The sequence below is a fragment of the Streptomyces sp. NPDC052687 genome (genome assembly GCF_040678395.1).
Lineage (GTDB): Bacteria > Actinomycetota > Actinomycetes > Streptomycetales > Streptomycetaceae > Streptomyces.
Window position 1 is genome coordinate 1 of record NZ_JBFATR010000032.1, and the last position, 56316, is coordinate 56316.

Genomic DNA, 56316 nt, shown 5'->3' on the forward strand with positions numbered 1-56316 from the left:
GGCCGCGGGCGCCATCGCCTACCTGGCGAGCCCGCTGTCCGGCGCCACCACCGGCACCGCGCTCGCCGTCGACGGCGGCATGCACGGTCTGCGCCCGCGCCCGGCGGCCCGATGAGCGCCGCCCTCGCCTTCGGCGCCGCCGCGCTCGGCAACCTGTACACGGAGGTCACCGACGAGGAGGCGTACGCCGCCGTGGCCGCCGCCTGGCGGCAGGGCATCCGTGCCTTCGACACCGCCCCGCACTACGGCCTCGGCCTGTCCGAACGCCGCCTCGGCGCCGCCCTGCGCGCACACCCCCGCGACGCCTACACCCTGTCCACGAAGGTCGGCCGCCGCCTGGAGCCCTGCGACGGCACCGGCGACGACCTCGCGAACGGCTTCGCGGTCCCCGCCACCCACCGCCGCGTCTGGGACTTCACCGCCGACGGCATCCGCCGCACCCTCGACGCCAGCCTGGAACGGCTCGGCGTGGACCGCGTCGACACGGTCTACCTCCACGACCCCGACGACCACGCCGAACAGGCCTTCCGCGAGGGCTACCCGGCGCTGGAGCGGCTGCGTGCCGAAGGCGTCGTCGGCGCCATCGGCGCGGGCATGAACCAGACCGCGATGCTCACCCGCTTCGTCCGCGACACCGACGTCGACGTGGTGCTGTGCGCCGGCCGCTACACCCTCCTCGACCAGAGCGCCCTCACCGACCTGCTGCCCGCGGCCGCCGACCGCGGCACGGCCGTCGTCCTCGGCGGCCCCTTCAACTCCGGGCTGCTGGCCGACCCGAAGCCCACCGCCACCTACGACTACGCCCAGGCGCCCCCTCGGCTGCTGGAGCGCGCCCTGCGGCTGAAGGCGCTCGCCGAGGAGCACGGCACGACCCTGCGCGCCGCTGCCCTGGCCTTCTGCGCCGCGCACCCGGCCGTCACCGCCGTCCTCGTCGGCGCCCGCTCCGCCGCCGAGGTCGACGACTGCGCCGCACAGTTCCGCGGCCCCGTCCCGGCGGCCTTCTGGCAGGAAGCGCGCACCACCGGCCTGCTGCCCGCCGACGCCCCCCTGCCCGGTGACGCACCCCTGCCGCCCGGTGACGCCCCCCTGCCCGGTGACGCACCCCTGCCGCCCGCCGACGCCCCCCTGCCCGGTGACGCACCCCTGCCGCCCGGTGACGCCCTCTGACCGGTGACGCCCCCTGCCCGCCGACGCCCCCGAGCCCGGCCGGCACCCGAGGTGATCCGGCGCGGTACGGCGAGCGCGGCCCCGCCCCACCACGTCCTCGCGGGGACCGCCACCCGCCCCTACGGCCGCCGGGCGGCTTCGGCCAGCCGCGTCGGCGGCAGGAACTCCCGGACATAGGTGCGGTGCCAGCAGGCGCCGGTCTCCCGCAGCTCCCGCCAGGTGGTGTACCGGTAGCGGAACAGCCGGGCGCGGATGTGGCGGGGCGGCTCGTCGGGCGGGAACGGGGAGCGGCGCAGCAGCTTCAGGGTGTCGCGGTCGTTCTCCAGCAGCCGCTCCACCAGCGCGCCGAACCAGGTCCCCGCGTAGGCGGGCGACAGCGCGGCGAACCACATCATCCAGTCCAGCCGCAGGTGGTACGGCGCGAACTGGCGCGGCCAGCGCCGGGGATCGCCGGGCTTGCCCTTGAACTCGTACTCCCGCCAGTCGGAGTCCTCGCGCGGCACGGCGTCCGCGGTGCCCTCGACCACCACCTCGTACCGCACCCGGCTGACGCTGCCGAACGCGCCGTAGGTGTTGACCAGGTGGAGCGGGTCGAAGGACCGGTTCATCACCTGGCGGCGGGAGACCATGTTCGCGACGGGCCGGTAGCTCAGGAACAGCAGCAGCGCGGCCACCGCGAGCACCACCACCACGTACCACAGCGGGGCGTCCGGCACGGGCGGCGGGTCGGCGGGGAACCGCACCGCGGACAGGGCCAGCACGATGGTGATCCAGTTCAGCCAGGAGAAGTTGCCGGACAGCACCAGCCACAGCTGAGTGACGATCATCAGCGCGGCGGCGGCCGAGGCGACCGGCTGCGGGGCGAAAAGGAGGAAGGGCACGGCGAGCTGGGTGACGTGGTTGGCGGCCACCTCCACCCTGTGCAGGGGCTTGGGCAGATGGTGGAAGAACCAGCTCAGCGGGCCCGGCATCGGCTGGGTCTCGTGATGGTGGTCCAGGCAGGTCAGCTTCCGCCAGCAGGCGTCACCGCGCAGCTTGATCAGGCCCGCGCCGAACTCCACCCGGAACAGGATCCAGCGCAGCAGGAACAGCACCACGACCGGCGGGGCCACCTCGTCGTTGCCGAGGAACACCGCGAGGAACCCGGTCTCCAGCAGCAGCGACTCCCAGCCGAAGCCGTACCACGTCTGGCCGACGTTGACGATCGACAGGTACAGCACCCACGGCACCAGCCACAGCAGCATCGCCGCCCACAGCGGCAGCAACCCGTCGACGCCCGTGAGGAGGGCCGCCGAGACCGCGACGCCCGTCCAGGCGCAGGCCGCGAAGAAGCGGTCCGAGTAGTGCAGCTGGAACAGGCTGGGCGCCTGCCGGAACGGCACCCGCGCGACATAGCGGGGGATCGGCAGCATCCCGCGCGAGCCGAGCAGCGCCCGGAACTGCAGGGCGGCGGTCAGGAACGCGACCAGGTAGACGGCGGCCAGCGCCCGCTGGAAGACCAGCCGGCTCAGCCAGTAGTCGGATGCGGTGAACCAGTCCACGGCCGTTGCACTCCTCTCCCTCCATTCTGGTGCCGCACCGCGAAAGGTGACCGTCCGTGATCGTGCCCTCCGCCTGTGTGGCCCAAGCGAGTGAAGCAGACTAGGGGGACGGGTTGCCCCAGTTGAGCGGCAAAGTGGTCACAGAAGTCGAAGAATCGGTCGAATGCTGGCAAGGTGGGCGCATGGTTGATCGGGGAGCGAGCGCGCTGTCACTCCCGGACGACTGGCCCGCCCACCCGGACCCGATCCTGGCGCTCAACCGCATGGGCAGCTTCGACTGGGACCTGGACACCGGTCTGTTCCACATGGACGCCCAGGCCCACGAGGTCTTCGACCTGCGCCCGGACGAGTACGACGGCCACCCGGAGTCACTGTCCGCCCGGGTCCCGACGGACGAGGCGCTCCGCCTGGACGCCCTCGTCGCCCAGGCCATCAAGGACGGCAGCGAGAACTACGGGGCGTACTTCCGGATGCGCTGCCGCGACGGCAGCCTGCGCTGGACCCACACCCAGGGCTACATCCGGCGCGACGCGACCGGCCGCCCGCGCCGGATCATCGGCATCGTCCGCGACGCCACCCGGGAGCTGCGCGAGATCGAGGCGCGCGGCGCCCGGCGCGGCTCCGAGGACCCCCGGCAGGACCAGGGCAGCGTCGTCCAGGCCACCGCCGCCGCCCTCGCCCACGCCCGCACCGTCCAGGACGTCATCGACGTGCTCAAGGACTCCGACGGCGTCACCCACCTGGGCGCGGCCAGCCTGGTGATGGGCCTGATCGAGGCCGGCCGCATCCGGCTGATCGCCGAGGGCCCCAAGGGCAGCCGGGTACCCGGCACCGAGGTCACCCGGATCGACGAGCCGTACCCGATGAGCGAGGTCGTCCGCACCCTCAGCCCCCGCTTCATCGAGTCACCCGAGGAGTTCGCGGCCGGCTACCCCCTCCTGTGGCCGCACATCACCGACCTCGCCATCACCTCGGCCGCCTATCTGCCGCTCATCGTCCAGGCCCGCCCCATCGGCGCCATGGGCCTGCTCTACGACGACCGGCACGGCTTCACCCCCGAGGAACGCGACATCCTCGTCGCGCTCGGCAGCAGCATCGCGCAGAGCCTGCAGCGGGCCATGTTCTACGAGCAGGAGAAGGACCTCGCCACCGGCCTCCAGCAGGCCATGCTGCCGCGCACCATCCCCAGCGTGCCCGGCGCCGACGTCGCCGTGCGCTACCGCTCCGGCAGCGCCACCGGCACCCTCGGCCGGGACATCGGCGGCGACTGGTACGACCTGATCCCGCTGCCCGGCGGCCGGGTCGGCGCCGTCATCGGCGACGTCCAGGGCCACGACACCCACGCCGCCGCCGTCATGGGCCAGCTGCGGATCGTGCTGCGCGCCTACGCCGCCGAGGGCCACACCCCCGCCACCGTCATGGCCCGCGCCTCCGTCTTCCTGCACGAACTGGACACCGACCGCTTCGCCACCTGCCTGTACGCGGAGGCCGACCTCGCCACCGGCGTGGTCCAGGTGGTGCGCGCCGGACACATCGATCCGCTGCTGCGGTCCGCCGACGGCAGCTGCCGCCGGGTCACCGTGGAGGGCGGCCTGCCGCTCGGCCTGTCCGCCGAGTTCGGCAGCCTCGACTATCCCGTCGGCACCCTCGAACTCGACCCCGGCCACACCCTGCTGCTGCTCACCGACGGCCTCGTCGAGACGCCCGGCGCCGACCTCGACGACGGTATGCGGGCCCTCACCGAAGTGATCACCTCCGGACCCCCGGACGTCTGGAAACTCGCCGACCGGCTGATCGAGGCGGCCGAGGAACGCGGCGGCGACGACGACGTGGCCCTGCTCCTGCTGCGCCGCCGCGGCCTGGACACCCCGCAGGCCGGCGGCCGCCTCCAGCAGCACGTCGCCCCCGGCGACCCCGAGGCCCTCACCGGCGCCCGGCACATGATCCGCTCCGCCGCCCGCGCCTGGGGCGCCGGGGACCGCGCCGACGAGATCGAACTCGTCGCCGACGAGCTGATCACCAACGCCCTGATGCACACCGAGGGCGCCGCGATCGTCACCCTCAGGGCCCTCGCCGGCCCCGAACGCCGGCTGCGCGTCGAGGTCGAGGACTCCTCCAGCGCCCTGCCGCGCCGCCGCGAGGCCGGCGACTCCGGGGTCTCGGGGCGCGGCCTGCTCCTGGTCGACCTGCTCAGCGAGGTGTGGGGCGTGGAGGCGCGGGGCGGCGGCAAGTGCGTGTGGTGCGAGTTCACCGTGCCGGACCACACCGGGGGCGGCTGAGCGGGAGGGGGAGGGGCCGGTCCGGGTGAGGCCGTCGGTGCCGGGTGGCAGTCTGGACGTATGCCGGAACTCCCCGAGGTCGAAGCGCTGAAGGACTTCCTGACCGAGCACCTGGTGGGACACGAGATCGTCCGGGTGCTGCCGGTCGCGATCAGCGTCCTCAAGACGTACGACCCTCCGCTCACCGCCGTCGAGGGCCACGAGGTCACCGCCGTGCTTCGGTACGGCAAGTTCCTCGCCCTGGCCACGGACGGCGGCCCGTACCTGGTCACCCACCTGGCCCGCGCGGGCTGGCTCCAGTGGAAGGACAGCCTGCCCGGCGCCCCGCCCCGCCCCGGCAAGGGCCCCCTCGCCCTGCGGGTCGCCCTGGAGAACGGCGCCGGCTTCGACCTGACCGAGGCCGGCACCCAGAAGCGGCTCGCGGTGTACGTCGTCCACGACCCCCGCGAGGTCCCCGGCGTGGCCCGGCTCGGCCCCGACCCGCTCGCCGACGACTTCGACGAGGCCCGCCTCGCCGCCCTGCTGTCCGGCGAGCGGCGGCAGCTGAAGGGCGCCCTGCGCGACCAGAGCCTGATCGCCGGCGTGGGCAACGCCTACAGCGACGAGATCCTGCACGCCGCGAAGATGTCCCCGTTCAAGCTGGCCGCGTCGCTCGGCCCGGAGGAGACCACCCGGCTCTACGAGGCGCTGCGCACCACCCTCACCGAGGCCGTCGAGCGCTCCCGGGGCCTGGCCGCCGGACGGCTGAAGGCCGAGAAGAAGAGCGGCCTGCGGGTCCACGGCCGCACCGGCGAGCCCTGCCCCGTGTGCGGGGACACCATCCGCGAGGTCTCCTTCAGCGACTCCTCGCTCCAGTACTGCCCGACCTGCCAGACGGGCGGCAAGCCGCTCGCGGACCGAAGGCTGTCCCGGCTGCTGAAGTAGGCGCCGCGCGTGCGCACGCAACGCCGGCACGGCAGGCGGCGGGCGGGTGGGCACGGTCCGGCTCAGAGGGTCGGCGGCCACCACTCGATCAGCACGATCGTCGCGTCGTCCCGCAGCCGTCCGGGCTGGGCGTCGAGGATCGAGTGGATCAGCCGGCGCAGCGTCTCCGGCGCCAGTTCACCGGCGGCGGTGGCGCGGATGACCTCGTCGGCGAACCGTTCCAGCCCGAACTCCTCACCGTCGCGGGTGCGCGCCTCGGTGACGCCGTCCGTGTAGAGCAGCACCCGGTCGCCGGGGTGCAGATCGATCTCGTGGCTCAGCCGCGCCCGCCCGGCGAGCAGCGCGGGCAGGCCCATCGGCGGATCCGCCTCCCGCTCCATCGCGTCCGCGACCAGCTTGTGGTCCCGGATGAGCAGCGGCGTCGGATGCCCGCAGTTGCTCCAGCGCAGCACGCCGCTCGCCAGGTCCAGCTGGGTGAGCACACCCGTGCAGAACTGGTCCGGGAGCCACTGCGTCAGCGCGTCGTCGACGCACTTCACCAGGTCCGGCAGGTCCGCGCCGGTGCGCCGGGCGTTGCGGCAGGCCGCCAGCGACACCGCGGTGGTCAGCCCGGAGGCGAGGTTGTGGCCCATGGCGTCGAGGACGGAGGCGTGCAGTGTGGTCTCGGTGAGGGAGTGGTCGAAGGCGTCCCCGCCGAGTTCGTACGCGGGTTCCAGCACGGCGGTGGACACCACGTGCGTGGTGCCGATGGTGCGGGGCGGCAGGAAGGCGCGCAGCATCTCCGCGGGCAGCCGCATCGGCTCGGTCCTGGTCCGCCGTACGAAGGAGTCCTTGTAGGCCCGCTTGGAGGTGACCATCATCGCCAGCAGGGTGGCGAGGCTGCGGCTGCGGCGCAGGGTGGCCGGGGTGAGGGCGGGCTGGTGCACGGCGAGCACGCCCAGCCGTTCCGCGCCGTCCACCAGCGGCAGCCACGCCGTCATCCCGCCGATCTCGGACTCCTCCACGCGCAGCGACTGGGTGCGGTACGTCCAGCCGGCCAGCGACTCGTCGATGGGCAGCGCGGAGGCGACGTCGGTCAGCGGGACGAGCCGGCGCTGCTGGAGGTCGGCGAGGTAGACCACGGAGTGCTGGAGGCCGAGCGCGGCGGAGCAGCGGGCCACCGCGGTGGACAGGTCGAGCGCGGGGGTCTCCGGGTCGGCGAGGAACTCCTCCAGCAGACCGCCGGCGTTCTCTGCCGTCGCCACCGTCTCTCCCCTCGTCCGGGACCGCGGGCGCGGTCGGGTCGCGTCCCCCAGCAGTCTCACACCGTGTCCCGCGGCCCGCCCGGCGGCCGGGGTGACGGGGCGACCGGCACGGCCGTACGGGTGAAAGTCCCGTGACGACAGGACGGGCCGCGGCGCGAGCGGGTGCGGGAGGAGGTGCTGCGGGCGCGGCCGCCCATGGCGTCACCGGACCGCCGGCAGCTTCCGGGACCCGATGGGGGACGGGTCAGGGCCGTGGGTCGAGTACCACCAGCCGTTCGCCCGTCGCCGCGCGTACCTCGTAGTGGTCGATCTGGTCGGGGTGGAGGGCCGCCGAGCCCTCCACGGTGGTCTCGCCGGTGTCGTGCCGCCGCACGGCCCAGGTGGCCAGCGTCTGCTCCGAGCCGTCGTGGCCGACGGCGACGAGCCGGCAGATGCGGGGCCCCGCCCCGTCCCTGACCTTCAGCTCCACCCGGCTGCCGGACGCGGCGTCCTCCGCGGTCACCTGGGCCCAGACCCCGGAGCGGTCGTCGGTCGCCGCGATCCGGGCCGGCCGCTCGGGGCTCCCGCCGACGGCGGTGAGCGTGAGCCAGGGTCCGGCCAGGGCCGCCACGACGGCCGCGGCGACCGCGGCGAGCGTGCGCCGGCGCCGGGCGCGGCGGCGGGAACGCACCTCCCCGAGCAGCGCGTCCAGCAGCCGCGGGCCGGGCCGGGCCGCCGGGTGCACCAGCCGCGGGGTGGCCCGCCGGTAGAGCATCAACTGCCGTGTCACCGCCCCGAATTCGGCGACATGTGACGTACAGCGGGGGCAATCCATGAGGTGGTCCTCGAAGTGGAAGGCCTCCGCCTCGTCCAGCACGCCGAGCGCGTACGCGCCGACGTCGCGATGCCTTTCCAGGGACATGCCGCATCCTCGTGCCGTGGGTGGGGGTGGGGTGGGTCCGTGCACCCACCGGTACGCACGGCACGGGCGAATCACTCAAGCCGCGGACGCAATCGCGGCCGAGTGATTCGGAGCCACCGGGCCCGAGGATTGGTCGGGCCGGAAAAAATTCTCCGGAAGACACCGGAGGACGAGAAGACGAGAGGACGAGAGGACGAGAGGACGAGCCGGGCCGGGCGGCCGGGGCGGGGCGGCCGGCGCGGCCGGCCGGAACTAGAAGAGGTGGATGGCGAGATGCCCCAGCGGCAGCCCCAGCTGCCACGCCGGCGTCCACACCTTGGGCCCGTCCTCCTCGCCGATCACCCCGGTCACACCCAGCTCGCCGATGTCACCGATCTCCTCGTCTCCACCGATCCCCCCGGACTCACCGGTCTCGCCGCCCACCGGCCCGCCGCCCGGCACCGCGTTCAGATCGGGCGCGAGCAGCTCCGTCTCCTCCAGCCAGCGCCAGGCCGCCGCCGCCAGCTCCAGATCGGGCGCGGGCCCGCCCCGCCGGGCGGCCTGCGCGGTGAGCTGCGCCATGCGCTCGCGCACCCAGTCCTGCCACGGCTGGTCGTACGCCGTCAGGGACAGCCAGGTGTCCAGCTGGGTGACGACCCGGATGCCGGACAGCTCGCCGTCGGTGTCCGCCAGGAAGACGGTCAGCGCCAGCGCGTCCCGGCCCGCCCGGAACTCGAACGACGTCGGCGGCATCAGATCGCCGTGGCGCAGCAGTTCGTCGGCGATGTACTCGGCGTACAACCACGCCATGGGGACGGTGAGTTCTCCGCCGTCGGCACCGTCCGTGCTCTGGTGACCTCTGTGCTGCATCCCTTCCTGCCTTCCTCCGGTGCGTGCGCGTCGCCCGACCCCGGGCCCGGGGGAGCTGTCCCCGTCCGGAAGCACGGATGAGGACAGCCGATTACTCAACGGGGGGTGTCGGCAAGGCGCTTTACGGAGGTTTGACTCGACCGCCGGTTTCACCGCAGGTCGGGTGCGTATCCCGGAAGCACCCGACGCAGGGCGCGCAGCGCGTAGTACGCGCGGGACTTCACGGTACCGGGCGGGATCCCGAGGGTCTGCGCGGCCTCCGCCACACTGGCCCCCTGGAAGTACACGAGCACCAGGACTTCACGGTGTTCCGGAGTGAGTGTCTTCACAGCCTCGCGGACGTCCAGCATCGCGGCGGCCCGCTCGGCGTGGTCGGACATCACCCGGGCGTTCTCCAGGACCGCGTCCCCGACCTCGGCCGGCCGCGCCTGCCTGGCCCGCCGGGCGTCGATCGCGAGCCGCCGGGCCACGGTCAGCAGCCAGGGCCGTACGGAGTCGAAGTCCGTGGCGCGCAGTGCCTCGGGGTGCTGCCAGGCGCGCACCAGCGTCTCCTGGACCAGGTCCTCGGCGCGCTGCCGGTCGCCGTCGCAGAGCCGGAGCAGCAGCGCGAAGAGGGGCCGGCCGTGCTCCCGCTGCAGTGCGGCGAGCTCGTGCTCGGCGGTCGTCGTCCCGTGGGTGAGAGTGGTTCCGGCCGTCATGGCCGTATGGCATCGCAGGGCGCCGTCGCGGCACAGGGCACGCACACGGATCTGCGACGGACGGTCGAACGCGTCGGCGAACGGTACGACGAACGGTTCCCGGCGCCGCCGGGAGCGGCCGACCGCGCACACCGGACGGGTTAAGGGGCCCCTGGGACTGTTTGCCGTCTCGCGCAGCTTCGTACCTATTCGTGGGTAAATACGACCGCACTGGGGAAGCTGATGATCGTTCGCATCGCACGCAGACGGCAGGTGGCCCTCGCCCTGACGGCGCTCCTCGCCGCGGCCGCCGCCTGCCAGGCCCAGCACCAGGAACAGCACACGAAGTCCGGCCGTGCCGCGCCCGCCGCCTCCGGCCCGCGCGGCTTCACCCTGGTCGCCTCCGGCGACATCCTGCCGAACAGCTCGATCATCGACCGCGCGCGGTTCGACGCGGGCGGCCGGGGCCACGACTTCCGCCCGATGCTCTCCGGCATCCGCCCGGTCGTCGCCCGCGCCGATCTCGCGCTGTGCCACATGGAGACCGTCTACGGCGCGAACGGCGACTACACCGGCTACCCCGTCTTCAAGTCCCCGCCCGAGATCGCCCAGGGCCTCGCCGCCACCGGCTACGACGGCTGCTCCACCGCCTCCAACCACAGCCTCGACGACGGCGCCGAGGGCATCCGCCGCACCCTGGACGCCCTCGACCGGGCGGGCGTACGGCACGCCGGGACGGCGCGCGCCGAGGCGGAGGCGCGGGCCGTCACGATCCTGCCCGCCGGCGCGGCACGGGTCGCCCACCTCGCCTACACCTACGGCACCAACGGCCGGTCGCTGCCCGCCGGACAGCCCTGGGCGGTCAACCTGATCGACGAGTCCCGCATCCTCGCCGACGCGCGGGCCGCCCGCCAGGCGGGTGCCGACGTGGTCGTCGTCTCCCTGCACTGGGGCACCGAGTGGCAGGACGAGCCCGACCGCGGGCAGCTCGCCCTCGCCGACTCGCTCACCGCCTCCACCACCCGGGGCCGCCCCGACATCGACCTGATCCTCGGCACCCACGCCCATGTCCCGCAGGCCTACGAGAAGGTCAACGGCACCTGGGTGGTGTACGGCATGGGCGACCAGGTCGCCGGCCAGATGTACAACCACTCGGGCGCCCCCGACCCGCGCGGCAACCAGTCCACCGTGGGCCGCTTCACCTTCGCCCCGCCCGCCCGGCCCGGCGGACGCTGGGAGGTGACCCGCGCCGAGTTCGTCCCGCAGCTCTTCGACATCGACGCCGGCCGGGTCGTCAACCTCAACCAGGCGCTCGCACAGGGCGCCGACGTCCGCTGGGTGCGCGACCGCATCCGCGACGTGGTGCTCAGCCGGGGCGCGGCGCAGGACGGGCTGGTGATGGGGGAGTAGGCCCCCGCGCGATCAGTTCACGTCCACGCCGTCGAAGACCTTCAGCATCTCGCCGAGTACCCGCAGGCACGCCGCCACCTCGGCCCCGGTCAGATCGCCGCCGACCTCCCGCAGCACCGTGTGCTCGCGGGCGAGGACGGCGGTGATCGCCGCCCGGCCCTCGTCGGTCAGCCGGATCAGCGAGGACCGCCGGTGCGCGGGGTTGGGGATGCTCTCCACCAGACCGCGGGCCGCCGCGTCGTTGACCATGCGCTGGACGAACTGGCGGCTGATCGCCTGCGCGCGGCCCATCTGGGGGACGGTCATCGGCCCGTGCTTGTGGAGCAGGTCCAGCACGGCCCGCACCCCGACGGACAGGCCCTCGATGGCCTCACCCTCCTCGACCTTGCGCTGCACGCGCCGGTAGAGCGGGCCGACCAGATCGAACACCTCGGTGAGGCGACGGCCGAGTTCGTCGGGCGGAAGGGGGGACGCGGGTTCGTTCACCCGCCCATCATGACATCCCGGTTGTCAAAATCCCGCACAGATGACACCTTGGTTGTCATGACTGCTCCCGCGGACCTCCGCCGCCTCCCCTCCGCCGACGGCGACCTCACCTACCTCGACACCGGCTCCGGAGACCCCGTCGTCCTGCTGCACTGCGGATTCACCGACCACCGCTACTGGGCCGACCAGATCCCCGCCCTCGCCGCCGAGCACCGGGTGATCGTCCCCGACGTACGCGGCCACGGCTGGTCCGCCAACGCCACCCGGCCCTTCCGCTGGGCCGACGACCTCGCCGGCCTGCTGCGCCGGCTCGGCACCGGCCCCGCGGTCCTGGTCGGTGTCTCGATGGGCGGGGTCATCGCCACCGACACCCTGCTGGACCACCCGGACCTGGTGCGCGCCGCGGTCGTCAGCGGCTCCGCGACCGGCGACTGGCAGTACACCGACGACTGGCACCGCGGCATCCAGGCCGAGTACGCCCGCACACTCGCCGCCGGCGACATCGAGGGCTGGCTGAACGCCTTCCTGCGCGTCCTGCCCGGCGAACACCGCACCGCCGACGCCGTCGACCCGGACATCGCGCGCCGGCTGCGCGAGATGGCCCTGCACACCCTCTCCAAGCACGCACCCGGCGAGAAGGACTGGCTCGTCCACTCCACCGGCAGCTGGTCCCGCGTGTCCAACGTCCGCGTCCCGGTGCTCACCGTCAACGGCACCCTCGAACCCGCCGACCTGCTCGCCGCGGCCGAGCGGCTCGCCGCCGCCACCCCCGGCGGCCGCTCGGTGACGATCGACGGTGTAGGCCACTACCCGAACCTGGAGAAGCCGCAGGAGTACAACCGGATCCTCCTGGACTTCCTGAAGTCCCTCTAGGGGGTGTCTCGTCGAGCAGGCCGGATCAGCGAGACGCCTCCTGGCGGCGCGCCAGCTTGGAGTGGCGGTACGAGTAGGCGAAATAGATCACGAGGCCGAGCGCGAACCACACCGCGAACCGCGCCCACGTCTGCCACTGCAGGAACGTGATCAGCCAGATGGAGAAGACGACGCCCACGGCCGGCACGAACGGCATCCACGGCGTGCGGAAGGTGCGCGGCAGTTCGGGCTGCCGGTAGCGCAGCACGATCACCGCGACGCACACCACCACGAAGGCCAGCAGAATGCCGATGTTGGTCAGCTCGGCCGCCTCGCCGATCGGCAGGAACCCGGCGATGGCGGCCGAGGCCACCCCGACGATCCAGGTCACCCGGGTCGGCACGTGCCGGGTCGGGTGGGTCTTGGCGAACCACGGCGGCAGCAGCCCGTCGCGGGACATGGCGAACCAGACACGGGTGACGCCGAGCATGAAGGTGAACATCACCGTGAGGATGCCGATGATCGCGCCGACCGCGATCACATCCGCCAGCCCGGTCAGCCCCACCGACTTGAACGCCGTGGAGAAGCCGCTCTCCTTGTCGATCTCCGAGTAGTGCTGCATCCCGGTCAGCACCAGGCAGGCCGCCACGTACAGCACCATCGAGATCGCCAGCGAGTAGATGATCGCCTTCGGCATGTGCCGCTGCGCGTCCTTCGACTCCTCGGCCGCGGTCGACATCGCGTCGTAGCCGAACACCGCGAAGAACACGGTCGCCGCACCGGTGAACGCGCCGCCCACCCCGTACGGGAAGAACGGGTCGTAGTTCGCGGTCTTGATGTGGAACACGCCGACGCCGATGACCAGCAGCACCACCAGCACCTTCAGCACCACGACGACCGTCTCGAACCGGGCCGCGTTCTTGATGCCGAGATTCAGCAGATACGCGATCAGCAGGCACAGCAGCGCCGCGAACAGATCGATCCGGTGGCCCTCACCGGTGCCGGGCGCCCCCAGCATCCAGTTCGGCAGATCGGCGCCCATCTCCCCGACCAGGAAGCTGAAGTAGCCGGAGATGCCGATCGCGACCACCGCCACGATCGCCGTGTATTCCAGCAGCAGGTCCCAGCCGATGAACCAGCCCGCCAGCTCGCCCAGCACCGCGTAACCGTAGGTGTAGGCGGACCCCGCCTTCGGGATCAGACCCGCGAACTCCGCGTACGACAGCGCCGCCGCGGCACTGGCCACACCGGCGATCAGGAAGGAGACGAGGACCGCCGGGCCCGCCGTCCCGTTGGCCACCGTGCCGGCGAGGGTGAAGATCCCCGCGCCGATGATGCCGCCGACCCCGATCGCGGTCAGCTGGCCCAGGCCGAGAGAGCGGTCGAGGCGGGTGCCCTCACCGACCTCCGTCTCCTCGATGTGCTCGATGGGTTTGCGGCGGAGAATTCCCTCGCCCGCGCGGAGCCCGGCCACACGCCTCACCTCTTCACGATCGGCAATCGGCTGACGGCGGATCATCATGGCTCAGCGGCAGGGGCGAGGGAAGACGCCACGCACGCGGCGCGCCCGTTACGGCACCACCGTCACCGGCCAGCGCCCCGCCTTCACGAGCCGGATCGCGACGGAGCCCACGATCCGGTGGCCCGCCTGCTCCGAGGCGCCCACCACGACGGCGTCGGCCTTCAGCTCGTCCGCGGCCCTCACCAGACCGCTGTACGGATCGCCGCGGAACGTGTGGAACTCCCAGCGGACGTCGAATATCCCCTTGACCCGCTCGGCGGCATCCCGGATCTGCGCCACCAGATCCTCGGCGATCTCCTCGGTCGTGCCGGCCACCGGCACCCCGAGCGCGCCCGCCGCGAGCACCGGCTGCACGTACACCACGGCCAGCAGCGCGTGCTGCCGCCGGGCCAGGCCGCCCGCGTAGGCCGCGGCCCGCAGGGAGGAGTCCGAGCCGTCGACCCCGACCAGGATCACCTTCGGCCCGTCCGTGCCGCGTTCGAACCGGTGCGAGTGCTGTTCCGTCACGGCCCGAGGCTACCGGAACCACCCCCTCCCACCGCCGGGGCGGGCCAGCGCCCGCACGGGACCGGCACCCGTCCGCACGGGACCGGCGCCCGTCGGCACGGGACCGGCGCCCGTCCGCGCGGGACCGGCATCCGTCCGCGCGGGACCGGCGCCCGTCCGCGCGGGACCGGCACCCGTCCGCACGGGACCGGCATCCGCCCGCACGGGACCGGCACCCGTCCGCACGGGACCCGCGGCGGTACCGCCCCGCATCGGCCGCTCGGGTGGATCGGTGCCGCCGCACCGGTGTCACCGTGGTGCGTCGGGGGCGGGGCGGGCGAGTGATGAGTCATGAAGAAGGATCAGTTGCTCACCCGGCTGACAAAGGATCAGTTGATCACCCGGCGCCGGGCGTTGCTCGCCGGTGCCGCCGCCGTGGGCGCGGCCGGCACCGCCGGGGTGTTCGCCCTCGGACCGGGCGAGAAGGCCCCCCGCTCCGCCGCCCCCGCCGCCGGCCCCGCGGTCCGCCGCCCGCTGAAGCCCTCCGTCTACCGCCTCCAGCCCCTGACCGGCTACGGCCCGCCCCGCGCCGCGCCGGGCCGCACCCCGGTCCGCAGCCGCCCGCTGCTCAGCGTGTCCGGCCTCGGCCGCACCATGGTGCTCACCTTCGACGACGGGCCCGACCCCCGCTACACCCCGGACATCCTGGACACCCTGCGCGCCTACGACGTCCCCGCGATGTTCTTCGTCTGCGGCGAGATGGCCGCCGCCCACCCCGGTCTGCTCCGGCGGATGGCCGACGAGGGCCACGTCGTCGGCAACCACACCTGGTCGCACCCGCTGCTCACCCGGCTCGGCCGCGCCCGGATCCGCAGCGAGATGGAGAGCACCTGCGAGATCGTCGACCAGACCTACGGCGAGTGGCCCCGCTGGTTCCGCGCCCCGTACGGCGCCTGGAACCGGGCCGCCTTCCAGATCGGCGCCGATCTCGGCATGGAACCCCTCGCCTGGACCGTCGACACCCTCGACTGGACCGAGCCCGGCACCCGCACCATCGTCGACCGGGTCGAGGACGGCGCCGCCCCCGGCGTCGTGGTGCTCTCCCACGACGCCGGGGGCGACCGGTCGCAGAGTGTGCGGGCGCTGCGGCGGTATCTGCCGGCATTGCTGGACGCCGGCTACCACATCACGGTGCCGCGCAGACACCAGGTCTGACGGTCACCGCCCGCCGGCGGGCCACCGCCCGTCGGGCGGCCGCCCGCCGGGCCGGGGCCCGCTCAGCGGACCTCGACCAGGCGGGCGAAGGCGACCACGTTCCCGTCGTAGCCGTTCTGCTGCGAGAAACCCCCTCCGCAGGTGATGACCCGCAGTTCCGGGGCGCCCTTGGAGGCGTAGACCCGGTCGCCGGGGAAGTTGTTCTTCTCGAACACCTCGATGCCGTAGATCTCGAATACGGCCGTCTTTCCGTCTCCCCGGGCGATCTCGACGCGATTTCCCTTCTTCAGCGCGCCGAGCCCGTAGAACACGGCCGGGCCCTGCTGGTTGTCGACATGGCCGACGACGACGGCGGTGCCCTTCTCGCCGGGCGACACCGCGCCGGTGAACCAGCCCGCGAGATTCGGGTCCTCCGCGGGCGGTGCGTCCACCCAGCCCTCGGTGTCCAGACCGACCGGGATCATCGGCGCGTCCACCTGGATCGCGGGAATCCGTACCCGGTTCGGCACGGCGTACGGCAGCGGCTGCGCGGCCTGCCCGAAGGTGCCGGCCTGGACGGCGCTGTCCGCGGCCGCCGCCGACGCGGGCTGCGGCGGGCCCACGTCGAACTCCCCCGAACCGTTGCGGATGAGCGCGAGACCGGTCAGCAGAACCAGCGCTATCACGCCCCACGGGGCGCGTTTCCTCCGCCGCGCCTCCGCTTCGGCCAGCTCGGCGGACAGCTCGGATGCAGACATTCGCCATCCCCTCTCGACGCGGCCGTCGCCGCGTCAATTCGCGCATACGAGAACGCTAAATGCCGTCCGGGAAACCGGCGACGGGGCAGAGGCGAACGGGTGGCCCGCGAGAAAGCCCGGTGCGCCATCCGAGTTGCCGTGATCAGGATTTTTCTGACGGTCCGTGACCTGCGGCAATATCCGATTGTGCGGTTTTCGTCCGGCGTGTTGCCTCACCAGGACGGACCATCGCCGAAATGCGCGCCCCGGGCGAGCGGCTGAGGGTCTTTTCCGGGAGACGTTCTCTCGCCGATCCACCGGGGACGGGCCCCGGGGCGTCTTCCGCGGAGGATCACATGCGTAACTCTCGTGCCCTGGCGGTCTCCGCCGCCGCGGTCGCCGCCTTCGGCCTCGCCGCCCCCGCGGCCGTCGCGTGGGACGGCCCGGGCGGAAGCGTGGGCGGCAACGGTGACCAGAGCTTCAACCAAGGTGGCAACGGTCAGGGCTTCGGCCAAGGCGGCGACGGCAACCAGGGGATCGACCACAACCAGGACGGGAACGGGGGCCAGGGCGGGAACGGAGGACAGGGCGGCAACGGCGGCCAGGGCGGCCAGGGCGGCCAGGGCGGGCACGGGAACGCGGGCGGGAACGGCGGCGGTAACGGGGGCCAGGGCGGGAACGGGGGACAGGGAGGCCAGGGCGGCAACGGTGGCCAGGGCGGGCACGGGAACGGCGGCGGCAACGGGGGCCAGGGCGGGAACGGGGGCCAGGGTGGCAACGGCAACCAGGGTGGCAACGGGGGCCAGGGTGGCAATGGCAACCAGGGCGGCAACGGGGGACAGGGCGGTAACGGGGGACACGGCGGGCACGGCAACCAGGGTGGCAACGGCAGCCAGGGTGGCAACGGCAACCAGGGTGGCAACCAGGGCGGCAATGGCAACCAGGGCGGCAACGGTCACTTCGGCAGCCCGAGCAACATCGTCGCGATGCCCAGCGTCATCGCCCCCGGCGGACAGATGACGATCACCGTCGACGGCTGCCCGCACGGCGGCACCGCCTCGTCCGAGGCGTTCCCCACGACCAAGCTCACCCCGGTCAGCGGGGCCAACCGCACGGCCCGCGGCACCGCCACGATCCACGCCAACGCCCGCCCCGGCCAGTACGACATCACGGTCAACTGCTCCGGCCGCACCCTGACCCGTCCCGCCGCCTTCACCGTCCTCGGCGGTGTGCGCGGCGGCATCGGCGGCAGCAGCTCCACCGGCGCCACCCCGACCGACATCGCCATCGGCGGCGGGCTGGTCGCGGCGGCCGTCATCGGCGGCGGGGTGTTCTGGATGCGGCGCCGCTCCGAGAAGCGGATCTGATCCGGCAGCGGACGGACCCGGCCGCCCTCCCTTCCCCGCGGCGGCCGGGCGGCTCCGTCGGGACATCGCGCACGTGCACAGGCCTTCGCCCCGGATCCCTCCCATGGACACCGGGGCGAAGGCCTGTGATCGGTCGGCGGCGCGGCCGGCGCGGTCCGCGTACGCCAGCCGTCGTGTCGCCGGCGCGGCGGCGCTCCACGCGGTACGCCGCGCCGAGCGACCCCGCGATGAGCGCGGCGCCCGGGCCGACCTGGTGGAGGTCGAACCCGCCGGCGACGATGAGCTTGCGGTGTCACGCGAACGGGGCAAACCGTGTGGGCCGCCCAGACGACGGCGGCCCGGCCGCCCGGGGGACGGCGGCGGCGTGGTGGCCCGCCGTCCCCCTGGGATCCGGTGCGTGGGAGCGCGTCAGCGGGTGGCGTCGGGGAAGAGGTCGAGGAACGGATCCGCCGTCGCCGAGATGCCCCGGCTGTACGGCGCGTCGAAGTCCCAGATGAGGAACAGCAGGAAGGCGATCAGGGCGGAGAACAGCACGGCGAGGATCAGCTCGCGAGGGGTGCGCCGGATCTGCAGGGCGAGGATCATCCCGATGGTGATCACGGCCCCGATGATCAGGCCGAACCACACCACGCCCGGCATGGTCGGCGCGGCCGAGTCCGCGCGGGCGTTGCGCGCCTGGTCGGCGGCGGTGACCTGGTCCATGAGCGGCTGGTAGGCCTGGGCCTCGAAGTCGGTCCGCGGCTCGTAGTCGGTGACGTCCGTGCGGACGCGCCGCAGCAGTTCGTCGCCGCGCTCGGTGACCTTGTTGTGGTCGGTCATCGACTTCCACTCGGTGGTGACGACGTGTCCGACGTACGTGTTGACATCCTCCCGGATGCGGTCGCGGACCTCGGGCGGATAGACCCGCACCCGCTCCGAGATCTCGTGCAGGGCCTGGGCCTCGGCGCGGACGTGGTCCTGTGCGGCGCCGCGCGCCTCCCAGACGCCCGCGATGGCCAGGCCGAGGACGATGGCGTACACCACACCGATCCACATCGTCATGTACTCGATGACGTCCGGAGTCTCGGTGGGGTCCTCGTCGTCGCCCGCGGTGCGGTCGCGCAGCACGGTGATGAGGACCACCACCACACAGGCGGCCACCATCGCGAGGGTGAGAACAAGCCATTCCGGCAACGGATTCCTCCAGGGATCAGCGCGGACGCAGCGCGGCGACGGCGACCACCGCGGGGACGGTGATGAGCAGGACGTGGGTGAGCGGGGAGGTGGTGTTGCGGACCGGCCGCGGGCGCGGTGGCGTGCGGTACTCCGGGTAGCTCACCGGGGTCGCGGAGGGGCGCGGGGTCGATGCGGGCTTCCGGCTGGGGGCGGGCGGGGGTGGGGGCGGGGGAGCCGGGGCCGGCGTGGGGCCTACGGGCGCGGGCCGGGGAGCCGGCGGGGGCGGTGGCGGCGGAGCGGGTGGCGGGGGCTCGGGCGGCCTCGGGACCGGAGCCGGCTCCGGCGGCGGCTTCGGGGTGGGCTTCGGCGGCGGAGTGGGCGTCGGCGTCGGTGTGGGCGTCGGCGTCGGTGTGGGCGTGGGCGTGGGGGTCGGCTGCGGCGGAGGTGGCTTCGGGGTGGGGATCGGGGGAGGGGTGGGGGTGGGTGTCGGGGTCGGGCACGTGAGACTTCCCGCGACCGACACCGCCTGTGTGCCTCCCGGCCCGGTCGAGGTCCAGGCACAGGCATCGGCGACCACCACGCCGGCCGGCGCGCCGACGAGGGCCCACGTCAGCGCCGTCAGGGTCAACACCCTTGCCGCTCTGGGGAAATGGGTCGGTTCGGATCCATGCACGCCGAAGATCATGAGCCCTCCGCGACCACCGACATGCCCGGCCGCCGGGGGAATGCCCCGAAGGAGGGAAACACCGGCCCACCGGTTTGGACGGCGCCTCCCTCATACGTTCGACCCCCCGAACGCCGGGGCGGGGTCCGCGTGAGACCCGATCCGCGGGCGCGCGCAAGAAAACCGCCCGCACGTTGAACACACCCCGGTGCCCGCCCGTACCCCCTGTCGAGCGGCGGCGCAGCAGGGCGCTGCGACTGCAACAGCCTTGTAATCATGGGGAGTTGACGATGAAGACCTCCTGGCGGAGCGCCTCACTCGCGGCGGGTGCCGTGGTCGTGCTGGCGTTGACGACGGCGTGCGGCCAGGACGGCGGCGGTACCCAGCCGGCCAGTCAGAACGTCGGCGCGACGGCCGCGGCCGGCGGCTACGGCGGAACCGGGACCGGGATCGGCAGCGGCGCGGCCGGCACCGAGGCCGGGGCGGGAGCGGAGGGGCAGCAGGACGCCGCCGCGCAGGCCGCGCCCGCCGGCAAGCTCGACGTCACGGTCGACGCCGAACTCGGCCGCGTCCTCACCGACGCCGACGGCCGCACCCTGTACCGGTTCGACGAGGACACCGCCGAACCGCCCAAGTCCAACTGCGACGGCGACTGCGCCACCGCCTGGCCCCCGGTCCCCGCCGACGACGCCTCGGCCGGTGAGGGCATCGACAAGGCACTCCTCGGCGAGGTCACCCGCGCCGACGGCACCAAGCAGCTCACGATCGGCGGCTGGCCCGCCTACCGCTACGCCAAGGACGTCAAGGCCGGTGACACCAAGGGTCAGGGCGTCGGCGGCACCTGGTACGCCCTCGCCCCGGACGGCAAGAAGGCCACCCTCGCCGACCTCCCCGGGCTGTCCACCCGCAAGGACCCCAAGCTCGGCGAGATCGTCGTCGACAAGAACGGCATGACCGTCTACCGCTTCATGAAGGACGAGGCCTGGCCCAAGCCCGTCTCCGCCTGCACCGGCGCCTGCCTCCAGAACTGGCCCGTCGTCGCCCCGGTCGAGGCGAACGACACCGAAGGGGTGCAGAAGAAGGGCCTGATGAGCTTCACCCGCCCGGACGGGACCAAGCAGCAGACCGTCAACTGCTGGCCGATCTACACCTTCAGCGGTGACAACGCCCCCGGTGACACCAACGGCCAGGGAGTCGGCGGCACGTGGTACGCCGTGGCGCCCGACGGGAAGCCGATCGGCGCGCCGGAGAAGGGAGAGGAGTAGCCGCAACCCCGCCCCGTGACGAGCGGGGGCCACCCCGGCCCCCGGCCCGGTCCGCCTCCTTCCGCCCCCTTCGCATCCCCTTCCCCCCTCCCACCCCTCCCGCCCCCTCCCGCTCCCCGCGGCAGGGGGCGGACCGGTGTGCCCGCCAGCCGCGCCCCTCCGGCAATCCCCTCCTTCTTCTCCTTTCTCCCGTACTTCTCCTACCGTTCCTTCTCGTCGCCTTCTTCCCCGCACCGGAACTCTCCGGAATGCCCTCGGAAGTTGGCACCGCGATCGGGCTCCCATTCGGCACGTGCCGCAGGCAGTGACCGGGAACGGATGGTGAATTTCCGGTTCGGCTCGCTCCTTTGGCGGGCGATCAGTAGCCTCAGCTCGAACACCGGATCGCCTATGCCTGGAGAGATAGATGGAGCGTCCCGCCTGGGCCCCACGGAGCATCGACATCTCGGTGCCGAGCGTTTCGCGAATCTACGACTACTACCTGGGCGGTTCGCACAACTTCGAGGTCGACCGGGAAGCGGCCCGCAGGGCCATGGAGTTCATGCCGGGACTCCCCAAGATCATGCAGGCCAACCGTGCCTTCATGCGCCGCGCGGTCCGCTACGCCGTGGACCAGGGCATCACGCAGTTCCTGGACATCGGCTCCGGCATCCCGACCTTCGGCAACGTCCACGAGGTCGCCCAGACGGCCAGTCCCGGCGCCCGCGTCGTCTACGTCGACCACGATCCGGTGGCCGTCGCGCACAGCCAGGCGGTGCTGGAGGGCAACCAGAACGCGGACGTCGTCGCCGCGGACCTGCTCAAGCCGCAGGACATCCTGACCAGCCCGCAGGTCTCCCGGCTGCTGGACCTCGACCGCCCGGTGGCCCTTCTCCTCGTTGCGATACTGCACTTCGTGGAGGACGCGGACGACCCGTACGGCGCGGTGGCTCAGTTGAGCGACGCACTGGCGCCCGGCAGCCTGCTGGTGCTCACGCATGCCTCGTACGAGGGAATCCCCCTGCCGGCGGAGCGGGCCGGGGGCGCGGTGGACGTATACAAGGACATTCGCAACCCGCTGATCATGCGCTCGCGCGACGAGATCGCGCGGTTCTTCGAGGGGTACGACATGGTGGAACCCGGACTGGTGCCGATGCCGCACTGGCGGCCGGACACCGCACCGGAGGACGAGGACCCGTATGCCTTCTCCGGTTTCGCCGGCGTGGGGCGTACGGCGTGAGCGCGGAGCCGGACGGGCCGGAGGACAGACTGCGCCGGTTCGCGACGATCTGGAGCCGGGCGGTCTTCCCGGTGACCGTCACGTCCCTGACCCGGCCGGAGTTCGAGGCGCGGCTGCTGCCGCTCGCCCGGCGGCTGAGCGAGGCGCTGCGGGCCCGCGCCTTCGACGCCGCCGAGGGCCGGGCCGTCGGCGCCGCGCTCGTCGCCGCGCACTGCACCGACCCGGAAGCGCTCAGCCGCACCCTGGACTGCGTGGACGCCTATCTGGTGCTCTACTGCGGCGAGGGCGGCAACCAGGAGGATCTGCGGGCGCGTTCGTCCCGCCTCCAGCACGCGATGGCCGCCGGGTTCGCCCAGGCGCTGCGCGAACGCACCCTCGCCGAGCAGGAGTCCATCGCCCAGGCCGCGCTGCGCGCCCAGGGAGTGGTCGCCCAGGCGCTGCACGCCAGCGAGGCACGCTTCCGCGCGGTGTTCGAGGGCGCCGCCATAGGGATCGGCATCGCCGACCTGGACGGCAACATCCTGGAGGTCAACGGCGCCCTGCTGCGGATGTTCGGCGGCGGCGAGCAGAACGTGCGCGGCCGCAACGTCCGCGACTGGACGCACGCCGAGGACGCGCCCCAGGTGTGGCGGCTCTACGAGGAACTGGTGCGCGGCGAACGCGAGCACTACCACGTGGAGAAGGCCTTCTACCGGCCCGACGGAACGGTCCTGTGGACCAACCTCACCGTCTCCCTGCTGCGCGACGCCGACGGCAACCCCCAGTACCAGCTGGCCCTCATGGAGGACACCACCGAGCGCCGGCTGCTGAACCTGCGGCTGCGCTACGAGGCCACCCACGACGCCCTCACCGGCCTGCCCAACCGGACCCTGTTCTTCGAGCGCCTGGAGAAGGCCCTCAACGCGGGCCCCGGCCAGCGCTTCGGGCTGTGCTACCTCGACCTGGACGGCTTCAAGACCATCAACGACAGCCTGGGCCACGCGGCCGGCGACCGGCTGCTCGTCGAGGTCGCCGACCGGCTCCAGGCCTGTGCCACGGCGCCCGGCGAGATGGTCGCCCGGCTCGGCGGTGACGAGTTCGTGGCGCTGACCACCGGGCCCGACACCCAGCGCGAGGTCGACGAGCTGGCGTCCCGGATCATGAACGCGCTGGTCGCCCCGATCCGGATCGACGGCCGGGAACTGACCGTGCGCGGCTCCATCGGCATCGTCGAGGGCCCGGCGGGGGAGCGCAGCGCGGCGGAGGTGCTGCGCAGCGCCGACATCACCATGTACCGGGCGAAGTCGGCGGGCGGCAACCGCTTCGAGCTGGCCGACGCCGAGGCCGACGCCCGCGCGATCACCCGGCACGGCCTCACCACCGCGCTGCCGGCCGCCCTGGAGCGCGGCGAGTTCTTCATCGAGTACCAGCCGCTGGTCCACCTCGACGACGGCAGCGTACGCGGCGCCGAGGCGCTGGTGCGGTGGCTGCACCCGCAGCACGGGGTGCTCGGCCCCGACCGGTTCATCCCGCTCGCCGAGCACACCGGCCTCATCGTCCCGCTGGGCCGCTGGGTCCTGGAGCAGTCGGTCCGCCAGGCCAAGGAGTGGCGCGAACGCTACGCCGGCACCACCACCGCCCCGCTGCGGATCAATGTCAACCTCTCCCCCTGCCAGCTCACGCACCCCGGCCTGGTGCAGGACACCGTCGACATCCTGGAGGCGGCCGGCGTCACCCCCGACGCGCTCTGTCTGGAGGTCACCGAGTCCGCCCTGATCGGGGCCGACGACGACCTCCTCAAGCCGCTGTGCCGGCTCGCCGAGATGGGCATCGACATCGCCCTGGACGACTTCGGCACGGGCTACTCCAACCTCGCCAACCTGCGCCGCCTCCCGGTGAGCATCCTCAAGCTGGACCGCTCCTTCACCCAGAGCATGCAGCGCTTCCCGGCCGACCCCGTCGACCTCAAGATCGTGGAGGGCATCGTCTCCCTCGCCCACAGCCTGGACCTCACGGTCACGGTCGAGGGCGTCGAGACGGCCGCCCAGGCGGACCAGCTGCGCATACTCGGCTGTGACACGGCACAGGGGTGGTACTACGCCCGTCCCGGCCCGCCGGAGCGACTGCACGAACTGGCGATGGCGGACGCGACGGGCTGAGCACGGCGGGGGTGCCCGGCCTACGATCGAGGGAGAGGACCCGAGGGGGCCCGGCTGGGAGCACGGGCATGGACAGCACCGAGATGCGCCGCCTCTTCGAGGCCCACCGCGCGGCGGAGGCGGCCCGGGACATCGACGGCATCCTCGCCACCTTCGTCACCGACTGCTTCCTGGAGACGAAGGCGCTGGGCCTGCGCAGCCAGGGCAGGGACGCGGTGCGCGCCGCCTACCGGTCGCAGTACTTCACCGCGTTCCCCGACCTCGCCCCCGAGGACGAGGGCGTCACCTTCGGCGACGACGTCCTCGCCGTCTGGGGCACGCTGCGCGGCACCAGCCAGGGCGACTGGCTGGGCGTACCCCCCGGCGGCGGCACCTTCGCGGTCCCTTTCGCGAACGTCGTCCCCTTCCGCGACGGCCTCATGGCTGGCGAGTCGCTCTACTTCGACCTGGCCACCCTCTGCGACCAGGCGCACATCCCCCTGCCACAGATCCGCCAGGCGGCATCCCACCACCAACGCTGAAAACCGCACCCCCAAGGGGCGCGGGAACTGCGCGACCAGCCACAACGACGCCGCACCCCGCCACGCCACCGCAGCGAATGGGCGATCCCGCCCAGGGGCGCGGGGAACTGCGCGACCGGCCCCAGCGCTGCCGCACCCGCCACGCTGCCGCAGCGAATGGGCGATCCCGCCCAGGGGCGCGGGGAACTGCGCGACCAGCCACAACGCACCCGCACCCCGCCACGCCGCCGCAGCGAATGGGCGATCCCGCCCAGGGGCGCGGGGAACTGCGCGACCGGCCCCAGCGCTGCCGCACCACGCCGAGCCGCCGCAGCGAATCGACGCCCCCGGAACCCCCCACCCTCACCGCTCCAGCAACATCCGCTGCAACTCCCGCGCAGCCCGGGGCGGAGCCACATCGCTACGGTGGGCCAGCGCGATCACCCGGTGCAGCCCCGGCCGCGCCAGCGGAGTCACCCGCAGCCCCCGCCCGGACCGCGCCGCGACCATCCGCGGGACGACGGCGACCCCCAGCCCCGCCCGCACGAACCCCAGCACCGCGTCCATCTCCCCGCCCTCCACCGCGAGGTCCGGCTCGAAGCCCTCGGCGCGGCACGCGGCCACGGTCAGCTCCCGCAGGTCGTACCCGTGCCGGAACATCACCAGCCGTTCGCCCTCCAGATCGGCGATCCGCACGGTGCGCCGCCCGCCGCCGGGCCGGGGCGCCTCGGGCGAGGAGACGACGACCAGGTCCTCGCGCAGCAGCTCCACCGTGGTCAGCGCCGGCGAGGGCGTCGGCAGGGGCAGCACGATCAGCGCCAGGTCGAGCGCGCCGCGCGCGAGATGCCGTACGAGGTCGTGGGAGCCGCCCTCCTCGATCATCAGCCGGATGCCCGGGTAGCGGTCGTGGAAGGCGCGCAGCACGTCCGGCAGCAGCCCCGTGCACAGGCTCGGCGTCGCGCCCAGCCGGACCCGCCCGCGCCGCAGCTGCACCAGCTCCTGCACCTCGTGCCGCGCGGTGTCCGCGTCGGCGAGGATCCGCCGGGCCAGCGGCAGCAGCGCCTCCCCCGCGTCGGTCAGCGTGATGTTGCCGCGCGCCCGCAGGAACAGGTCCGCGCCCAGCTCCCGCTCCAGCGCCTTGATCTGCTGCGACAGCGACGGCTGCGCCACGTGCACGAGTTCGGCGGCCCGGGTGAAGTGCCGGGTCTCGGCGACGGCCACGAAGTACTGGAGCTGCTGGAACTGCACCCACCCAGCATAGGCGCGCCCTATCGAATCAAGCCGGACCATGTCTTGGACCGATGAGGTGTCGCGCGCCTAGCGTGCTGTTCCATGGCTCTGGCAACGCGGACGGGCCGACGGCCGTCCATGGCACGCACGATCTGGGACAGCACCGTCGGCAAGAAGACAGTGATGGCCGTCAGCGGCGTGATCATGCTGCTGTACCTGGTCGCCCACGTGATCGGCAACCTGAAGATCTTCTTCGGTCCGGAGGAGTTCAACCGCTACGGGCACTGGCTGCGCACGGTCGGCGAGCCGTTCATGCACTACGAGTGGACGCTGTGGCTGATCCGCGTCGTCCTGCTCGCCGCGGTCGTCGCGCACGCCGTCTCCGCGTACCAGCTCAGCCGCCGCGACATCAAGGCGCGCCCCAGCAAGTACGTGCACAGGAAGCCGCGCGCCTCCTACGCCACGCGCACCATGCGCTGGGGCGGGATCATCCTCGGCCTGTTCATCGTCTGGCACGTCCTGGACCTGACCACCGGCCACACCCACCCGGGCGGCTTCCAGGAGGGCCACCCTTACGAGAACGTCGTCGACACCTTCTCCACCTGGTACGGCAACGTCGTCTACATCGTCGCGATGCTCGCCCTCGGCCTGCACATCCGGCACGGCTTCTGGAGCGCCGCGCAGAGCCTGGGCGTCTCCAGCCGCACCCGCGACCGCGCCCTGAAGACCATCGCCAACGTCCTCGCGCTGCTGCTCACGGCCGGTTTCATCGCCGTACCCGTGGGCGTCATGACCGGAGTGGTGAGCTGAACATGACCGACTACACCGACTACACGACCGGCGCGCCCGTCGTCGACACCAAGGCCCCGTCCGGGCCGATCCACGAGCGCTGGGACAAGCGCCGTTTCGAGGCCAAGCTGGTCAACCCCGCCAACCGGCGCAAGCACACGGTGATCGTCGTGGGCACCGGCCTCGCGGGCGGCTCGGCCGGCGCCACCCTCGCCGAACAGGGCTACCACGTCGTCCAGTTCTGCTACCAGGACTCCCCGCGCCGCGCCCACTCCATCGCCGCGCAAGGCGGCATCAACGCGGCGAAGAACTACCGCAACGACGGCGACTCCGTCCACCGTCTCTTCTACGACACCGTCAAGGGCGGCGACTTCCGCGCCCGCGAGTCCAACGTCCACCGCCTCGCCCAGATCTCCGTCGAGATCATCGACCAGTGCGTGGCACAGGGCGTGCCGTTCGCCCGTGAGTACGGCGGCCTGCTCGACACCCGCTCCTTCGGCGGCGTCCAGGTCTCGCGGACCTTCTACGCCCGCGGCCAGACGGGCCAGCAGCTCCTCCTCGGTGCCTACCAGGCGCTGAGCCGGCAGATCGCGGCGGGCAACGTCGAGATGCACCCGCGCACCGAGATGCTGGACCTGATCGTCGTGGACGGGCGGGCGCGCGGCATCGTCGCCCGCGACCTGATCACCGGGAAGATCGACACGTACTTCGCGGACGCCGTCGTCCTCGCCACCGGCGGCTACGGCAACGTCTTCTACCTGTCGACCAACGCCATGAACTCCAACGCGACCGCCATCTGGCGGGCGCACCGCCGCGGCGCGTACTTCGCCAACCCCTGCTTCACCCAGATCCACCCCACCTGCATCCCGCGCACCGGCGACCACCAGTCGAAGCTGACCCTGATGAGCGAGTCGCTGCGCAACGACGGCCGCATCTGGGTGCCCAAGGCCAAGGGCGACACCCGGCCGCCGAACGACATCCCCGAGGACGAGCGCGACTACTACCTGGAGCGCATCTACCCGTCCTTCGGCAACCTCGTCCCGCGCGACATCGCCTCCCGCGCCGCGAAGAACGTCTGCGACGAGGGCAGGGGAGTGGGCCCCGGCGGGCAGGGCGTCTACCTCGACTTCGCCGACGCCATCCGGCGCATGGGCCGCAAGGCGGTCGAGGCCAAGTACGGCAACCTCTTCGACATGTACCAGCGGATCACCGACGAGGATCCGTACGAGGTGCCGATGCGGATCTACCCGGCCGTGCACTACACGATGGGCGGCCTGTGGGTCGACTACGACCTCCAGACCACCGTCCCCGGCCTGTTCGCGATCGGCGAGGCCAACTTCTCCGACCACGGCGCCAACCGCCTCGGCGCCTCGGCGCTGATGCAGGGCCTCGCCGACGGCTACTTCGTGCTGCCGGCCACCCTCAACGACTACCTCGCCCGCAACCCGCGCACCGAGGAGATCACCCCGGACCACCCCGTGGTCCAGGACGTGGTGGCCGAGACCGAGGACCGCCTCCACCTGCTGCTCTCCGTCGACGGCGACCGCACCCCCGACTCCTTCCACCGCGAACTGGGCGAGCTGATGTGGGAGTTCTGCGGCATGGCCCGCACCGACGCCGGACTGCGCAAGGCGCTGGAGCGCATCCCGCAGATCCGCGAGGAGTTCTGGCGGCGGATCAAGGTGCCCGGCACCGGCGAGGAGTTCAACCAGTCGCTGGAGAAGGCCAACCGCATCGTCGACTACCTGGAGCTCGCCGAGCTGATGTGCCTCGACGCGCTGCACCGCACCGAGTCCTGCGGCGGCCACTTCCGCGAGGAGTCCCAGACCCCGGACGGCGAGGCCGCCCGCAAGGACGACGCGTTCTCCTACGCCGCCGCCTGGGAGTTCACCGGCACCGGCGAGGCGCCCGTCCTGCACAAGGAAGACCTGGTCTTCGAGTACGTCCACCCCACCCAGCGGAGCTACGCATGAAGCTCACCCTGCGCGTCTGGCGCCAGAAGAACGCCGACGCCGACGGCGCCATGTCCACGTACGAGGTGGACGGCATCTCGCCCGACATGTCGTTCCTGGAGATGCTGGACACCCTCAACGAGGAACTCATCCTCAAGGGCGAGGACCCCGTCGCCTTCGACCACGACTGCCGCGAGGGCATCTGCGGCGCCTGCTCGCTGGTCATCAACGGTGACGCGCACGGACCCGAGCGCACCACCACCTGCCAGCTGCACATGCGGTCCTTCAAGGACGGCGACACCATCGACATCGAGCCGTGGCGGGCGGCGGCCTTCCCGGTCATCAAGGACCTGGTCGTGGACCGGTCCGCGTTCGACCGGATCATCCAGGCCGGCGGGTACATCACCGCGCCGACCGGCTCCGCCCCGGAGGCGCACGCGACGCCGGTGCCGAAACCGGACGCCGACCACGCCTTCGAGCACGCCGAGTGCATCGGCTGCGGCGCGTGCGTCGCCGCCTGCCCCAACGGGGCGGCGATGCTGTTCACCTCCGCCAAGGTCAACCACCTCAACGTGCTGCCGCAGGGAGCGCCCGAGCGGGAGACGCGGGTGCTCGACATGGTGGCGCAGATGGACGAGGAGGGATTCGGCGGGTGCACGCTGACCGGCGAGTGCGCGACCGCCTGCCCGAAGGGCATCCCGCTGATGTCGATCACCCGCATGAACAAGGAGTGGCTGCGGGCCACCCGGAAGGTGAAGCGGTGACGTCCTAGGGAAAGGCGGCGTCCGCGGGCGCCGTGATGCGAACGTTCGCCGAAGGTGCGGACGGGCGGGGCCGGGACCGGTGCTCCCCGGCCCCGTCTCGTACGACCGGCCTCGGTACGCTGCCGGTCATGATCTTCCAAGGACAGGGGAGGGAGCGGTTCTCGCAGGCCGTGACGGACTTCGAGACCGCTGTGCGGGCACAGGACCCGGACCGGGCGGAGCGCGCCTTCCAGCAGTTGCACCACACCCTCGGCGACGCGGCTCCGCACGAGGTCGCGCAGGCCGCGCCACGGCTCGCCGCGCTGCTGCCCGAGGTGCCGCCGGGGCCGCGCGGCATCGTGGCCGTGATCGTCGGAGCCTGCGTGGAGCGCGGCGCCGACCCGCTGCCCTGCGCCGCCCCGGTCTTCGCGGAGCTGGCCGAGACGCTCGCCGCCGTCGGCGAGTTCTGCGCACGCTGGGCGGAGACCGGCGGAGGGGAGTTCCCCGACCCGCAGGACGGCGAACCCGACCCGGCGCTCTTCGACCGGGCCGGGGCGGAGGAGACCCTGGCCTGGTTCTCCCTGCCCCAGTGGGAGATGGCGTCCCTCGCCCTGCTCAACCACCACCGGGTGCGGACCGCGCTGGACGGCTCGCTGCGCGCCCGGCTGCTGCGCGCGGTGCACGCCGTCCGGGAGGCGACCGGGCACGAGCTGAAATGCCTGGCCTACGCCCTGCTCGTCCTCGACGACGAGCCGCTGGTCGTTCTGCACCGCCCGACCGGCACCGGCTACGCGATGCGGATGAGCGGCATCGGCGACAACTTCCAGCTGCACACCCTGCTCGCGGACGTCCTCGTCGGCGGCGGCCACGTGCCCGGCCGGGCCCCCTCCGCGCAGGAGGCCGCCGTCTGCCGGGACGCGCCCGGCCAGGTGCCGACCACCGGCTCCTTCAACCTCGTCACCCCCGGCGGCGAGTGGGTGTGGAACGAGGGCACCCCGAGCGACATACCCGTGGTCGACGGCGTCCGGCTGCTCGTCCTCGACCCGCCGCCCTACGAGCGCGGCTGGCCCGCCGGCCGGTTCTTCCCCGGCATGCGAGGAGACCTCGTCCTGGAGCGGGTCCTCGACGCCGCCGAGACGCGCCACCGGCTCGAAGGCTGCGCACCACCCCGGTGACACTCCGCCCGGACATGGCGGGGTCCGCACGGCCGCGTTCCGTTCAACGACCCCACATCCCCGCTCCTGTCACCGGTCACGTACCGGCCAGACGGCCTCGGAAGAAACGGGGGTACCACCTCCGCACCCTTCCGGCCCTACCAGGAGTGAGCCATGACCGGTGTGTCCACGCTCGACCGCCCCCCGCAGCCCGCGGCGCCCACCCGCTACACCGTGACGCTCGCCCGGGACGAGGACGACGTGCGGGCCGCGCAGCGGCTGCGGCACGACGTCTTCGCGGGCGAGATGGGCGCCCTGCTGACCAGCCCGCAGCCGGGGCTCGACATCGACGCCTTCGACGCGTACTGCGATCACCTGATGGTGCGCGAGGAGTTCACCGGACAGGTCGTGGGCACCTACCGGCTGCTGCCGCCCGAGCGGGCCGCGGTGGCCGGGCGGCTGTACTCGGACGGCGAGTTCGACCTCGCCCCGCTCGACGCGATCCGGCCCGGCCTGGTCGAGGTCGGCCGCTCCTGCGTCCACCCCGGCCACCGGGACGGCGCGGTGATCGGCCTGATCTGGGCCGGCATCGCCCGCTACATGACCGACCGGGGCCACGAGTGGCTGGCGGGCTGCTGCTCGATCCCGCTCACCGACGGCGGCGCCCTCGCGGCGGCCACCTGGGACCGGGTGCGCGAGCGCAACCTCGCCCCCGAGCAGTACCGGGTACGCCCCCTGCTGCCCTGGACGGCCGACGGCGTGGCCCGGCCGGCCGGCCGCACCGAGCTGCCGCCGCTGCTGCGCGGCTACGTCCGCCTCGGCGCCTGGGTGTGCGGGGAGCCCGCGCTCGACGCGGACTTCGGCGTCGCCGACCTGTACGTGCTGCTGTCGATGCGCCGGGTCCACCCGCGCTATCTGCGGCACTTCCTCTCCCTCGTCCCGGCCTGATGAGCGCCTGGCTGCCCGGCGCCCCCTGCACCCCCCGCGCCTGCGTCCCGGCCCCCGGCGGCGCCGCGGCCGCGCCCCGCGCCGTGCTGCGGCTCATGGCGGTCGCGGTGCTGCTCCTGGCCGGCGTCGCGCTGTCCCCGCTGGGCGGGCGCGTCCCGGCGGACCTGGTACGACGCTGGTGCCGGGCGCTCGTACGGGCCGCCGGGGTGCGGGTCAGGATCAGCGGGGCCGCGCCGCCCGACGGCGGGGTGCTGCTGGTCGCCAACCACATCTCCTGGCTGGACATCCCGCTGCTGGCCGCCGTCCGCCCGGCCCGGATGCTCGCCAAGACCGAGATACGGCGGTGGCCGGTCGCCGGAGTGCTGGCCGCGCGCGGCGGGGCGCTGTTCATCGACCGGGACCGGCTGCGCGCCCTGCCCGGGACGGTGGCCCGGATCGCCGCAGCCCTGCGCTCCGGCGCGGCGGTCGGTGTGTTCCCCGAGGGCAGCACCTGGTGCGGACGCGCCCAGGGCGAGTTCCGGCGCGCCGTGTTCCAGGCCGCGCTGGACGCGGGCGCGCCCGTCCAGCCGGTGCGGCTGCGCTACCGCCTCGCCGACGGCTCGCCCGGCACCGCCGCCGCGTTCGTCGGCGACGACTCCCTCCTCGCGTCGCTGTGGCGCGTCGCGACGGCCCGGCACCTGATCGCCGAGGTCGACGTACGCCCCCTCATCCCGCCCGGCACCCACCCCGACCGCCGCTCCCTGGCCCACGCCGCCCAGCCGGCCCGCACCCCGGAGCCGCGCTGGACCCACGCGGCGCTGGTGGCGTGAGGAGGTCTTACCGCAGTGCGCGGGCCAGGTAGGGCGCCGTCCGGCTCTCCGGGGCCCGTGCCACCTCGGCGGGCGGGCCCGCGGCCACGATGCGGCCGCCTTCCGCGCCGCCGCCGGGACCCAGGTCGATCACCCAGTCCGCGCCCGCGACCACCGACATGTCGTGCTCGACGACGATCACGGTGTGCCCGGCGTCCACCAGGCCGTGGAGCTGCCGCATCAGCACCTCCACGTCGGCCGGGTGGAGCCCGGTCGTCGGCTCGTCCAGGAGGTACAGGGTGTGCGCGCGGCGCCCGCGCTGCAGCTCGCTCGCCAGCTTGATGCGCTGCGCCTCCCCGCCCGACAGCTCGGTCGCGGGCTGCCCGAGCCGCAGATACCCGAGGCCGACGTCGAGGAGGGTGCGCAGACTGCGGGCCACGGCCGGGGTCTCGGCGAAGAAGTCCGCCGCCGACTCGACGGTCAGGTCCAGCACCTCGGCGATGTTCCGGCCCCGGTAGGTCACCTCCAGCGTCTCGGCGTTGTAGCGGGCCCCGCCGCAGTCCGGGCACGGCGTGTACGTGCTCGGCAGGAACAGCAGCTCCACGCTGACGAACCCCTCGCCCTGGCAGGTCTCGCAGCGCCCTCCCGCGACGTTGAAGGAGAACCGGCCGACGCCGTACCCCCGCTCCCGCGCGGCGTCCGTGGCCGCGAACACCTTGCGCACCACGTCGAACAGCCCGGTGTACGTGGCCAGGTTGGAGCGCGGGGTGCGTCCGATCGGCTTCTGATCCACCGTCACCAGCCGCCCCACGCCCGGCAGTTCCGCGGTGATCTCCCCGACGAGCGTGGACTTCCCGGACCCCGACACACCGGTGACCGCCGTGAACACCCCCAGCGGGAACTCGGCCGTGACGCCGCGCAGGTTGTGCCGGGTGACGGGACCGACCTTCACCTGCCCACGCGGGCGCCGTACCGCACGCGCCGCGGTGGGAGCGGAGGCGAAGAGGAAGCGGGCCGTCGCCGACTCACGGATCGCGGCCAGGCCGTCCACCGGGCCGCTGTACAGCACCCGCCCGCCGTGCTCGCCCGCGCGCGGCCCCACGTCCACGACCCAGTCGGCGCCCCGCACCACGTCCAGATGGTGTTCCACCACGAACACCGAGTTCCCCGCGGCCTTCAGCCGCTCCAGCACCGTGCGCAGGGACTCCGTGTCCGCCGGGTGCAGCCCCGCGGACGGCTCGTCGAGGACGTACACCACCCCGAACAGCCCCGACCGCAGCTGGGTGGCGAGCCGCAGCCGCTGCAGCTCGCCCGCCGACAGGGTCGGGGTCGCCCGGTCCAGGCTGAGATAGCCCAGACCCAGCTCCACGACCGGCGCGATCCGCGCCTTCAGATCGTCGGTGAGCGCCCGCGCGGTCGCGTCCGTCGCCTCCAGCACGTCCGCCAGCTCCGCCAGCGGCAGCGCCGCCAGCTCCGCGATCGTGCGGCCCGCGAACGTCACCGCCAGCGCCTCCGGACGCAGCCGGCTGCCCCCGCACGCGGGGCACGGCGCGCTGGTCAGGAACCGCTCCGCCCGGGCCCGCAGCGTGGCACTCCTGGACTCCGCGAAGGTCTTCATGACATACCGGCGGGCGCTCGTGTACGTGCCCTGGTACGGCCGCTGGATCCGGTCCGCGTCCCGCACCGGGTGCACGGTGACCACCGGCTGCTCGTCCGTGAACAGGATCCACTCCCGCTGCTCGGCGGGCAGTTCACGCCACGGCCGGTCCACGTCGTAGCCCAGCGCGCCGAGGATGTCGCGCAGGTTCTTGCCCTGCCAGGCACCCGGCCACGCGGCGATCGCGCCCTCCCGGATCGACAGTGACGGGTCCGGGACCAGCAGTTCCTCGGTCGTACGGTGCACCCGCCCGAGCCCATGACACTCCGGGCACGCCCCCGCCGCCGTGTTCGGCGAGAACGCGTCCGAGTCCAGCCGCTCGGCTCCCGGCGGATACTCGCCCGCGCGGGAGAACAGCATCCGCAGCGAGTTGGACAGATGGGTGACCGTGCCGACCGAGGACCGCGAGGTGGGCGCCGAGCGCCGCTGCTCCAGCGACACGGCCGGCGGCAGCCCGGTGATCTCCCCGACCCTCGGCGCGCCGACCTGGTGGATCAGCCGGCGGGCGTACGGGGCGACCGACTCGAAGTAGCGCCGCTGCGCCTCCGCGTAGATCGTGCCGAACGCCAGCGACGACTTCCCCGAGCCCGACACACCCGTGAACACCGCCACCACGTCCCGGGGGATGTCGACGTCGACCCCCTTCAGGTTGTGCTCGCGGGCACCGCGGACGCGGACGTACGGGTCGTGCGGGGTGCTCATGCGGGGGATCTCCGTGCGCGGTGGAGGGGAAGGGGGGACAAACCCCGCGATTCTACGCCCCGCCGTTCCCGTGCGCCGGGGTCAGCCCCGCGATCCGGGCCAGCCGCCGGTAAGAGTCCAGCAGCGCGTCACGGTCGTACCCGCTGGTCGTGACCAGCACCTCCTGCGCCTCGGTCTCCTTCAGCACCCTCTCCAGCTCCTCGGCGACCTCCTCCTCGGTCCCCGCGAGCTGCCCGGTGAGCCCGGACTCGTAGAAGCCGCGCTCCTTGCCGGTCATCGTCCGCGCCTCCACGCGCTCGGCGGGCGGCAGCGGCGGGAAGGTGCCGTGGGTGCGGGAGTACGCCATCGACCAGGCCTCCGGGATCAGCAGCCGCCGGGCCTGCTCACGGGTCGCGGCCACGGCGATCGTGCCGGAGATCACCACGTACGGCTCGCTCGCCCAGGACGAGGGACGGAAGTGCGCGCGGTAGCGGTCGACGCCGCGCAGCATCTTCTCCCGGTCGCGCAGGTCGCCGATGACCATCGGCAGGCCCGCGCGGGCCGCGATGGCCGCCCCCTCGCCCATGGCCAGGACGAACGGCGGCACGGTCAGCCCCTCGGCGGGACGCGCGTGCACACCCGTGGGGGAGGTCCCGCGGAACCAGCCCAGCAGTTCGGCCAGTTGGGCCTCGAAGTCCTCGGCGTCCTCCTTGTCCCGGCCCAGCGCCTTGCGCACTCCGCCGGTGAAGCCGACCGAACGGCCCAGACCCATGTCGATCCGGCCGGGGAACAGCGACTCCAGCACGCCGAACTGCTCGGCGACGACGAGCGGCCGGTGGTTGGGCAGCATCACCCCGCCGGTGCCCACCCGGATCGTCCGGGTGGCGGCCGCCACGGCGGCGGCCAGCACGGTCGGCGCGGAACCGGCGACACCGGGCACGCCGTGGTGCTCCGACACCCAGAACCGGTGGTAGCCGAGCCGCTCCGCCTCCCGCGCGAAACGCACGGTGTCGCGCAGCGCCTCGCCGACCGGGTGCCCCTCCCGGGTGCGGGAGCGGTCGAGCACGGAGAAACGGGTGGAGCTGATCGCGGAACTCACACCGTGTTCAACGCGTGCGGCCCGCGCGCATTCCCCGACGGGGCTGCCCCGTCGTGTCCCGCACTGCCTCCCTGTCCCGCACTGCCTGCCCTGCCCAAATTGATTGGCATGCGCCTGACGCCCCGGCTTACGGTGGCACGCAGGTGCCCGGTGTGCCGGTCACGCGTTCTTCGTGGTTCGACTCCATGCAGGACCTCCTGGTCCTGTCGCCCTGTGGGGGCAGCGCGTAGCCACCCTGACCTCGGGCACCGCACTCCCGGTCCCCCTAGGGTGGGACTGTGACGAACAGCAACAGCAAGGCCCCGCTGGCCGTGTTCGACCTGGACAACACCCTCGCCGACACCGCGCACCGGCAGCGGTTCCTGGAGCGCAAGCCCCGCGACTGGGACGGCTTCTTCGCCGCCGCGCCGCAGGACCCGCCGCTGCCGGAGGGCGTCGCGCTGGCGCGGGAGAGCGCCCGCGAGTGCGAGGTGGTCTATCTGACCGGGCGGCCCGAGCGCTGCCGCCGCGACACGCTCGACTGGCTGGCCGGGCACGGGCTGCCCGAGGGGCGGGTGTACATGCGGCGCGACGACGACCGCCGGCCCGCCCGCTTCACCAAGCTGGCCATCCTGCGCCGCCTCGCCCGCACCCGGGACATCCGGGTCCTCGTGGACGACGACGAGCTGGTGTGCGCCGACGCGGAGCGGGCCGGATTCACCGTCCTGCGGGCGCGCTGGGCCACCCCGTCCGCCGCGCTGAAGACCACGCAGGAGCGGGAGGGACGGACGTAGCCGCGGTGGCGCGTGGCGGGCCCGCGGGTCAGTCCGTGTCCTCCAGGCGGAAGCCCACCTTCAGCCCGACCTGGTAGTGGGCGATCTGCCCGTCCTCGATCTGGCCCCGGATCTGGGTCACCTCGAACCAGTCGAGGTTCCGCAGCGTCTGCGAGGCCCGGCTGATGCCGTTGCGCACGGCCTGGTCGACGCCCTCGGGGGAGGTGCCGACGATCTCGGTGACCCGGTAGGTGTGGTTCGACATGAGTGCTCCTTCTCCTGTGAGGGCCGCGACGCCGCGACGGCTGTGACGCCCCGCGACGGCCGCCGAGCCCGCTGTGACGCCCTGCGACGACTGCCGAGCCCGCTGTGACGAGCCGCGACGGCTGTGACAGCCGAGGCTGGTGTGACGCCGTCGCACCCGTCACTCCACCGTGCCCCAAGCCGCGACGGTCCGCGAGGCGTCGGGCTCCCGGGCCCGTATCCCTTGACCTCCGCATTGGTCCATACCAAAATCCAGCACACCCGTACGAGCCCTCGGCTCGTCCCCCCACGTCGGGCCTCCCTCCCCTGTCCCCAGACAGAACAGGACCCCTCGTGAGACGTCACCGCCTGCTCGCCCTCTGCTGTGCCCTGACCGCCTCGCTCGTCACCGGCTGCGGTGTCCTGCCGGGGGACGACGGGCCGCGCCGGCGCACCGTCACCGTCTGGCTGATGCAGAACAGCGCCTCGAAGGAGTTCCTGGACCGCTTCACCGAGGACTTCGAACGCACCCACGCCGACCTCGACCTGGACATCCGCATCCAGGAGTGGACCGGCATCGGCGACAAGGTGCACGCCGCGCTGGAGTCCGACGCCGCGGACGCGCCCGACGTCATCGAGGTCGGCAACACGCAGATCTCGCAGTACATCGAGGGCGGGGGACTGCTCGACCTGACCCTGGAGTCGATGCGGGACTGGGGCATGGACGACTGGCTGCCCGGCCTCGCCGAACCGGGGCGCCAGCTCTCCGCGCAGTACGGCATCCCCTGGTACGCCGCCAACCGCGTCGTCGTCTACCGCAAGGACCTCTTCGAGCGGGCCGGCGTCACCGCCCCGCCGAAGACGCGCGAGGAGTGGCTGGAGATCACCGAGAAACTGAACTCCGGCGGCACCCAGGGCATCTACCTCGCCGGACAGGACTGGTACACGCTCGCCGGGTTCGTCTGGGACGAGGGCGGCGACCTGGCCGAGGAGAACGGCGGCACCTGGCGCGGCAGCCTCGACACCCCGGCCGCCCTGCGCGGCATGGACTTCTACCGCCGCCTGCAGGCCCTCGGCGACGGCCCCGTCGACGCCGACGAGGAACACCCGCCACAGGCGCAGGTGTTCGCCCGGGGACAGGTCGCGCAGATCGTCGCGGTGCCGGGCCTCGCCCGGGCCGTCGTGCGGCAGAACCCGGACCTGGAAGGCAAGCTGGGATTCTTCCCCGTGCCCGGCAAGAGTGCCGGCGAGCCCGGCGCCGTCTTCACCGGCGGCTCCGACCTCGTCGTGCCCCGCAACACCGACGTCCGCGACGGGGCCGTCGCCGTGGTCGAGGCCCTCACCGGCGCCGAGTGGAACACCGAACTCGCCCGCACCATGGACTACGTGCCCAACAAGACGACCCTGGCCGACGCGGTCGCGGGCGAGGAGGGCGTCGCCGCCATGGCCGCGGGCGCGGCGCGGGGCCGGGCGACGCCCAGCACCCCCGAGTGGGCGAACGTCGAGGCGGACAACCCGATCAAGGAGTACATGACGAACGTGCTCACCGGCGCCGACCCGGCGACCGAGGCCCGCCGCGCCTCACGCCGCATCACGGAGGCACTGGCGGCACCGGCGAGCTGACTCCCGCCGCGGCTGCTACGGCACGACGCTCAGCGACAGCGCGAAACGGCCCTCGCCGTCCGTCCACCAGTGGGCCGGCCGCAGCCCGGCGGCGGTCAGTTCCGCCCACACCCCCTCCTGCCGGAACTTCGCCGACACCTCGGTGCGCAGCTCCTCGCCCGCCGCGAACTCCACGGCCAGGTCGAGGGCGGGAATCTTCACGGTCTGCTCCGCGCGGGACCGCAGCCGCATCTCGATCCATTCCCGCTCGGCGTCCCACAGCGCCACATGGTCGAAGGCGCCCGGATCGAAGTCGGCGCCCAGCTCGCGGTTGACGACGGCGAGGACGTTCCGGTTGAACGCGGCCGTCACCCCCGCCGCGTCGTCGTACGCGCGCACCAGCACCTCCTCGTCCTTCACCAGGTCGGTGCCCAGCAGCAGCGCGTCACCCGGGGCGAGCAGGGCGCGCACCGAGGACAGGAACGCCGCCCGCTCGGCGGGCAGCAGATTGCCGATCGTGCCGCCGAGGAACACCAGCAGCCGTGGCCCCGGCGTGTCCGGCAGCTCCAGCCGGGCGGTGAAGTCGGCGATCAGCGCGTGCACGGACAGGCCGGGCCGCTCCGCGACGAGCGCCCGCCCGGCCTGCGTGAGCGCGCTCTCGCTGACGTCGACCGGCACGTACAGGCGCAGACCGCCGAACGCGTCGAGCAGGTGCCGGGTCTTGTCGGAGGACCCGGAGCCCAGCTCGACCAGGGTGCGGGCGCCGGTCGCGGCGGCGATGTCGGCGGCGCGGGAGACCAGGATCTCCCGTTCGGCGCGCGTCGGGTAGTACTCGGGCAGCTCGGTGATCTTGTCGAACAGTTCGCTGCCGTGCGCGTCGTAGAACCACTTCGGCGGGAGCGTCTTGGGCGTGGCGGTGAGGCCGTGCAGGACGTCGGCGCGCAGGGCGGCCTCGGTGGCGTCCTCGGGGAGGGTGCGGGTGAGGAGGAACGGGCTCACGTGCGGGGCTCCTTCGGTGGTGCGGGGGCTGGGGCGTGGCTCGGCTCCTTGAGCGGGGCGAGGCGCACCTCGGTGGGGCCCGCGGTGACCAGCGTGCGGTCCGGGACCTCGGCCCAGCGTGGATCGTCGTCGTACGGCTCCGAGGCCACGACCGCGCCGCCGCCCGGGCGGACCAGGTACCACAGGGTGTCGCCCCAGGTGGTGGCGGTGACGGTGGAGCCGTCGGTGAGCAGCAGGTTCAGGCGGGAGCCGGGGGCCGCCGCGGCGACCTCCGGGACGGTGTCGGCGAGCGCGCGGCCCGGATCGTCCCCGGCGCGCAGCCGGGCCAGGACCAGCGCCCAGACCAGCGCGGAGTCGTTGCGGGCCTCCAGCGACAGCAGGTCCTGCGGCGGCAGGCTCCGGGACAGCCCGGCCAGGGAGCCCGGCCAGCCCGTCACCGCGCCGTTGTGGCTGAACAGCCACCGGCCCGAGGCGTACGGCGCCGCCGCGGCCTCGGCGTCCGCGCCGGCGAGCGTCGCGTCCCGCACCGCGGCGAGCAGCGCCCCGGTGCGCACGACCCGCGCCAGGTCGGCGAAGGACTGGTCGGCCCAGATGGGCCCGGCGCGCCGGTAGCGGGCCGGCACCGGGTCGCCGTCGGCGTACCAGCCGACCCCGAAGCCGTCGGCGTTCACCGTCCCGTGGCGCTGGTGGCGCGGCGCCCACGACTGGCGGTACAGCGCGTGGGGCGGCGCCACCAGCAGGGCGCCGACCGGCTCGGCGGGCCCCACGTAGGCGAGGTGACGGCACATCAGACGTCCTGCGAGCGGGCCGTGCGGAAGCCGGAGAAGATCTGCCGCCGGATCGGATAGTCCCAGTTGCGGAAGGTGCCCCGGCAGGCCACCGGGTCCACGGCGAACGAACCGCCGCGCAGCACCTTGTATTCCGGCCCGAAGAACACCTCCGAATACTCCTTGTACGGGAACGCCCGGAACCCCGGGTACGGCAGGAAGTCGCTCGCCGTCCACTCCCACACGTCGCCGATCAACTGCCGTACGCCGAGCGGCGACTCACCGGCCGGGTAGCTCCCGGCGGGCGCCGGGCGCAGATGCCGCTGGCCGAGGTTGGCGTGCTCGGGCCCGGGGTCGGCGTCGCCCCACGGATAGCGCCGGGAGCGGCCGGTCGCCGGGTCGAAGCGGGCCGCCTTCTCCCACTCGGCCTCGGTCGGCAGCCGCCGTCCGGCCCAGCGGGCGTACGCGTCCGCCTCGTACCAGCACACGTGCAGCACCGGCTCGTCCGGCGGCACCACCTCGGTCACCCCGAACCGGCGGCGCAGCCACTGCCCGCCGTCCCGGCGCCAGTACAGCGGCGCGGTGATCGAGTTCCTGCGGATGTGCGCCCAGCCCTCGGCGGTCCACCAGCGCGGGTCGTCGTAGCCGCCGTCCTCGATGAACGCCTGGTAGGCGGCGTTCGTCACCGGGGTGGTGTCGATGAAGAAGGGCGGTGTCTCACGGCGGTGCGCGGGCCGTTCGTTGTCCAGCGCCCACGGCTCGGCGGAGGTGCCCATGGTGAACGGGCCGCCGGGAACCAGGACTTCGGCCGGTCCGGTGAACAGGGGGAGCGGCTCCGGGTCCGGGGCGGTGAGCACCCGCGGTCCCCGGCGCAGCTGATGGGTGATCAGCATGGTCTCGTCGTGCTGCTGTTCGTGCTGCGCGACCATGCCGAACGCGAACCCCGCCTCGGTGAGCCGGGTGCCGTGGAAGGCGGTGCCCTCCAGCACGTCCAGGACCCGGCGGCGCACCTGCGCGGCGTACGCGCGGGCCTCGGCGGGCGGCAGCAGCGGCAGCGACGGACGCTCCGCGCGCGGATGCTCGAAGGCGTCGTAGAGGCTGTCGATCTCGGGCCGGAGCGCCTCCTGCCCGGCGACCGCCCGCAGCAGCCACAGCTCCTCCTGGTTGCCGATGTGCGCGAGGTCCCACACCAGCGGCGACATCAGCGGGGAGTGCTGGGCGGTCAGGTCCGGCTCGTCGACGCAGTCGGTCAGCAGGGTGGTGCGGTCGCGGGCGGTGGTCAGCGAGGCGAGGGCACGCTCGCGGAAGGCCTCGGGATCGGTCTCGGACGCGGTCTCGGGCACGGCCTCGGGGGCGGTCCCGGAGGCGGCCCCGGCTCCGGAGACGGCCCCGGCCCCGGTGCAGGGCCCTGCGGCGGTGCCGGGGGCGGACCGGGAGACGGTCTGACGGGAGGTGTCGGTCATGAGCGCGGGTCCTTCCCGTGCGGGACGGTGGTCTGGTCGTCCGGGTGCGGCCCGGACCCGGGGAGATCGCCGTCGCGCAGCCGGTCGAGCAGGTCGTCGGCGGGGCAGCGGCCGTGGACGACGTAACGGTCCCGGTAGGCCGCGACGGCGGCCGTCACGCCCGGCGAGGCGCCGAGCCGGGGCAGCGCGTCCAGCGCCGCCGCGAAGCAGGCCACGGCCGCCTCGCGCAGCTCCGGGTCGGCCAGCCCGTCCCGGGCCGCGGCGGACCACAGCGGGTTGTGCGGCGCGGGCCGGCCCAGGGCGCGCTCGGCCAGCGGCTTCACCGTGCGGTAGGCGGTCTCGGCGGCCTGCGGGTCGTCGAAGAGCGCCGTCGTCACGGCGACCGGCACGATCCAGCCGTGCTCCCCGGGCTGTGCGTCGATCATCCGCAGCTCCAGATGGCCGCGCGGCCTGACCGGAGGGAACAGCGTCGTCAGGTGGTAGTCGAGGTCGTCGCGGGTGGGTGGCCGGGGCGTGCCCGACCGGGTCCACTCGCGGAACGTCAGCCCGTCGGGCACCTCCCACGGGCCGCTCTCGCTGCGCACGCACATCACCGGCGCGTCCAGCACCCGCCGGGCCCACGCGCGGCGCGGATCGGCGTCCAGCTCCGGCGCGCCCGCCCGTCCGGCGCCGATCTCCGCCCACCGCAGCTGGCGGGTGGACACCCAGCCCGTCGGCCGCCGCCGGACCACCGGGGAGTGGGCGAACACGGCCACCAGGACCGCGCCCAGCTGGTGGGCCAGCCACCAGCGCCGCACATGCCCGAGCGGGCCCGGCTCCTCGTATCCGGCGTCCAGGCAGACCTGCACCGAGGCCGAGGTGCACATCATGGCGCGGCCGGCCGGTCCGGTGCGGTCGAGGTAGGTCTCCATCGCGTCGTAGCGCGGGTCGCGCAGGAACCGGCTCGGCGAGTGCCACGGGTCGTGACCGATGCCGGCGAGGCGAAGGCCTCGTTCGCGCAGCACCGCGCGGACGGCGTCGAGGTCGGCGGAGACGGTGCGCACGCACTCCATCAGGGAGGCGGCGGGCGGCGAGCTCAGCTCCAGCTGGCCGCCGGGTTCCACGGTGAGCGCCGACGCCAGGGACGTGGCGCGCAGTGCGGCGTAGGCCGCTTCGAGTCGTTCGGACGTCACGGGGAGCTGCGGCTCCCGCAGGTCGTGGACCAGCCACTCCAGCTCCACACCGACGGTGCGGGGCGGTCCGGTCTTGAAGCAGATACCGCGGATCAGTGCCTCCACCTCGGCTTCGGTCACGGCCGCGCGGGTCTGTGTACAGTCGCTTGCCGCATCGGACATGTCGGGATCCCTTCTGAGGTTCCTCCATGCCGCCGACCGGGGCCCGTGGGCTCCGACCGGCACGCTTGTCCCACCCAAGACCCTGACGCGCGTTCGTACAAGGGGGCAAATCGGGGCGATCGGAACCGGATGTCAGGACCGTCCGGGAGCGGCGGCCTGAAAGGCCGGGACGGTTGTCGGGCCGTCCGGGAGCGGCGGCCTGAGGGTCCGGGCGGGACGCCCGCCGTCGCCGGGGCCGCGAAACTCCGTTGCGGCGCGGGACCGGGATCGCTCAGGATCAGGTCATGAGCACGACGGGGGAGGCCGCGCGGCGCGCGGTCACGGCGCCTACGGGGGTGGCGCCGTGAGCGCGCGCCTGCGCGGCATCGCACGGGAGACGGAGCAGATCGTGGCGGCGGGGGGCTACCGCTCACCGGGCGGCCACCGGATCTCCCTGGCGGACGCGATCGAGGCGGCCCGGTCGGGCACCCGGATGCTGGGCCCCGGCCCGGTGCCGGTGCCGGGGCCGTCCGCCCCGGCGACGGACACCCTGATCGAGGTCACGGGCGAGAGCAGCCTGGAGGCCGCCCGCCGCCTCGGCGCGGCCACGGCGGTCCTCGACTTCGCGTCGGCCCGCAACCCCGGCGGCGGCTATCTCAACGGCGCCCAGGCCCAGGAAGAGGCCCTGTGCCGCGCCTCCGCGCTGTACACCTGCCTGCTGCGGGCCCCGGAGTTCTACGACCACCACCGCACGCACCGCGACCCGTTCTACACGGACCGCGTCATCCACAGCCCGGCCGTGCCCGTCTTCCGCGACGACCGGGGCCGCCTGCTCGACACGCCGTTCACCACCGGGTTCCTCGCCGCCGCGGCACCCAACGCGGGCGTCGTACGGCGCACCGCGCCCGACCGCGTGGGCGAGCTGCCGCGCGCCCTGGCCACCCGCGCCGAGCGGGTCCTGGAGACGGCCGCGGCCCACGGCTACCGGCGGCTGGTGCTGGGCGCCTGGGGCTGCGGCGTGTTCCGCAACGACCCGGCGCGGGTGGCGGGCGCCTTCCGGGGGCTGCTCGGTCCCGGCGGCCGGTTCGCGGGCGCGTTCGAGCACGTGGTGTTCGGCGTGCTGGACCGCACCCGCGGCGCGGTCGTCCGGGAGGCGTTCGCCCAGGCGTTCCCGGAGCGGCGGCTCAGCCCGTCGGGAAGTCGTCCGGCGTCCTGATCCGGTCCCGGATCCAGACACCGGCGGGCTTCAGCGATGCGGTGCCCGCCCAGGGGCCGCCCGTGTCGCACGTGCCGGTCCTGAAGACCGCACCCGAGCGGTGGTCGTCGGAGAAGTTCCAGTTCACCCAGCTGATCTTCTTGCGCGCCATCAGGTCCAGGTACTGCTGGGTGCGGCCGAAGTCGTTCGGGCCGTCCCCGCTGGCCTCCTGGGTGCCGAACTCGGTCACGAAGACCGGGATGCGGTCCGAGGCCCGGTCGAGCGCGCTCAGGTACTCCTGGCCGTGCGACGCCGCGTAGAAGTGGAACGTGTACATGATGTTGCTCGCCCGCACCGGGTTGTCGACGACGTCCCGCTCGTCGCGGCCGTCCGAGACGCCGAGCGAGCCCCAGCCGTGCGTACCGATCAGGATCGGCGTGTCCGGGTCCTGGGCGCGGATCACCGGGATCAGCTGCTCGGCGTACGACTTGATCCGGGACCAGGTGACGCCGTTGGGCTCGTTGGCGATGTCGTACAGCAGGTTGGTCTTGCCGCGGTGGCGCCGGGCGATCTCCGTGAAGAACGTCTTGGCGCGCTCCAGGTTGTGGTGCGGGTCGCCCGGCGTGAGCTGGTGCCAGTCGACGAGGGCGTACATGCCGCGGGCCGTGGCCATTTCGATGAGCTGGTGCACGCGATCGGTGAACTTCCGCGGGTTCGTCTCGTAGCCGCCCTCCTGGACGTAGAGCGAGATCCGCAGGACGTCCGCCTTCCAGTCGCCGGCCAGCGCGTCCAGCGAGCCGTCGGTCAGGCAGTGGCTGTACCACTGCAGGCCGTGGCTGCTCATGCCGCGCAGCTGGACCGGCTTGCCGTACTGGTTGCAGAGCTTGACCCCGCACACCTTCAGACGGCCGTTGACGGCGGCGGGCGTGCCGGCGGGTGCGTCGGCGGACGTGCCGGAGGTGGGGGAGGCGGAGGTGGGGGAGGCGGTGGCCGGGGCGGGGCCGGCGACGAGGGGGCCCAGTCCGGCGAGCGCCGCGGCGGCGAGGAGAGCGGACAGAGGTCTGCGCATGACATTCTCCGGTGGGGGGTGGACTGTTAGGAAGGTTTCCTTACGGTCACCGGGAACGTAGCGCCATGACTGGACACGGTCAAGAGTGTCGGGGCGGGGCACCGCCGCAGTCGATCCGATTGATCGGTTCCGCGGCGGGCGGGCCTCCTCACATCGCGGGCGACTGCGTCACCGACCGCTCGGGAGGCCGCAGTTCGTGCCAGCGCAGCTCCGCCTCCAGCTGCGCGGCGAGCGACACCAGCAGCGGTTCGCTGTGCGCCGGGCCGAGCAGCTGCGCGCCGACGGGCAGCCCGCCGTCGACGAAACCGGCGGGCACGGCGACACCGGGCCAGCCCAGCACGTTCCACGGCCACGCGTACGGGCACGCGGCGATCATCGCCCGGTCGGTGGCCAGCGGGCCCAGCCCGAGCAGGGCGCCGATCCGGGGCGGGGGAGTGGCCGTCGTGGGCGCGAGCACGACGTCGTACGACGTGAAGAAGGCGCCGATACGGCGGTGCAGCACCGCCTCCGCCCGCCGCGCCGCCTTCAGCGGGGCCCCGCCGAGCAGCCGGCCCAGCCGCGCGGCGCCACGGGTGCGCGGATCGAGCAGCGCCGGCTCGGGCGCGTCGCGCACCCACTCGGCGATACCGGCGGTGGCCCGCGGCACGAAGGTCAGCCCGATCTGCCCGTAGGGCGGATCCGCCTCCTCGACGACATGGCCCAACGCGCTCAGTTCCTCGGCCAGTTCGGTCACCCGGGCGCGGACGCGCGGATCGAGCCGGGCCGGCAGCGCGGTGAAGGGCGGGGTCAGGGCGAGCGCGATCCGCAGCCGGCCGGGATCCCGGCCGACCGCCTCGAACACCTTCAGCGCGGGCGGGCGGTGCGGATCGCGCGGGTGATTGCCGCTCGCCGCGTCCAGCAGCAGGGCCGCGTCCGCGACCGTGCGGGCCAGCGTGCCGTTGACCGTGATCCCCTGGAACGACTCGCCGCGCGGCCAGGTCGAGATGCGCCCGCGCTGCGGCTTGATGCCGACCAGGTGGGTCCAGGAGGCGGGGATGCGCACCGAACCGGCCCCGTCGGAGCCGAGCGCGGCCGGCACCAGGCCCGCCGCGACCGCGGCCGCGCTGCCGCCGGAGGAGCCGCCGGGAGTGTGCTCGGGGTTCCACGGGTTGCGGGTGGTGCCGAACGCCGGGCCCTCGGTGAACGGCCACTGTCCCAGCTCGCACGTGTTGGTCTTGCCCACGATGACGGCACCGGCCGCCCGCAGCCGCCGTACCGCCTCGCCGTCCTCGGCGACCGGCGGGAAGGTTCCCCGGCAGCCGAACGCGGTCGGCTCGCCCGCCACGTCCATGTCGTCCTTGACCGCGACGGGCACCCCGAGCAGCGGCCGGCGGCCGCCCGCCGCCAGCTCCCGGTCCGCCGCCTCCGCCTCGGCGAGCGCCGCCTCGGCGCGCACGAGCCGGAAGGCGTTGACAGAGCCCTGGGTCGCCTCGATCCGGGCCAGGGCCGCGGCGACGAGGGCCCGTGACGTCACCTCCCCGGCGGCCAGGGCGCGAGCGGTCTCCACCAGGCCTGCGGCAGGGGCGAGCGTCATGCGGGACACCTCCGGGGCGCGTTGTCTACCGAACGGTAACCTGTCGTGGCCGTACGGGGAACGCCCCCGCCGGCGCCGGGTGTCGGCCGCACGGCCGCGGCGTCCCCGGTGGACACGAACGGGCCGACGCCGACCAGGAGCGGCGGGTGGCCGTGGCGACCGAGGCCGTTCAGCGCCCGGTGAGCGATGGCGCGCTGTGACCGGTTGATCCCAGAATGGGGTGAAACCCCGTCGGACGGAGGCCACACCGCCATGACCCAGGACGCCACCTCCCCGAGCAGGCTGCGCAGCAACCGCGCCGCGCTCACCCACAAGGTCGGCTACGCCCTGCGCCACCCCGGCCGCATTGCCCCGTACGTCCGCCGGGCGGGCCGGGACGCCTGGCTGCGCCTGAAACACCCCGACCACGTCGGCTACTACCGGGCGGTGATGGCCTCCGACACCCGCTGCGACCCCGAGGCGGCGGTCGGCAGCCGCACCCACGAGCGCTGGCTGGCGCTCGGGCAGATGCAGTTCGACTACCTCCTGGAGCACGGACTGCGTCCCGAGCACCGCATGCTCGACATCGGCTGCGGCAACCTGCGCGGCGGCTGGCGCTTCATCGACTACCTCGACGAGGGCCACTACTACGGCATCGACATCTCGCCGGACATCCTCATCGCCGCCAAGCGGACCCTGACCGAGCGCGGCCTGCAGGACAAGCTCCCGCACCTGACCATCACGGGCGATCTCAAGCTGGAGTTCCTGCCGGACGACCACTTCGACGTGGTCCACGCGCACAGCGTCTTCTCCCACTCCCCGCTCGACGTGATCGACGAATGCCTGGCCCACGTCGGCCGCGTCATGAAGCCGGACGGCTTCTTCGACTTCACCTTCGACCGCACCGAGGGCACCGAACACCAGGTCCTGCGCGAGGACTTCTACTACCGCACCGACACCCTGCTCGCGCTCGCCCACCGCCACGGCCTGCACGCCCGCTTCATGGACGACTGGGAGAAACGGCCGCACGGCCAGTCCAAGATCCGCGTCAGCCGTTCGCCGCTTCCCCTGTGATGTCGACCATCCAGGTGACGCCGAAGCGGTCCGTGCACATGCCGAACACATCGCCCCACATCTGCCGCTCCAGCGGCACGGACACGGAGCCCTCGGCGGACAGCTTCTCCCAGTAGCCGCGCAGCTCGGCCTCGTCCTCCCCGCTCAGGCTCACCGCGAAGGCGTTGCCGGGCGTGTACGTGGTTCCGGGCGGGGTGTCGGCGCCCATCAGGGTGAAGCCGGACGGCGTCTCCAGCATCCCGTGCATGATCTTGTCGGCCCCGGCGGCGTCCGGCGGGCCGAACTCGCCGAAGGTGCTGAGCTTGAGCGTGCCGCCGAACACCTCCCGGTAGAACTCCATGGCCTGCCGGGCGTCGCCGTCGAAGCTGAGATACGGGTTGAGTCGCGAGGGCATGAAACCTCCCAAATCCGGTCACATCGTCGGACCGGCGCAGCGTAACCCGCCCTCCGGCCGTCGGCTCGGCTCCTCGCCGTACGGAATGCCGCGAGGTGACCCCGTCGGACCCCCGCGCCGCACCCCGTACCGCCAGGCCCCGTCGGACGGTCCGTCGGCCCTCCCGCGCCGCGCCCGCTCGGCCCGCACGCCGTCAGACCCGCAATCCGTCAGACCCGCAATCCGTCTGCCCCGCAGTCCGTCCAGCCCGCACCCCGTCCCGCCCGCACCCGCCGAGCCCGGTCCGCGTACCCTGTTGCGCCGCGATGCCGGAGCGCCGCCCACCAGGCGGCGCTCCCCACGGCGAGCCGTCGTACCCGACGCCGAAGGAGCTCGATGAACCCCGGCCCCACCGCCCCGGCCCCCGGCCCCACCGCCGCCGTGCGTGCCGCCGCGGCCCCGGCCCCCGGCCCCACCGCCGCCGTGCGTGCCGCCGCGCTGACGCTGCTGGAGGACTTCTCCCTGGAGATGACCGGCAAGGACGTGCCGCACCTGGAGAAGGCGCGGCAGCTCATCCCGCCGGGCACCCGGATCAATGTGACCTTCCTCGGCAACGAGGACCTGGGCATGCGCCTGGCGGCGGCGCGGGCGGTGAAACGGTTCGGCTTCCTGCCGGTGCCGCATCTCTCGGCCCGCCGGCTCAGCTCGCGGGCCGAGCTGGAGGAGTTCCTGGACGGACTGCGGTCCGACGGGACCGGGGAGCACGTCCTCGTCGTCGGGGGAGACCCGGCCCGGCCGCACGGGCCGTACGAGGACGCGCTGTCCGTGATCCGCGCCGGCCTGCTGGAGCGCTACGGCGTGCGCCACGTCGGCGTCAGCGGCTACCCGGAGGGCCATCCCGCGATCACCGACCGGGTGCTGTGGGCGGCGCTCGCCGACAAGAGCGAGGCGCTCGCCGGCAAGCGGCTCGGTGGCCATGTCGTCACCCAGTTCGGGTTCGACGCCGACCGGGTGCTCGCCTGGGTCGCCGAGGTCCGCGAGCGCGGCATCGCCCTGCCGGTCCGGATCGGCGTGCCCGGTCCGGCCGGGGTGCGGCGGCTGATGTCGTACGCCACCCGCTTCGGCGTCGGCACCAGCGCGTCCATCGCCCGCAAGTACGGCTTCTCGCTCACCAACCTCATGGGCACCGCGGGGCCCGACCGCTTCCTGCGGGCGCTCGCCGAGGGCTACGACCCGGACGTCCACGGCGAGGTGAAGGTGCACTTCTACACCTTCGGCGGCCTCGGGGCGACCGCGGAGTGGGTCGCGCGGTTCCGGGCGGAGCCGGCGGCGGGCGCCTGACGGCGTGCTCTGTGACGATGCTGGGAGGCCCCGGTCCCCCTCGCATCAGGAGCACCGCCGTGAACGTCTCCCTCACCGTCTGGGCGCTCAGCGTCGGCGTCCTGTGCGTCCTCGTCGCCGTCGACTTCCTGATCGGCCGCAAGCCGCACGAGGTCTCGCTGCGGGAGGCCGGCGTCTGGACGGTGGTGTGGATCGTCCTGGCCTGCGCCTTCGGTGTCGGGCTCGGCATGACCGCCGGCTGGGGACCGGCCGGGGAGTTCTTCGCCGGGTACATCACCGAGAAGTCGCTGAGCGTCGACAACCTCTTCGTCTTCGTCCTGATCATGGCGAAGTTCGCGGTGCCGCCGCCGTACCAGCAGCGCGTGCTGATGGTCGGCGTGCTCATGGCCCTGGTGCTGCGGGCCGGGTTCATCGCCGCGGGCGCCGCGATCATCTCCGCGTTCTCGTGGGTGTTCTACCTCTTCGGCGCCTTCCTGATCTGGACCGCCTGGAAGCTGATCCAGGACGCCCGCAAGGAGGAGCACGAGGAGGAGTACCAGGAGAACAAGCTGCTCAAGTCCGTCGAGCGCCGCTTCGGGGTGGCCGACCGATACCACGGCACCCGGCTGTGGGTCGAGCAGAACGGCAAGCGGGTCATGACCCCGATGCTGGTCGTGATGCTCGCCATCGGCTCCACGGACGTGCTGTTCGCCCTGGACTCCATCCCCGCGATCTACGGACTGACCCAGGACCCGTACATCGTGTTCACCGCCAACGCCTTCGCCCTGATGGGCCTCAGGCAGCTGTACTTCCTCATCGGCGGCCTGCTCAAGAGGCTGGTCCACCTGTCGTACGGCCTGTCGGTCATCCTGGGCTTCATCGGCGTGAAGCTGGTGCTGCACGCGCTGCACGAGTCCGGGGTCCACGTGCCCGAGATCGGCATCCCCTTCTCCCTCGGCTTCATCGTGCTGGTGCTCGCGGTCACCACGGTCACCAGCCTGCGGGCCGCCAAGCGGTCGGAGAGCGGGGATGAGCGCCCGGCCCGGTAGCGGGCGCGGGCGTGCGGTCAGCCGGCCGGCTCGGGTGCCGCCTTGGCGCGCATCATCACGCAGTCGAACTCGACCACCCGGCCCGTGGCCGCCTCCCGGGTCACCGGGTACATGCCGGTGATCTCGAAGCCGCCCGCCTCGTACGCCGCGATGGCCTCGCTCATCCGCGGACTCCCCTCGTACAGCCGCAGGACGGCCACCTCCGACTGCAGGCCCACGAAGTCCGCGACGCGCTCCCCGGCACCGGCGAACACCTCCAGGTCGTAGCCCTGGGTGTCCATCTTCAGGAAGGGGCGCGGCTCGGCGATGCCGTCGAGGGCCTCGTCCATCACCGCGTCCAGCCGCCGGATCTCGATCTGCTCGGTGCGGGTGGTGGCGAACCGGCGGTAGCGGTCGCGGCCGTAGTCGCTGGGCGGCAGCAGCGAGTTCATGGTGTTCCACCCGGTGTGGATGGTGCTGACCGTGTCCTCGCGGCCCAGCCCGCAGTGCCGCACCTGCCAGTCGGGGTCGTCGCGGGCGGCCTCCCGCAGGCGGGCGAAGGCGTCGGCGGTCGGCTCGAACGAGACGATCCGGCCGCGGTAGCCGAGCCGGCGCAGCCGCCGGGCGTACTGTCCGGCGTTGGCGCCGACGTCGAAGACGCAGTTCACCCCGTACAGCTCCAGCATCGCGGCCACGTGCTGGGCGCACAGATACTCGGCGGCGGCCAGCTGGAGCCGGCGCTCGTCCGCCGGGGCCCGCCGGTCCAGCAGCAGCCGCGCGCCCGTGTCGCCGAGCCGGACGCCGGTCCACTCCCGGACCCGCTCGCCGGCCCGCGCCGACCGGTCGCGCAGCACCACCCAGGTGTCCTTGCCGGCGCCCGTGACCGCGTACTGGCCGTTGTCGCGGGCCACCAGGTCGGCGCCCGCGTCCAGCGGGAGACGGGTGCGTCCGCCGCGCCGGGAGACCACCGCGGTCCCGGGCCCCAGGTCGATCACCTTCAGTCCGAGACGGGGCAGGAAGGTGAGCAGTCTTCGGTAGAGGGTCTGCATGCGCCCACCCTCGCAGAGTTGGCGTGAACAGATCCCTGGTTTGAACAACCTTCAACGAACAAGCGAACGCATGACGGCCGGACGCGGCTGCGACGAAGTACGACCGGTGCGATTGGCGATGCGACGGACGCGACGGACGCGACGGTGCGACGGATGCGACGGGCGGACGGGTGCGCCGGGTACGGCCAGGGGGCCGGAGCGGTGTGCTCCGGCCCCCTTGAGGCGTGCGGTGTGCGGTGTGCGGCGTGCCGTGCGTGCGGCGCGCGGGCGCGCGGACGGGCGGTGCCCGTCAGGCCGCGACGGCCTCGCCGTGCAGCCGGGCCACGACCTCGGTGAGCTGCGCGGCGACCTCGGCGTCGTCGGCCGGGTGGGCCTCGGCGAAGCGCTGCACGGAGCCGGGGATGGAGAGCTTGACGTCCTCGAGCACCTTGCCGCCCGCGATGCCCACGGACTTGCGGGTCTCGTCGTGCGCCCAGACACCGCCGTACTGGCCGAGCGCGGTGCCCACCACGGCGACCGCCTTGCCGACGATGGCGCCGGTGCCGTACGGGCGGGACAGCCAGTCGATGGCGTTCTTCAGGACGGCCGGGATGGTGCCGTTGTACTCGGGGGTGAACAGCAGCAGCGCGTCGGCGGCGGCGACGGCCTCGCGCAGCCGGGCGGCGGCGGCCGGGACGGAGCCCTCGACGTCGATGTCCTCGTTGTAGAACGGGATCTCGGCCAGGCCCTCGAACACCTGGATGTCGACGCCCTCGGGTGCGTGCTTCACGGCGGCCTCGGCGAGCTGGCGGTTGTGCGAACCGGCGCGGAGGCTGCCGACGAGCGCGAGGATGCGAACGGACATGGGGTACTCCCGATGGCTGAGAAAAACGGCGGGTCGAGCGGACTTCCGGAACTATCCGGACCGGGGTCCGTTTAAAGTTGTAGCACCTAACCGGACCACGGTCCAGTTTCATTCCCGATGCTCTACGCTGGACCTCATGTCCGCCTCCCTGCCGCCCTTCCCGTCGCACCAGGAGCCCGCCGGCACCCCCGAGTTGCTGGAGCTGGGCGTCGCCGGACAGGACCCCTGCCTGCGCGCCGACGCCGCGCGCAACCGGGCCCGGCTGCTGGAGGCGGCCGCCCAGCTGATCGCGGAGCACGGCGCGGCCGGCGTCACCATGGAGGCGGTGGCCGCGGCGGCCCAGGTCGGCAAGGGCACCGTCTTCCGGCGCTTCGGCGACCGCGTCGGACTGCTCACCGCGCTGCTCGACCACTCCGAGCGCAAGTTCCAGGCCGCGTTCCTCAGCGGGCCCCCGCCGCTCGGCCCCGGCGCCCCGCCCGCGGACCGGCTCAACGCCTTCGGGCACGCCATGCTGCGTCACTGCGCGCAGTCGCTGGAACTCCAGATCGCGGCCGAGCCCGACCCGGCCCGCCGCTTCACCGCTCCGGCCCGGCGCCTGCTGCGCGGCCACGTCACGCTCCTGCTGCGGCAGGCGCTGCCCGACGCGGACTGCGAACTGCTCGCAACCGCGCTGATGGGCTTCCTCGACCCCGTCTCGGTCCACCACCTGACCAAGCAGTGCGGCATGCCCCTGACCCGGCTGGAGGCGGGCTGGACCGACCTGGTCACCCGCGTCACCGGCGTCACACCGGCCCCGGCCGACAAGCCCTGACCCTCGTCCGGCGCACGCGCGACGCCCCGCGGACACCCGAGGCCTCGGGGTGCCCGGACATCTGGGGGGCCCGGATGTCCGGAGGTGCCCGGTGCCCGGGGGCGTCCGGAAGCCCGGAGGTGGCCGGCGCCCGGGGGTGCCCGGCCCCGGCCCCCCGGCCTCTGCCAAGATGCCGTACGTCATGGTGCAGATACCGAAAACGCCCGCGCCCGCGCAGCGTTCCGTGCCCACGAGTGCCGATGTGGCCCGTCTGGCCGGCGTCTCCCGGGCGACCGTCTCCTACGTCCTGAACAACACCAGCGCCGTACGCATCAGCGAACCCACCCGCCGCCGGGTCCACGAGGCCGCCGAGGAACTCGGATACGTCCCCCACGCGGCGGCCCGCAGCCTGCGCGCCGGGCACAGCCGGATGGTCCTGATGCCCGCCCCGACCATCCCGGTCGGACCGCTCTACAGCCAGTTCATCAACGAACTCCAGTGGGCCCTCGGCCGCCTCGACTACACGGTCGTGCAGTACGGCAGCCTCGGCCTGACCGGCGACGAGGCGGCCCGCGCCTGGGCCGAGCTGCGCCCCGTGGCCGTCCTCGTGCCCGGCTCCGGCCTCGGCCCGCGGGGCGTCACCCTGCTCAAGCGCTCCGGCGCCCGCGCCGTGGTCACCCTCGGACCCGAGCCCGTCGAGGGCGCGCACGCCCTGCTCATGGACCACGCGGCGGTCGGCCGGGCGGCCGGCGCGCATCTGTACGCGCGCGGACGGCGCCGGATCGGTGTGGTCGTCCCCGAGGAGCCCGGCCTGGAGCCCTTCTCCCGGCCCCGCCTGGACGGCGTACGCCAGGCCCTGCGCGGCACCGACGCCACCCTGACCGAGCTGCCGCTCGCCTACGAGGAGCAGTCCGCCGCCCGGCTCGCCGCACGCTGGGGCGACCTCGGCCTCGACGGGGTGTTCGCGTACAACGACGAGTACGCCATGCTGCTCATGCGCGCGCTCCAGGACGAGGGCGTCGACCTCCCCGGCGACACGGCCCTGATCGGCGCCGACGACCTCATGGCCGGTCGGCTGCTGCGGCCCCGCCTCAGCACCGTCCACATCGAACTGCCGTCGGGCCGCGACCTCGCCGAACTCGTCGACCGCGCGGTCCGCGAACCCGGCACCGCGCTGGAGCACCGCGAGGTGCTGGGCGCCGCGGTGGTGCACCGCGACTCCAGCTGACCACGCGTCGCATCGAGCGAGCGCCGCTCACCAGGTGGGATGACGGGAACCGCCCGGCGGGTCAGCGGTCTCCCTGACCGCCACCGCCCTGCGCCGCCTTTGCCTGCTGCTCGGCGACCGCCTTGCGGACCTCGTCCATGTCGAGAGCACGGGCCTGCCCGATCACATCCGCCAGCGCCGCCTCGGGCAGCGCGCCGGGCTGCGCGAACACGGCCACCTGGTCGCGGACGATCATCAGCGTCGGAATGGACTGGATGCCGAAGGCCGCCGCCAGCTCCGGCTGCGCCTCGGTGTCCACCTTGCCGAACACCAGGTCCGGGTTGGCCTGTGCCGCCTTCTCGTACACCGGCGCGAACTGCCGGCAGGGACCGCACCACTCCGCCCAGAAGTCGATCAGCACGAAGTCGTTGTCCGTGACCGTCTGGTCGAAGTTCTCCTTGGTCAGCTCCACGGTGCTGCTCATGGCGTATCCCTGCTTCCTGGTGGGGGTCCCGGTATAAGGGCGAGCCGTCCGGACAACACGGCCGGACAGCCGCCTATTCCGTGCGCGCCGACCCGTACGGCGGACGCGTGCGCGCGGCATCGCGCATCCGCGCGCGTACCCCTGTGGCCTCCCCGCACACCACCCACCAGACTGACTCCATGACGGAAACGGATTCCATCGCGTACGACGTCGTGGTCCTCGGAGCCGGGCCCGTGGGGGAGAACGTCGCCGACCGCACGCGCGCGGCCGGCCTCACCACCGCGGTCGTGGAGAGCGAACTGGTCGGCGGCGAGTGCTCCTACTGGGCGTGCATGCCCAGCAAGGCCCTGCTGCGCCCGGTGATCGCCCGCGCGGACGCCCGCCGCGTCCCCGGTCTGCGCCACCTCGTGCAGGGCCCCCTCGACGCGCCCGCCGTGCTCGCCCACCGGGACGAGTACACCTCCCACTGGCACGACGACGGGCAGGCCGACTGGCTGAAGGGCGTCGGCGCCGACCTCTACCGGGGCCACGGCCGCCTCGCCGGACCCCGCACGGTGACGGTCACCGGCCCCGACGGCAGCAGGCGCACCCTCACCGCCCGGCACGCCGTGGCCGTCTGCACCGGCAGCCGCGCCCGGCTGCCCGGACTGCCGGGGCTCGCCGACGTCCGGCCCTGGACCAGCCGCGAGGCCACCAGCGCCAAGACGGTGCCCGGACGGCTGATCGTGGTCGGCGGCGGCGTGGTCGCCACCGAGATGGCCACCGCCTGGCAGGCCCTCGGTTCCCGGGTGACCATGCTGGTGCGCGGCAAGGGGCTGCTCCCGCGCATGGAGCCGTTCGCCGGGGAGCTGGTCGCCGAGGCGCTCATCGAGGCCGGCGCCGAGATCCGCACCGGTACGTCCGTGACGGCGGTGAGCCGGGAGAACGGCACGGTGGTCGCCGTGACCGACGCCGGCGACCGCGTCGAGGCGGACGAGATCCTGTTCGCCACCGGCCGCGCCCCCCGCACCGACGACATCGGCCTGGACACCGTCGGCCTGGAGCCCGGCCGCCCGCTGCCGGTCGACGACAGCCTGCGCGTCCCCGGCACCGACTGGCTCTACGCCGTCGGCGACGTCAACGAGCGGGCGCTCCTCACCCACCAGGGCAAGTACCAGGCCCGGATCGCGGGCGCCGCGATCGCCGCCCGCGCCTCCGGCGAGACCGCGCTGGAGGGGGAGCCGTGGGGCGCGCACGCCGCCACCGCCGACCACGCCGCCGTACCGCAGGTCGTCTTCACCGACCCCGAGGCGGCGGCCGTCGGCCTCTCCCTGGCCGAGGCGGAGGAGGCCGGACACCGCGTCCGCGCCGTCGACGTCGACCTCGCGTCGGTCGCGGGGGCCGGACTCTACGCGGACGGGTACCGCGGTCGCGCCCGCATGGTCGTCGACCTGGAGGAGGAGATCCTGCGCGGCGTCACGTTCGTCGGCCCCGGCGTCGGCGAGCTGATCCACTCCGCCACCATCGCCGTCGTGGGCCAGGTCCCGGTCGGCCGGCTGTGGCACGCCGTTCCCTCGTACCCGACGGTCAGCGAG

At 73.4% G+C, this 56316-nt stretch carries 50 protein-coding genes and 2 pseudogenes (1 of these 52 only partly in view); 27 read left to right on the top strand and 25 right to left on the bottom strand.

What is annotated here, in order from left to right:
* A pseudogene (locus tag AB0K92_RS23075) lies at window positions 1-115 on the top strand (short-chain dehydrogenase); the annotation flags it as partial.
* A complete protein-coding gene (locus tag AB0K92_RS23080; protein ID WP_365925687.1) occupies window positions 112-1167 on the top strand; it encodes an aldo/keto reductase in 1056 nt (351 codons plus the stop codon). The pseudogene AB0K92_RS23075 and the gene AB0K92_RS23080, both read left to right, overlap by 4 nt.
* Window positions 1168-1286: 119 nt before the next feature.
* Here the strand turns inward: AB0K92_RS23080 and AB0K92_RS23085 are convergent, their stop codons facing one another.
* Complete coding sequence (locus AB0K92_RS23085) at window positions 1287-2708, bottom strand: lipase maturation factor family protein (RefSeq protein ID WP_365925689.1); 1422 nt, start codon at window positions 2706-2708, stop codon at window positions 1287-1289.
* Window positions 2709-2890: 182 nt separating this feature from the next.
* Here AB0K92_RS23085 and AB0K92_RS23090 point away from each other — a divergent pair, with 182 nt between their 5' ends.
* Together AB0K92_RS23090 and AB0K92_RS23095 are read left to right on the top strand one after the other, a co-directional pair.
* Window positions 2891-4987, top strand: coding sequence for a SpoIIE family protein phosphatase (locus AB0K92_RS23090; protein ID WP_365925691.1), 2097 nt, complete (start codon window positions 2891-2893; stop codon window positions 4985-4987).
* A gap of 60 nt (window positions 4988-5047) precedes the next feature.
* On the top strand, window positions 5048-5911 hold the full coding sequence (locus tag AB0K92_RS23095) for a DNA-formamidopyrimidine glycosylase family protein (protein ID WP_365925693.1): 864 nt from the start codon (window positions 5048-5050) through the stop codon (window positions 5909-5911).
* Between the two features lie 62 nt (window positions 5912-5973).
* Here the strand turns inward: AB0K92_RS23095 and AB0K92_RS23100 are convergent, their stop codons facing one another.
* The 4 genes from AB0K92_RS23100 to AB0K92_RS23115 all read right to left on the bottom strand — a co-directional run bounded on the left by AB0K92_RS23100 (window position 5974) and on the right by AB0K92_RS23115 (window position 9603).
* On the bottom strand, window positions 5974-7155 hold the full coding sequence (locus AB0K92_RS23100) for a SpoIIE family protein phosphatase (RefSeq protein ID WP_365925695.1): 1182 nt from the start codon (window positions 7153-7155) through the stop codon (window positions 5974-5976).
* A gap of 244 nt (window positions 7156-7399) precedes the next feature.
* Complete coding sequence (locus tag AB0K92_RS23105) at window positions 7400-8056, bottom strand: zf-HC2 domain-containing protein (protein WP_365925697.1); 657 nt, start codon at window positions 8054-8056, stop codon at window positions 7400-7402.
* 252 nt (window positions 8057-8308) lie between these two features.
* On the bottom strand, window positions 8309-8905 hold the full coding sequence (locus tag AB0K92_RS23110; protein ID WP_365925699.1) for a hypothetical protein: 597 nt from the start codon (window positions 8903-8905) through the stop codon (window positions 8309-8311).
* A gap of 149 nt (window positions 8906-9054) precedes the next feature.
* A complete protein-coding gene (locus AB0K92_RS23115) occupies window positions 9055-9603 on the bottom strand; it encodes a sigma-70 family RNA polymerase sigma factor (protein WP_365925701.1) in 549 nt (182 codons plus the stop codon).
* Window positions 9604-9825: 222 nt separating this feature from the next.
* Between AB0K92_RS23115 and AB0K92_RS23120 the strand changes: the two genes are divergently transcribed.
* Window positions 9826-10992, top strand: coding sequence for a CapA family protein (locus tag AB0K92_RS23120; protein WP_365925703.1), 1167 nt, complete (start codon window positions 9826-9828; stop codon window positions 10990-10992).
* A gap of 12 nt (window positions 10993-11004) precedes the next feature.
* On the opposite strand, the gene AB0K92_RS23125 is transcribed toward AB0K92_RS23120, so the two are convergent.
* Window positions 11005-11478 (bottom strand): MarR family transcriptional regulator, encoded by a 474-nt coding sequence (locus tag AB0K92_RS23125; RefSeq protein ID WP_166003784.1) that lies wholly within the window; start codon window positions 11476-11478, stop codon window positions 11005-11007.
* Between the two features lie 57 nt (window positions 11479-11535).
* Here AB0K92_RS23125 and AB0K92_RS23130 point away from each other — a divergent pair, with 57 nt between their 5' ends.
* Window positions 11536-12351 (top strand): alpha/beta hydrolase, encoded by an 816-nt coding sequence (locus AB0K92_RS23130; protein ID WP_365925705.1) that lies wholly within the window; start codon window positions 11536-11538, stop codon window positions 12349-12351.
* Between the two features lie 25 nt (window positions 12352-12376).
* On the opposite strand, the gene AB0K92_RS23135 is transcribed toward AB0K92_RS23130, so the two are convergent.
* Both AB0K92_RS23135 and AB0K92_RS23140 read right to left on the bottom strand, forming a co-directional pair.
* On the bottom strand, window positions 12377-13804 hold the full coding sequence (locus AB0K92_RS23135) for an amino acid permease (RefSeq protein ID WP_365925707.1): 1428 nt from the start codon (window positions 13802-13804) through the stop codon (window positions 12377-12379).
* A 96-nt stretch (window positions 13805-13900) separates the two neighbouring features.
* Window positions 13901-14359 (bottom strand): universal stress protein, encoded by a 459-nt coding sequence (locus AB0K92_RS23140; RefSeq protein ID WP_166003790.1) that lies wholly within the window; start codon window positions 14357-14359, stop codon window positions 13901-13903.
* Between the two features lie 330 nt (window positions 14360-14689).
* On the opposite strand from AB0K92_RS23140, the gene AB0K92_RS23145 reads away from it, so the two are divergent.
* Window positions 14690-15553: a polysaccharide deacetylase family protein gene (locus AB0K92_RS23145; RefSeq protein ID WP_365925710.1), complete on the top strand. Its 864-nt coding sequence runs from the start codon at window positions 14690-14692 to the stop codon at window positions 15551-15553.
* Between the two features lie 62 nt (window positions 15554-15615).
* Here the strand turns inward: AB0K92_RS23145 and AB0K92_RS23150 are convergent, their stop codons facing one another.
* Window positions 15616-16290 carry a class F sortase gene (locus tag AB0K92_RS23150; protein ID WP_365925712.1) on the bottom strand — a complete coding sequence of 225 codons (675 nt, stop codon included), beginning with the start codon at window positions 16288-16290 and terminating at the stop codon, window positions 15616-15618.
* 947 nt (window positions 16291-17237) lie between these two features.
* On the opposite strand from AB0K92_RS23150, the pseudogene AB0K92_RS23155 reads away from it, so the two are divergent.
* Window positions 17238-17636, top strand: a pseudogene (locus AB0K92_RS23155) (hypothetical protein); the annotation flags it as partial.
* 408 nt (window positions 17637-18044) lie between these two features.
* On the opposite strand, the gene AB0K92_RS23160 reads toward AB0K92_RS23155, so the two are convergent.
* Both AB0K92_RS23160 and AB0K92_RS23165 read right to left on the bottom strand, forming a co-directional pair.
* Window positions 18045-18809, bottom strand: a complete 765-nt coding sequence (locus AB0K92_RS23160; RefSeq protein WP_365925714.1) for a hypothetical protein — start codon at window positions 18807-18809, stop codon at window positions 18045-18047.
* Between the two features lie 16 nt (window positions 18810-18825).
* The gene (locus AB0K92_RS23165; RefSeq protein ID WP_277347429.1) at window positions 18826-18954 is read right to left on the bottom strand and encodes a hypothetical protein; all 129 of its coding nucleotides are present in this window, start codon (window positions 18952-18954) and stop codon (window positions 18826-18828) included.
* A gap of 791 nt (window positions 18955-19745) precedes the next feature.
* Here AB0K92_RS23165 and AB0K92_RS23170 point away from each other — a divergent pair.
* The 4 genes from AB0K92_RS23170 to AB0K92_RS23185 all read left to right on the top strand — a co-directional run bounded on the left by AB0K92_RS23170 (window position 19746) and on the right by AB0K92_RS23185 (window position 24598).
* The gene (locus AB0K92_RS23170) at window positions 19746-20720 is read left to right on the top strand and encodes an SCO0930 family lipoprotein (RefSeq protein WP_365925807.1); all 975 of its coding nucleotides are present in this window, start codon (window positions 19746-19748) and stop codon (window positions 20718-20720) included.
* Window positions 20721-21126: 406 nt separating this feature from the next.
* A complete protein-coding gene (locus AB0K92_RS23175; protein WP_365925717.1) occupies window positions 21127-21939 on the top strand; it encodes an SAM-dependent methyltransferase in 813 nt (270 codons plus the stop codon).
* Entirely contained in the window at window positions 21936-24077 is a 2142-nt protein-coding gene (locus tag AB0K92_RS23180) for an EAL domain-containing protein (RefSeq protein WP_365925719.1), read from the top strand. The genes AB0K92_RS23175 and AB0K92_RS23180 overlap by 4 nt, the downstream gene beginning before the upstream one ends.
* Window positions 24078-24145: 68 nt before the next feature.
* A complete protein-coding gene (locus AB0K92_RS23185) occupies window positions 24146-24598 on the top strand; it encodes an ester cyclase (protein ID WP_365925721.1) in 453 nt (150 codons plus the stop codon).
* A 342-nt stretch (window positions 24599-24940) separates the two neighbouring features.
* Here AB0K92_RS23185 and AB0K92_RS23190 read toward each other — a convergent pair whose 3' ends face one another.
* Window positions 24941-25825, bottom strand: coding sequence for a LysR substrate-binding domain-containing protein (locus AB0K92_RS23190; protein ID WP_365925723.1), 885 nt, complete (start codon window positions 25823-25825; stop codon window positions 24941-24943).
* Window positions 25826-25945: 120 nt separating this feature from the next.
* Between AB0K92_RS23190 and AB0K92_RS23195 the strand changes: the two genes are divergently transcribed.
* The 6 genes from AB0K92_RS23195 to AB0K92_RS23220 all read left to right on the top strand — a co-directional run bounded on the left by AB0K92_RS23195 (window position 25946) and on the right by AB0K92_RS23220 (window position 32202).
* Window positions 25946-26617 carry a succinate dehydrogenase gene (locus tag AB0K92_RS23195; RefSeq protein WP_365925809.1) on the top strand — a complete coding sequence of 224 codons (672 nt, stop codon included), beginning with the start codon at window positions 25946-25948 and terminating at the stop codon, window positions 26615-26617.
* A gap of 2 nt (window positions 26618-26619) precedes the next feature.
* A complete protein-coding gene (locus AB0K92_RS23200; protein WP_365925725.1) occupies window positions 26620-28569 on the top strand; it encodes a fumarate reductase/succinate dehydrogenase flavoprotein subunit in 1950 nt (649 codons plus the stop codon).
* Window positions 28566-29312 (top strand): succinate dehydrogenase/fumarate reductase iron-sulfur subunit, encoded by a 747-nt coding sequence (locus tag AB0K92_RS23205; protein ID WP_166003808.1) that lies wholly within the window; start codon window positions 28566-28568, stop codon window positions 29310-29312. Before AB0K92_RS23200 ends, AB0K92_RS23205 begins: the two co-directional genes overlap by 4 nt.
* A 128-nt stretch (window positions 29313-29440) precedes the next feature.
* On the top strand, window positions 29441-30466 hold the full coding sequence (locus AB0K92_RS23210; protein ID WP_365925727.1) for a hypothetical protein: 1026 nt from the start codon (window positions 29441-29443) through the stop codon (window positions 30464-30466).
* A 153-nt stretch (window positions 30467-30619) separates the two neighbouring features.
* Complete coding sequence (locus AB0K92_RS23215) at window positions 30620-31393, top strand: GNAT family N-acyltransferase (RefSeq protein ID WP_365925729.1); 774 nt, start codon at window positions 30620-30622, stop codon at window positions 31391-31393.
* Window positions 31393-32202 (top strand): lysophospholipid acyltransferase family protein, encoded by an 810-nt coding sequence (locus tag AB0K92_RS23220; protein WP_365925731.1) that lies wholly within the window; start codon window positions 31393-31395, stop codon window positions 32200-32202. Before AB0K92_RS23215 ends, AB0K92_RS23220 begins: the two co-directional genes overlap by 1 nt.
* A gap of 7 nt (window positions 32203-32209) precedes the next feature.
* On the opposite strand, the gene AB0K92_RS23225 is transcribed toward AB0K92_RS23220, so the two are convergent.
* Both AB0K92_RS23225 and AB0K92_RS23230 read right to left on the bottom strand, forming a co-directional pair.
* Entirely contained in the window at window positions 32210-34540 is a 2331-nt protein-coding gene (locus AB0K92_RS23225) for an excinuclease ABC subunit UvrA (RefSeq protein ID WP_365925733.1), read from the bottom strand.
* A gap of 52 nt (window positions 34541-34592) precedes the next feature.
* Window positions 34593-35618 carry an LLM class flavin-dependent oxidoreductase gene (locus tag AB0K92_RS23230; protein ID WP_365925735.1) on the bottom strand — a complete coding sequence of 342 codons (1026 nt, stop codon included), beginning with the start codon at window positions 35616-35618 and terminating at the stop codon, window positions 34593-34595.
* Window positions 35619-35896: 278 nt separating this feature from the next.
* Between AB0K92_RS23230 and AB0K92_RS23235 the strand changes: the two genes are divergently transcribed.
* Window positions 35897-36391 (top strand): hypothetical protein, encoded by a 495-nt coding sequence (locus AB0K92_RS23235; protein ID WP_365925737.1) that lies wholly within the window; start codon window positions 35897-35899, stop codon window positions 36389-36391.
* A 28-nt stretch (window positions 36392-36419) separates the two neighbouring features.
* Here the strand turns inward: AB0K92_RS23235 and AB0K92_RS23240 are convergent, their stop codons facing one another.
* Entirely contained in the window at window positions 36420-36635 is a 216-nt protein-coding gene (locus tag AB0K92_RS23240; RefSeq protein WP_166003822.1) for a dodecin, read from the bottom strand.
* Window positions 36636-37003: 368 nt separating this feature from the next.
* Here AB0K92_RS23240 and AB0K92_RS23245 point away from each other — a divergent pair, with 368 nt between their 5' ends.
* Window positions 37004-38236: an extracellular solute-binding protein gene (locus AB0K92_RS23245; protein WP_365925811.1), complete on the top strand. Its 1233-nt coding sequence runs from the start codon at window positions 37004-37006 to the stop codon at window positions 38234-38236.
* 15 nt (window positions 38237-38251) lie between these two features.
* Here AB0K92_RS23245 and egtD read toward each other — a convergent pair whose 3' ends face one another.
* Genes egtD through egtA form a run of 4 tightly spaced genes read right to left on the bottom strand, consistent with a single transcriptional unit; the run spans window position 38252 to window position 42778 of the window.
* The gene (gene egtD / locus AB0K92_RS23250; protein WP_365925739.1) at window positions 38252-39214 is read right to left on the bottom strand and encodes an L-histidine N(alpha)-methyltransferase; all 963 of its coding nucleotides are present in this window, start codon (window positions 39212-39214) and stop codon (window positions 38252-38254) included.
* Entirely contained in the window at window positions 39211-40002 is a 792-nt protein-coding gene (egtC, locus tag AB0K92_RS23255) for an ergothioneine biosynthesis protein EgtC (protein ID WP_365925741.1), read from the bottom strand. Before egtC ends, egtD begins: the two co-directional genes overlap by 4 nt.
* On the bottom strand, window positions 40002-41444 hold the full coding sequence (gene egtB / locus AB0K92_RS23260) for an ergothioneine biosynthesis protein EgtB (RefSeq protein WP_365925743.1): 1443 nt from the start codon (window positions 41442-41444) through the stop codon (window positions 40002-40004). The genes egtC and egtB overlap by 1 nt, the downstream gene beginning before the upstream one ends.
* Window positions 41441-42778 carry an ergothioneine biosynthesis glutamate--cysteine ligase EgtA gene (egtA, locus tag AB0K92_RS23265; protein ID WP_365925745.1) on the bottom strand — a complete coding sequence of 446 codons (1338 nt, stop codon included), beginning with the start codon at window positions 42776-42778 and terminating at the stop codon, window positions 41441-41443. The genes egtB and egtA overlap by 4 nt, the downstream gene beginning before the upstream one ends.
* A 343-nt stretch (window positions 42779-43121) precedes the next feature.
* Here egtA and AB0K92_RS23270 point away from each other — a divergent pair, with 343 nt between their 5' ends.
* Window positions 43122-43973, top strand: a complete 852-nt coding sequence (locus AB0K92_RS23270; RefSeq protein WP_365925747.1) for a TIGR02452 family protein — start codon at window positions 43122-43124, stop codon at window positions 43971-43973.
* Here AB0K92_RS23270 and AB0K92_RS23275 read toward each other — a convergent pair.
* Together AB0K92_RS23275 and AB0K92_RS23280 are read right to left on the bottom strand one after the other, a co-directional pair.
* On the bottom strand, window positions 43942-45021 hold the full coding sequence (locus AB0K92_RS23275) for a glycoside hydrolase family 5 protein (RefSeq protein ID WP_365925749.1): 1080 nt from the start codon (window positions 45019-45021) through the stop codon (window positions 43942-43944). The genes AB0K92_RS23270 and AB0K92_RS23275 overlap by 32 nt on opposite strands.
* 148 nt (window positions 45022-45169) lie before the next feature.
* Window positions 45170-46594, bottom strand: coding sequence for an amidase (locus AB0K92_RS23280; protein WP_365925751.1), 1425 nt, complete (start codon window positions 46592-46594; stop codon window positions 45170-45172).
* 252 nt (window positions 46595-46846) lie between these two features.
* Here AB0K92_RS23280 and AB0K92_RS23285 point away from each other — a divergent pair, with 252 nt between their 5' ends.
* Entirely contained in the window at window positions 46847-47647 is an 801-nt protein-coding gene (locus AB0K92_RS23285; protein WP_365925753.1) for a class I SAM-dependent methyltransferase, read from the top strand.
* Here the strand turns inward: AB0K92_RS23285 and AB0K92_RS23290 are convergent.
* Window positions 47622-48041: a VOC family protein gene (locus tag AB0K92_RS23290; protein WP_365925756.1), complete on the bottom strand. Its 420-nt coding sequence runs from the start codon at window positions 48039-48041 to the stop codon at window positions 47622-47624. The genes AB0K92_RS23285 and AB0K92_RS23290 overlap by 26 nt on opposite strands.
* 507 nt (window positions 48042-48548) lie before the next feature.
* On the opposite strand from AB0K92_RS23290, the gene AB0K92_RS23295 reads away from it, so the two are divergent.
* Both AB0K92_RS23295 and AB0K92_RS23300 read left to right on the top strand, forming a co-directional pair.
* Window positions 48549-49361 carry a methylenetetrahydrofolate reductase gene (locus tag AB0K92_RS23295; protein WP_365925813.1) on the top strand — a complete coding sequence of 271 codons (813 nt, stop codon included), beginning with the start codon at window positions 48549-48551 and terminating at the stop codon, window positions 49359-49361.
* 59 nt (window positions 49362-49420) lie between these two features.
* Window positions 49421-50389: a TerC family protein gene (locus AB0K92_RS23300; RefSeq protein WP_365925758.1), complete on the top strand. Its 969-nt coding sequence runs from the start codon at window positions 49421-49423 to the stop codon at window positions 50387-50389.
* A gap of 17 nt (window positions 50390-50406) precedes the next feature.
* Here AB0K92_RS23300 and AB0K92_RS23305 read toward each other — a convergent pair whose 3' ends face one another.
* Both AB0K92_RS23305 and AB0K92_RS23310 read right to left on the bottom strand, forming a co-directional pair.
* Window positions 50407-51417, bottom strand: coding sequence for an FkbM family methyltransferase (locus AB0K92_RS23305; protein ID WP_365925760.1), 1011 nt, complete (start codon window positions 51415-51417; stop codon window positions 50407-50409).
* Window positions 51418-51706: 289 nt separating this feature from the next.
* Window positions 51707-52261, bottom strand: a complete 555-nt coding sequence (locus tag AB0K92_RS23310; protein ID WP_166003849.1) for an NAD(P)H-dependent oxidoreductase — start codon at window positions 52259-52261, stop codon at window positions 51707-51709.
* Window positions 52262-52397: 136 nt separating this feature from the next.
* On the opposite strand from AB0K92_RS23310, the gene AB0K92_RS23315 reads away from it, so the two are divergent.
* Together AB0K92_RS23315 and AB0K92_RS23320 are read left to right on the top strand one after the other, a co-directional pair.
* A complete protein-coding gene (locus AB0K92_RS23315) occupies window positions 52398-53072 on the top strand; it encodes a helix-turn-helix domain-containing protein (protein WP_365925763.1) in 675 nt (224 codons plus the stop codon).
* A gap of 181 nt (window positions 53073-53253) precedes the next feature.
* Window positions 53254-54279, top strand: a complete 1026-nt coding sequence (locus tag AB0K92_RS23320; protein ID WP_365925765.1) for a LacI family DNA-binding transcriptional regulator — start codon at window positions 53254-53256, stop codon at window positions 54277-54279.
* A gap of 61 nt (window positions 54280-54340) precedes the next feature.
* Here the strand turns inward: AB0K92_RS23320 and trxA are convergent, their stop codons facing one another.
* Window positions 54341-54742, bottom strand: a complete 402-nt coding sequence (gene trxA, locus AB0K92_RS23325) for a thioredoxin (protein ID WP_365925767.1) — start codon at window positions 54740-54742, stop codon at window positions 54341-54343.
* A gap of 179 nt (window positions 54743-54921) precedes the next feature.
* Between trxA and AB0K92_RS23330 the strand changes: the two genes are divergently transcribed.
* Window positions 54922-56316: the 5' portion of an NAD(P)/FAD-dependent oxidoreductase gene (locus AB0K92_RS23330; RefSeq protein WP_365925769.1), read on the top strand. Its footprint extends 39 nt past the window's final position; 1395 of the gene's 1434 nt are visible here — the first part of the coding sequence; its start codon is at window positions 54922-54924; its stop codon lies off the right edge, out of view.

Coding starts and splice junctions, on each gene's coding strand:
- AB0K92_RS23285 (WP_365925753.1), top strand. CDS start 46,847: ATGACCCAGGACGCCACCTCCCCGAGCAGGCTGCGCAGCAACCGCGCC.
- AB0K92_RS23175 (WP_365925717.1), top strand. CDS start 21,127: ATGGAGCGTCCCGCCTGGGCCCCACGGAGCATCGACATCTCGGTGCCG.
- egtB (WP_365925743.1), bottom strand. CDS start 41,444: ATGACCGACACCTCCCGTCAGACCGTCTCCCGGTCCGCCCCCGGCACC.
- egtA (WP_365925745.1), bottom strand. CDS start 42,778: ATGTCCGATGCGGCAAGCGACTGTACACAGACCCGCGCGGCCGTGACC.
- AB0K92_RS23295 (WP_365925813.1), top strand. CDS start 48,549: ATGACCGGCAAGGACGTGCCGCACCTGGAGAAGGCGCGGCAGCTCATC.
- AB0K92_RS23275 (WP_365925749.1), bottom strand. CDS start 45,021: ATGCGCAGACCTCTGTCCGCTCTCCTCGCCGCCGCGGCGCTCGCCGGA.
- AB0K92_RS23215 (WP_365925729.1), top strand. CDS start 30,620: ATGACCGGTGTGTCCACGCTCGACCGCCCCCCGCAGCCCGCGGCGCCC.
- AB0K92_RS23320 (WP_365925765.1), top strand. CDS start 53,254: ATGGTGCAGATACCGAAAACGCCCGCGCCCGCGCAGCGTTCCGTGCCC.
- AB0K92_RS23120 (WP_365925703.1), top strand. CDS start 9,826: ATGATCGTTCGCATCGCACGCAGACGGCAGGTGGCCCTCGCCCTGACG.
- AB0K92_RS23205 (WP_166003808.1), top strand. CDS start 28,566: ATGAAGCTCACCCTGCGCGTCTGGCGCCAGAAGAACGCCGACGCCGAC.
- AB0K92_RS23110 (WP_365925699.1), bottom strand. CDS start 8,905: ATGCAGCACAGAGGTCACCAGAGCACGGACGGTGCCGACGGCGGAGAA.
- AB0K92_RS23145 (WP_365925710.1), top strand. CDS start 14,690: ATGAAGAAGGATCAGTTGCTCACCCGGCTGACAAAGGATCAGTTGATC.
- AB0K92_RS23105 (WP_365925697.1), bottom strand. CDS start 8,056: ATGTCCCTGGAAAGGCATCGCGACGTCGGCGCGTACGCGCTCGGCGTG.
- AB0K92_RS23220 (WP_365925731.1), top strand. CDS start 31,393: ATGAGCGCCTGGCTGCCCGGCGCCCCCTGCACCCCCCGCGCCTGCGTC.
- AB0K92_RS23290 (WP_365925756.1), bottom strand. CDS start 48,041: ATGCCCTCGCGACTCAACCCGTATCTCAGCTTCGACGGCGACGCCCGG.
- AB0K92_RS23095 (WP_365925693.1), top strand. CDS start 5,048: ATGCCGGAACTCCCCGAGGTCGAAGCGCTGAAGGACTTCCTGACCGAG.
- AB0K92_RS23305 (WP_365925760.1), bottom strand. CDS start 51,417: ATGCAGACCCTCTACCGAAGACTGCTCACCTTCCTGCCCCGTCTCGGA.
- AB0K92_RS23225 (WP_365925733.1), bottom strand. CDS start 34,540: ATGAGCACCCCGCACGACCCGTACGTCCGCGTCCGCGGTGCCCGCGAG.
- AB0K92_RS23080 (WP_365925687.1), top strand. CDS start 112: ATGAGCGCCGCCCTCGCCTTCGGCGCCGCCGCGCTCGGCAACCTGTAC.
- AB0K92_RS23310 (WP_166003849.1), bottom strand. CDS start 52,261: ATGTCCGTTCGCATCCTCGCGCTCGTCGGCAGCCTCCGCGCCGGTTCG.
- AB0K92_RS23280 (WP_365925751.1), bottom strand. CDS start 46,594: ATGACGCTCGCCCCTGCCGCAGGCCTGGTGGAGACCGCTCGCGCCCTG.
- AB0K92_RS23240 (WP_166003822.1), bottom strand. CDS start 36,635: ATGTCGAACCACACCTACCGGGTCACCGAGATCGTCGGCACCTCCCCC.
- egtC (WP_365925741.1), bottom strand. CDS start 40,002: ATGTGCCGTCACCTCGCCTACGTGGGGCCCGCCGAGCCGGTCGGCGCC.
- AB0K92_RS23170 (WP_365925807.1), top strand. CDS start 19,746: ATGAAGACCTCCTGGCGGAGCGCCTCACTCGCGGCGGGTGCCGTGGTC.
- AB0K92_RS23315 (WP_365925763.1), top strand. CDS start 52,398: ATGTCCGCCTCCCTGCCGCCCTTCCCGTCGCACCAGGAGCCCGCCGGC.
- AB0K92_RS23185 (WP_365925721.1), top strand. CDS start 24,146: ATGGACAGCACCGAGATGCGCCGCCTCTTCGAGGCCCACCGCGCGGCG.
- AB0K92_RS23210 (WP_365925727.1), top strand. CDS start 29,441: ATGATCTTCCAAGGACAGGGGAGGGAGCGGTTCTCGCAGGCCGTGACG.
- AB0K92_RS23200 (WP_365925725.1), top strand. CDS start 26,620: ATGACCGACTACACCGACTACACGACCGGCGCGCCCGTCGTCGACACC.
- AB0K92_RS23130 (WP_365925705.1), top strand. CDS start 11,536: ATGACTGCTCCCGCGGACCTCCGCCGCCTCCCCTCCGCCGACGGCGAC.
- AB0K92_RS23150 (WP_365925712.1), bottom strand. CDS start 16,290: ATGTCTGCATCCGAGCTGTCCGCCGAGCTGGCCGAAGCGGAGGCGCGG.
- trxA (WP_365925767.1), bottom strand. CDS start 54,742: ATGAGCAGCACCGTGGAGCTGACCAAGGAGAACTTCGACCAGACGGTC.
- AB0K92_RS23195 (WP_365925809.1), top strand. CDS start 25,946: ATGGCACGCACGATCTGGGACAGCACCGTCGGCAAGAAGACAGTGATG.
- AB0K92_RS23090 (WP_365925691.1), top strand. CDS start 2,891: ATGGTTGATCGGGGAGCGAGCGCGCTGTCACTCCCGGACGACTGGCCC.
- AB0K92_RS23115 (WP_365925701.1), bottom strand. CDS start 9,603: ATGACGGCCGGAACCACTCTCACCCACGGGACGACGACCGCCGAGCAC.